This is a genomic window from Verrucosispora sp. WMMD573 (assembly GCF_027497175.1).
Taxonomy (GTDB): domain Bacteria; phylum Actinomycetota; class Actinomycetes; order Mycobacteriales; family Micromonosporaceae; genus Micromonospora.
This window is the reverse complement of record NZ_CP114901.1, coordinates 457,528-514,618: the sequence shown is the minus strand read 5'-3', so window position 1 is coordinate 514,618 and position 57,091 is coordinate 457,528. Positions and strand designations below refer to the sequence as shown.

51 protein-coding genes (2 of these 51 running past the window's edge) are annotated in these 57,091 nt (G+C 71.4%); 25 read left to right on the top strand and 26 right to left on the bottom strand.

Annotated features, from left to right (window positions below):
* Window positions 1–126 carry the beginning of a TetR/AcrR family transcriptional regulator gene (locus O7601_RS02385; protein ID WP_281564665.1) on the bottom strand. The gene continues 651 nt to the left of window position 1, outside the view, so 126 of the gene's 777 nt are visible here — the first part of the coding sequence; the start codon lies at window positions 124–126; the stop codon falls past the left edge of the window.
* A gap of 82 nt (window positions 127–208) precedes the next feature.
* Between O7601_RS02385 and O7601_RS02380 the strand changes: the two genes are divergently transcribed.
* Window positions 209–607, top strand: a complete 399-nt coding sequence (locus tag O7601_RS02380) for a VOC family protein (RefSeq protein WP_281564664.1) — start codon at window positions 209–211, stop codon at window positions 605–607.
* A gap of 182 nt (window positions 608–789) precedes the next feature.
* A complete protein-coding gene (locus tag O7601_RS02375; protein WP_281564663.1) occupies window positions 790–2,007 on the top strand; it encodes an NADP-dependent isocitrate dehydrogenase in 1,218 nt (405 codons plus the stop codon).
* A 341-nt stretch (window positions 2,008–2,348) separates the two neighbouring features.
* Here O7601_RS02375 and galT read toward each other — a convergent pair whose 3' ends face one another.
* The 4 genes from galT to O7601_RS02355 form a co-directional block, all read right to left on the bottom strand.
* Entirely contained in the window at window positions 2,349–3,425 is a 1,077-nt protein-coding gene (galT, locus tag O7601_RS02370) for a galactose-1-phosphate uridylyltransferase (RefSeq protein ID WP_281564662.1), read from the bottom strand.
* Window positions 3,422–4,210 carry a DeoR/GlpR family DNA-binding transcription regulator gene (locus O7601_RS02365; RefSeq protein WP_281564661.1) on the bottom strand — a complete coding sequence of 263 codons (789 nt, stop codon included), beginning with the start codon at window positions 4,208–4,210 and terminating at the stop codon, window positions 3,422–3,424. Before O7601_RS02365 ends, galT begins: the two co-directional genes overlap by 4 nt.
* Window positions 4,211–4,304: 94 nt before the next feature.
* Complete coding sequence (cysC, locus tag O7601_RS02360; RefSeq protein ID WP_281564660.1) at window positions 4,305–5,834, bottom strand: adenylyl-sulfate kinase; 1,530 nt, start codon at window positions 5,832–5,834, stop codon at window positions 4,305–4,307.
* A 128-nt stretch (window positions 5,835–5,962) separates the two neighbouring features.
* Window positions 5,963–6,538 (bottom strand): DM13 domain-containing protein, encoded by a 576-nt coding sequence (locus tag O7601_RS02355; protein WP_281564659.1) that lies wholly within the window; start codon window positions 6,536–6,538, stop codon window positions 5,963–5,965.
* Between the two features lie 176 nt (window positions 6,539–6,714).
* Here O7601_RS02355 and O7601_RS02350 point away from each other — a divergent pair, with 176 nt between their 5' ends.
* From O7601_RS02350 to O7601_RS02335, 4 genes are read left to right on the top strand one after another with little or no spacing between them, the layout of a single operon-like run.
* Window positions 6,715–7,629, top strand: a complete 915-nt coding sequence (locus tag O7601_RS02350) for an ABC transporter ATP-binding protein (RefSeq protein WP_281564658.1) — start codon at window positions 6,715–6,717, stop codon at window positions 7,627–7,629.
* Window positions 7,622–8,503, top strand: a complete 882-nt coding sequence (locus tag O7601_RS02345) for an ABC transporter permease (protein WP_281564657.1) — start codon at window positions 7,622–7,624, stop codon at window positions 8,501–8,503. The genes O7601_RS02350 and O7601_RS02345 overlap by 8 nt, the downstream gene beginning before the upstream one ends.
* Entirely contained in the window at window positions 8,500–9,447 is a 948-nt protein-coding gene (locus O7601_RS02340; RefSeq protein ID WP_281564656.1) for an ABC transporter ATP-binding protein, read from the top strand. Before O7601_RS02345 ends, O7601_RS02340 begins: the two co-directional genes overlap by 4 nt.
* Window positions 9,447–10,157, top strand: coding sequence for an ABC transporter permease subunit (locus O7601_RS02335; protein ID WP_281564655.1), 711 nt, complete (start codon window positions 9,447–9,449; stop codon window positions 10,155–10,157). Before O7601_RS02340 ends, O7601_RS02335 begins: the two co-directional genes overlap by 1 nt.
* A 96-nt stretch (window positions 10,158–10,253) precedes the next feature.
* Here O7601_RS02335 and valS read toward each other — a convergent pair whose 3' ends face one another.
* The 5 genes from valS to O7601_RS02310 form a co-directional block, all read right to left on the bottom strand.
* Window positions 10,254–12,818, bottom strand: coding sequence for a valine--tRNA ligase (gene valS, locus O7601_RS02330; RefSeq protein ID WP_281564654.1), 2,565 nt, complete (start codon window positions 12,816–12,818; stop codon window positions 10,254–10,256).
* Between the two features lie 57 nt (window positions 12,819–12,875).
* Window positions 12,876–14,753 carry an ABC transporter ATP-binding protein gene (locus O7601_RS02325; protein ID WP_281564653.1) on the bottom strand — a complete coding sequence of 626 codons (1,878 nt, stop codon included), beginning with the start codon at window positions 14,751–14,753 and terminating at the stop codon, window positions 12,876–12,878.
* Window positions 14,750–16,432 (bottom strand): ABC transporter ATP-binding protein, encoded by a 1,683-nt coding sequence (locus tag O7601_RS02320; RefSeq protein ID WP_281566766.1) that lies wholly within the window; start codon window positions 16,430–16,432, stop codon window positions 14,750–14,752. Before O7601_RS02320 ends, O7601_RS02325 begins: the two co-directional genes overlap by 4 nt.
* Before the next feature lie 538 nt (window positions 16,433–16,970).
* A complete protein-coding gene (locus O7601_RS02315) occupies window positions 16,971–17,495 on the bottom strand; it encodes a methylated-DNA--[protein]-cysteine S-methyltransferase (RefSeq protein WP_281564652.1) in 525 nt (174 codons plus the stop codon).
* Window positions 17,496–17,586: 91 nt separating this feature from the next.
* On the bottom strand, window positions 17,587–19,068 hold the full coding sequence (locus O7601_RS02310; RefSeq protein ID WP_281564651.1) for an AlkA N-terminal domain-containing protein: 1,482 nt from the start codon (window positions 19,066–19,068) through the stop codon (window positions 17,587–17,589).
* A gap of 218 nt (window positions 19,069–19,286) precedes the next feature.
* Between O7601_RS02310 and O7601_RS02305 the strand changes: the two genes are divergently transcribed.
* The 3 genes from O7601_RS02305 to O7601_RS02295 all read left to right on the top strand — a co-directional run bounded on the left by O7601_RS02305 (window position 19,287) and on the right by O7601_RS02295 (window position 21,364).
* Complete coding sequence (locus O7601_RS02305) at window positions 19,287–19,769, top strand: hypothetical protein (protein ID WP_281564650.1); 483 nt, start codon at window positions 19,287–19,289, stop codon at window positions 19,767–19,769.
* A gap of 99 nt (window positions 19,770–19,868) precedes the next feature.
* On the top strand, window positions 19,869–20,954 hold the full coding sequence (gene ychF, locus O7601_RS02300) for a redox-regulated ATPase YchF (RefSeq protein ID WP_281564649.1): 1,086 nt from the start codon (window positions 19,869–19,871) through the stop codon (window positions 20,952–20,954).
* A gap of 41 nt (window positions 20,955–20,995) precedes the next feature.
* Window positions 20,996–21,364, top strand: a complete 369-nt coding sequence (locus O7601_RS02295; protein WP_281564648.1) for a hypothetical protein — start codon at window positions 20,996–20,998, stop codon at window positions 21,362–21,364.
* Window positions 21,365–21,612: 248 nt separating this feature from the next.
* On the opposite strand, the gene O7601_RS02290 is transcribed toward O7601_RS02295, so the two are convergent.
* From O7601_RS02290 to O7601_RS02275, 4 genes are all read right to left on the bottom strand, one after another.
* Entirely contained in the window at window positions 21,613–22,335 is a 723-nt protein-coding gene (locus O7601_RS02290; protein WP_281564647.1) for an ElyC/SanA/YdcF family protein, read from the bottom strand.
* Between the two features lie 88 nt (window positions 22,336–22,423).
* Entirely contained in the window at window positions 22,424–22,807 is a 384-nt protein-coding gene (locus O7601_RS02285) for a class I SAM-dependent methyltransferase (RefSeq protein WP_281564646.1), read from the bottom strand.
* A 343-nt stretch (window positions 22,808–23,150) separates the two neighbouring features.
* Complete coding sequence (locus O7601_RS02280) at window positions 23,151–23,513, bottom strand: PH domain-containing protein (protein WP_093405480.1); 363 nt, start codon at window positions 23,511–23,513, stop codon at window positions 23,151–23,153.
* A 39-nt stretch (window positions 23,514–23,552) separates the two neighbouring features.
* The gene (locus O7601_RS02275; protein ID WP_281564645.1) at window positions 23,553–23,858 is read right to left on the bottom strand and encodes a 4a-hydroxytetrahydrobiopterin dehydratase; all 306 of its coding nucleotides are present in this window, start codon (window positions 23,856–23,858) and stop codon (window positions 23,553–23,555) included.
* 183 nt (window positions 23,859–24,041) lie between these two features.
* On the opposite strand from O7601_RS02275, the gene O7601_RS02270 reads away from it, so the two are divergent.
* Complete coding sequence (locus O7601_RS02270) at window positions 24,042–24,479, top strand: (deoxy)nucleoside triphosphate pyrophosphohydrolase (protein ID WP_281564644.1); 438 nt, start codon at window positions 24,042–24,044, stop codon at window positions 24,477–24,479.
* 52 nt (window positions 24,480–24,531) lie between these two features.
* Here O7601_RS02270 and O7601_RS02265 read toward each other — a convergent pair whose 3' ends face one another.
* From O7601_RS02265 to O7601_RS02235, 7 genes are all read right to left on the bottom strand, one after another.
* Complete coding sequence (locus O7601_RS02265) at window positions 24,532–25,503, bottom strand: hypothetical protein (RefSeq protein ID WP_281564643.1); 972 nt, start codon at window positions 25,501–25,503, stop codon at window positions 24,532–24,534.
* 132 nt (window positions 25,504–25,635) lie between these two features.
* The gene (locus O7601_RS02260; protein WP_281564642.1) at window positions 25,636–26,706 is read right to left on the bottom strand and encodes a succinate dehydrogenase/fumarate reductase iron-sulfur subunit; all 1,071 of its coding nucleotides are present in this window, start codon (window positions 26,704–26,706) and stop codon (window positions 25,636–25,638) included.
* Window positions 26,706–28,670: a fumarate reductase/succinate dehydrogenase flavoprotein subunit gene (locus O7601_RS02255; RefSeq protein WP_281564641.1), complete on the bottom strand. Its 1,965-nt coding sequence runs from the start codon at window positions 28,668–28,670 to the stop codon at window positions 26,706–26,708. Before O7601_RS02255 ends, O7601_RS02260 begins: the two co-directional genes overlap by 1 nt.
* 11 nt (window positions 28,671–28,681) lie before the next feature.
* The gene (locus O7601_RS02250; protein ID WP_281564640.1) at window positions 28,682–29,488 is read right to left on the bottom strand and encodes a hypothetical protein; all 807 of its coding nucleotides are present in this window, start codon (window positions 29,486–29,488) and stop codon (window positions 28,682–28,684) included.
* A gap of 257 nt (window positions 29,489–29,745) precedes the next feature.
* Complete coding sequence (locus O7601_RS02245; RefSeq protein ID WP_281564639.1) at window positions 29,746–31,239, bottom strand: metallopeptidase TldD-related protein; 1,494 nt, start codon at window positions 31,237–31,239, stop codon at window positions 29,746–29,748.
* A gap of 58 nt (window positions 31,240–31,297) precedes the next feature.
* Entirely contained in the window at window positions 31,298–32,734 is a 1,437-nt protein-coding gene (locus tag O7601_RS02240; protein WP_281564638.1) for a TldD/PmbA family protein, read from the bottom strand.
* Window positions 32,735–32,831: 97 nt separating this feature from the next.
* Complete coding sequence (locus O7601_RS02235; protein ID WP_281564637.1) at window positions 32,832–33,380, bottom strand: Uma2 family endonuclease; 549 nt, start codon at window positions 33,378–33,380, stop codon at window positions 32,832–32,834.
* Between the two features lie 268 nt (window positions 33,381–33,648).
* On the opposite strand from O7601_RS02235, the gene O7601_RS02230 reads away from it, so the two are divergent.
* The 5 genes from O7601_RS02230 (at window position 33,649) to O7601_RS02210 (ending at window position 39,499) form a co-directional block, all read left to right on the top strand.
* The gene (locus O7601_RS02230) at window positions 33,649–34,626 is read left to right on the top strand and encodes an ABC transporter ATP-binding protein (protein WP_281566765.1); all 978 of its coding nucleotides are present in this window, start codon (window positions 33,649–33,651) and stop codon (window positions 34,624–34,626) included.
* Window positions 34,623–35,648, top strand: a complete 1,026-nt coding sequence (locus tag O7601_RS02225; RefSeq protein ID WP_281564636.1) for an oligopeptide/dipeptide ABC transporter ATP-binding protein — start codon at window positions 34,623–34,625, stop codon at window positions 35,646–35,648. Before O7601_RS02230 ends, O7601_RS02225 begins: the two co-directional genes overlap by 4 nt.
* The gene (locus O7601_RS02220) at window positions 35,645–36,652 is read left to right on the top strand and encodes an ABC transporter permease (RefSeq protein WP_281564635.1); all 1,008 of its coding nucleotides are present in this window, start codon (window positions 35,645–35,647) and stop codon (window positions 36,650–36,652) included. Before O7601_RS02225 ends, O7601_RS02220 begins: the two co-directional genes overlap by 4 nt.
* A 68-nt stretch (window positions 36,653–36,720) precedes the next feature.
* Window positions 36,721–37,707, top strand: coding sequence for an ABC transporter permease (locus O7601_RS02215; protein ID WP_281564634.1), 987 nt, complete (start codon window positions 36,721–36,723; stop codon window positions 37,705–37,707).
* A gap of 49 nt (window positions 37,708–37,756) precedes the next feature.
* Window positions 37,757–39,499, top strand: a complete 1,743-nt coding sequence (locus O7601_RS02210; protein WP_281564633.1) for an ABC transporter substrate-binding protein — start codon at window positions 37,757–37,759, stop codon at window positions 39,497–39,499.
* A gap of 7 nt (window positions 39,500–39,506) precedes the next feature.
* Here O7601_RS02210 and O7601_RS02205 read toward each other — a convergent pair whose 3' ends face one another.
* Window positions 39,507–41,654, bottom strand: a complete 2,148-nt coding sequence (locus O7601_RS02205; RefSeq protein WP_281564632.1) for a prolyl oligopeptidase family serine peptidase — start codon at window positions 41,652–41,654, stop codon at window positions 39,507–39,509.
* A gap of 86 nt (window positions 41,655–41,740) precedes the next feature.
* Between O7601_RS02205 and mshB the strand changes: the two genes are divergently transcribed.
* The 3 genes from mshB to O7601_RS02190 all read left to right on the top strand — a co-directional run bounded on the left by mshB (window position 41,741) and on the right by O7601_RS02190 (window position 43,695).
* On the top strand, window positions 41,741–42,700 hold the full coding sequence (gene mshB, locus O7601_RS02200; RefSeq protein ID WP_281564631.1) for an N-acetyl-1-D-myo-inositol-2-amino-2-deoxy-alpha-D-glucopyranoside deacetylase: 960 nt from the start codon (window positions 41,741–41,743) through the stop codon (window positions 42,698–42,700).
* A gap of 14 nt (window positions 42,701–42,714) precedes the next feature.
* Window positions 42,715–43,152: a hypothetical protein gene (locus tag O7601_RS02195; protein WP_281566764.1), complete on the top strand. Its 438-nt coding sequence runs from the start codon at window positions 42,715–42,717 to the stop codon at window positions 43,150–43,152.
* A gap of 78 nt (window positions 43,153–43,230) precedes the next feature.
* Window positions 43,231–43,695, top strand: a complete 465-nt coding sequence (locus O7601_RS02190) for a hypothetical protein (protein WP_281564630.1) — start codon at window positions 43,231–43,233, stop codon at window positions 43,693–43,695.
* A gap of 9 nt (window positions 43,696–43,704) precedes the next feature.
* Here O7601_RS02190 and O7601_RS02185 read toward each other — a convergent pair whose 3' ends face one another.
* Window positions 43,705–44,715 (bottom strand): GNAT family N-acetyltransferase, encoded by a 1,011-nt coding sequence (locus tag O7601_RS02185; protein WP_281564629.1) that lies wholly within the window; start codon window positions 44,713–44,715, stop codon window positions 43,705–43,707.
* A gap of 79 nt (window positions 44,716–44,794) precedes the next feature.
* On the opposite strand from O7601_RS02185, the gene fdxA reads away from it, so the two are divergent.
* The 5 genes from fdxA to O7601_RS02160 all read left to right on the top strand — a co-directional run bounded on the left by fdxA (window position 44,795) and on the right by O7601_RS02160 (window position 48,737).
* Window positions 44,795–45,121: a ferredoxin gene (gene fdxA / locus O7601_RS02180; protein ID WP_091422126.1), complete on the top strand. Its 327-nt coding sequence runs from the start codon at window positions 44,795–44,797 to the stop codon at window positions 45,119–45,121.
* Window positions 45,016–46,221 (top strand): succinyldiaminopimelate transaminase, encoded by a 1,206-nt coding sequence (dapC, locus tag O7601_RS02175; protein ID WP_281566763.1) that lies wholly within the window; start codon window positions 45,016–45,018, stop codon window positions 46,219–46,221. The genes fdxA and dapC overlap by 106 nt, the downstream gene beginning before the upstream one ends.
* A 162-nt stretch (window positions 46,222–46,383) precedes the next feature.
* A complete protein-coding gene (locus tag O7601_RS02170) occupies window positions 46,384–47,394 on the top strand; it encodes a prephenate dehydrogenase/arogenate dehydrogenase family protein (RefSeq protein ID WP_281564628.1) in 1,011 nt (336 codons plus the stop codon).
* A 48-nt stretch (window positions 47,395–47,442) separates the two neighbouring features.
* Window positions 47,443–48,090, top strand: coding sequence for an SIMPL domain-containing protein (locus O7601_RS02165; protein ID WP_281564627.1), 648 nt, complete (start codon window positions 47,443–47,445; stop codon window positions 48,088–48,090).
* A complete protein-coding gene (locus O7601_RS02160) occupies window positions 48,090–48,737 on the top strand; it encodes a nucleoside/nucleotide kinase family protein (protein WP_281564626.1) in 648 nt (215 codons plus the stop codon). Before O7601_RS02165 ends, O7601_RS02160 begins: the two co-directional genes overlap by 1 nt.
* Here O7601_RS02160 and O7601_RS02155 read toward each other — a convergent pair.
* Together O7601_RS02155 and O7601_RS02150 are read right to left on the bottom strand one after the other, a co-directional pair.
* Window positions 48,714–51,344, bottom strand: a complete 2,631-nt coding sequence (locus tag O7601_RS02155; RefSeq protein WP_281564625.1) for a hypothetical protein — start codon at window positions 51,342–51,344, stop codon at window positions 48,714–48,716. The two genes, O7601_RS02160 and O7601_RS02155, sit on opposite strands and share 24 nt — an antisense overlap.
* Window positions 51,345–51,447: 103 nt before the next feature.
* Window positions 51,448–52,005, bottom strand: a complete 558-nt coding sequence (locus O7601_RS02150) for a sugar O-acetyltransferase (RefSeq protein ID WP_281564624.1) — start codon at window positions 52,003–52,005, stop codon at window positions 51,448–51,450.
* Between the two features lie 140 nt (window positions 52,006–52,145).
* On the opposite strand from O7601_RS02150, the gene O7601_RS02145 reads away from it, so the two are divergent.
* Entirely contained in the window at window positions 52,146–55,475 is a 3,330-nt protein-coding gene (locus tag O7601_RS02145; RefSeq protein ID WP_281564623.1) for a S8 family serine peptidase, read from the top strand.
* 47 nt (window positions 55,476–55,522) lie between these two features.
* Here O7601_RS02145 and dapD read toward each other — a convergent pair whose 3' ends face one another.
* Window positions 55,523–56,482: a 2,3,4,5-tetrahydropyridine-2,6-dicarboxylate N-succinyltransferase gene (gene dapD / locus O7601_RS02140; RefSeq protein WP_281564622.1), complete on the bottom strand. Its 960-nt coding sequence runs from the start codon at window positions 56,480–56,482 to the stop codon at window positions 55,523–55,525.
* Window positions 56,483–56,610: 128 nt separating this feature from the next.
* Here dapD and dapE point away from each other — a divergent pair, with 128 nt between their 5' ends.
* A protein-coding gene (gene dapE / locus O7601_RS02135; RefSeq protein WP_281564621.1) for a succinyl-diaminopimelate desuccinylase crosses the window boundary here: on the top strand, window positions 56,611–57,091 show its start. It continues 590 nt past the right edge of the window; 481 of the gene's 1,071 nt are visible here — the first part of the coding sequence; the start codon lies at window positions 56,611–56,613; the stop codon falls past the right edge of the window.

Sequence of the window (57,091 nt, the reverse complement as noted above, 5' to 3'; positions counted from 1 at the left end):
GGCCAGCACGATGTCGTCAAGTGAGCGGCCCTGACGGGGGCCACGACGAGGCACATCGTCGGTCTGCCGCCAGAGCAGACGCAGGGTGTGAGCGGGGTCTCCGCCCCCGGTGCGGTGGTCGGGCACCCACTGATCTTCGCAGGTTAAAACCCCGTACACAGTACGTTGTACAATGTACGTAGTTTCCGTCTCCGCACAGGGGGTGCGCGTGCACATCACTGCATCGGCGATCTCGCTCAACGTCGAGGACGTGCCGGCCTCGGCCGCGTTCGTCCAGCAGCACTTCGGATTTCACGAGCAGATGTCGGCCGAGGGCTTCGTCTCGCTGGCCCGGGAGGACGTCGGGTTCAACCTGATCTTCCTGCGTACCGGGCTGGCCAGCCTGCAGCCGGAGAGCCTGCGGACGCAGCGGGCCGAGGGGGTGCTCGTCGCCTTCGTGGTGGACGACATCGACGCCGAGTACGCCCGGCTCACCACCGCCGGTGTGCCGATCGCCACCCCGATCCAGACCGAGCCATGGGGCGAGCGCTTCTTTCAGGTCGCCGACCCCAACGGGGTGATCCTCCAACTCGTGCAGTGGGTGCACGGGCCGGAGGCCGCCGGCTGAACCAGGCGATCCGCGTGCTGGTGTGCGCTGGGTCCGGTGGGGTATTGCTCCGCCGGGCCCAGCGCACGTCCGTGCCGCCGGCTTGCCGGCACGGGCCGACCGGTGGGCGCGGCGTTCCTTGTCCGAGCCGATCCAGTACGCTCGTACTGCTTGAGCATGTCCCCTGAGAGGAGCGCCGGCCGATGGCGAAGATCAAGGTAAACAACCCGGTCGTGGAGCTCGACGGCGACGAGATGACCCGGATCATCTGGAAGCAGATCCGGGAGCAGCTGATCCTGCCCTACCTCGACGTCGACCTGCACTACTACGACCTCTCGATCCAGCACCGCGACGCCACCGACGACCAGGTGACCGTCGACGCCGCAAACGCCATCAAGCAGCACGGCGTGGGCGTCAAGTGCGCCACCATCACTCCGGACGAGGCCCGGGTCGAGGAGTTCGGCCTGAAGAAGATGTGGCGGTCGCCGAACGGCACCATCCGGAACATCCTCGGCGGCGTCGTCTTCCGTGAGCCGATCATCATGTCCAACGTGCCGCGGCTCGTCCCCGGCTGGACCAAGCCGATCATCATCGGCCGGCACGCCCACGGCGACCAGTACAAGGCCACCGACTTCGTGGTCCCGGGTCCGGGCACGGTGACCATCACCTACACGCCCGCCGACGGCTCGCAGCCGGTCGAGATGGAGGTCGCCAACTTCCCCGGCGGCGGCATCGCGATGGGCATGTACAACTTCGACGAGTCGATCCGGGACTTCGCCCGGGCCTCGTTCCGCTACGGCCTGGACCGCAACTACCCGGTCTACATGTCCACCAAGAACACCATCCTCAAGGCATACGACGGCCGGTTCAAGGACATCTTCGCCGAGGTGTTCGAGGACGAGTTCAAGGCCGAGTTCGACGCCGCCGGCCTCACCTACGAGCACCGGCTCATCGACGACATGGTCGCCGCCGCGCTGAAGTGGGAGGGCGGCTACGTCTGGGCCTGCAAGAACTACGACGGTGACGTGCAGTCCGACACCGTCGCGCAGGGCTTCGGCTCGCTCGGCCTGATGACCTCGGTCCTGCTCTCGCCCGACGGTCGCACCGTCGAGGCCGAGGCCGCCCACGGCACCGTCACCCGGCACTACCGGCAGTGGCAGAAGGGTGAGAAGACCTCGACCAACCCGATCGCCTCGATCTACGCCTGGACCCGTGGCCTCGCCCACCGGGGCAAGCTGGACGACACCCCGGCGGTCACCGAGTTCGCCAACACCCTGGAGCAGGTCATCGTCGACACCGTCGAGGGCGGCCAGATGACCAAGGACCTCGCGCTGCTGATCTCGCGCGACGCCCCGTGGCAGACCACCGACGAGTTCATGAACACGCTCGACGAGAACCTGGCGCGCCGCCTGGCCGCCTGAGTCTCACCGCAGTTCACCGAGCCCGCCGACCCGAGCGCCGGCGGGCTCGGTGTATCCGTGCCCGCAACGGCGGCGTGTCGCGACCGGACGCGCCCGTCGGCGTCACTTCGTCCGGCGCGCCTCGTTGACCTGGATGGACGAGATGCCAGTCCCGTCCTGGAAGGTTGACCGTCGCCACCGCGCGACGCGCGTGCCCAGCAGCCAGCCTTCCCGGCTGTCAAGTACAGCCAGCCGTCCCTTCCCCGCGGGGGGCCCTGTCCCGGGCCCCCCGCGCCCTGCTGCCCCAAGCCCTGCTGCCGGGCCGCGCGTTGCGCGGGGTGGCGGTCGGCGAGACTCGCCCGTCACATCGCGCGCAGCAGCTCCGCGGCGCGCTCCGGGGCGATGTCGTTGATGAAGACCCCCATGGCCGACTCCGAGCCGGCCAGGTACTTCAGCTTGTCTGCCGCCCGCCGGACGCTGAACAGTTGCAGGTGCAGATGCCCCAGCTCGCGCTCGACCCGGACCGGCGCCTGGTGCCAGGCGGCGATGTAGGGCATGGGCGAGTCGAACAGCCCGTCGAAGCGGCGCAGCAGGTCCAGGTAGAGCGGTCCGAACGCGTCGCGTTCCGCCTCGGTCAGCGCCGGCAGGTCGGGCACCGCCCGGTGTGGCGCGACGTGCACCTCGAACGGCCACCGGGCGGCCGCCGGGACGTACGCCGTCCAGTGCTGGTTCGTCGCCACCACCCGCTCGCCGGCGGCGCGTTCGGTGGCCAGCACGTCGGCGTAGAGATTGCCGCCCCCGGTGCGCTCGGCGTGCCGGCGGGCCGCGCCCAGCAGCGACCGGGTCCGGGGGGTGACGAACGGGTACGCGTAGATCTGCCCGTGCGGGTGGTGCAGCGTCACCCCGATCTCCACCCCCCGGTTCTCGAAGCAGAAGACCTGCTCGACGCCGGGCAGTCCGCCGAGCACCGTGGTCCGGTCGGCCAGCGCGTCCAGCACGGTACGCACCCGGCGCGGCGGTAGCGCGGCGAAGGAGGTGTCGTGATCGTCGGTGAAGCAGACCACCTCACAGCGCCCCTGCCCGGGCCGGGCCGGAGTGAACGGGGTGATCGCGGCCGGTTCGGCCACCACCCGCCCACTCAGCGCCGGAAACCGGTTCTCGAAGACCGCGACCGCGTACTCCGGCGCCGGAATCTCGCTGAGCCGCTCCGGCGTCGAGGGGCAGAGCGGGCACTGGTCGGCCGGGGGCAGGAAGGTCCGGGTCTGCCGGTGCGCCGCCAGCGCCACCCACTCGTCGGTGAGCGGGTCGTAGCGCAGTTGGGACGCGGGTGGGGGAGGCGGCAACGGGCGCCGGTCCGGCTGGTCGCGGACGGCGTCGTCACGCTCGTCGAAGTAAATCAGTTCGCGGCCGTCGGCCAAGCTGATCGCCGTACGTCTCATCGCAGTGTCCCGCCTTCGGTGACCGGCACGACGATCAGTTCGCCGACCCGGTCGGTGAGCAGTCGTCGGGCCTCCGGTGCCAACCGGTCGTCGGTGACCAGCACGTCGGCCGTACCCAGGTCGGCGATGGCGGAGATGCCGACCGTGCCCCACTTGGTGTGGTCGGCGAGCACCACCAACCGGTCCGCCGCCGCGACCAGGGCCCGGTTCGTCTCGGCCTCGGTCAGGTTCGGGGTGGTGAAACCGGTCCGCTCGGTGATCCCGTGTACCCCGAGAAAGAGCAGATCCAGGTGCAGGGTGCGGACAGCGCCGACGGCCAGCGGCCCGACCAGGGCGTCGGAGGGGGTGCGCACCCCACCGGTCAGCACCACCGTCTGGTCGGCGCGGCCCCGCTCGTGCAGGATGTCGGCCACCGGCAGCGAGTTGGTCACCACGGTCAGGGCCGGCACGTCGAGCAGCTGCCGGGCCAGTTCTGCGGTGGTGGTGCCGGCGGAGAGCGCGATAGCCGCCCCGGGCCGGACCAGCTGCGCGGCACGCCCGGCGATGGCCGCCTTCTCGGCCTGCTGGCGTACCGACTTGGCCTGGAAGCCCGGCTCGTCGGTGGCGCCCAGGACGGTGGCGCCGCCGTGCACCTTGGCGAGCAGGCCACGTTCGTGCAGCAGGTCCAGGTCGCGGCGGATGGTCATGTCGGAGACGCCGAAATCGGCGGCCAACTCGCCGACGCGTACGCCGCCGGTCACCCGGACCCGGTCGAGAATCGCCGCATGGCGCTGCCGCGCGAGCATCGACCCCTCCCGACCTTCACCTGAGCGAACAGATCCAAACAGAAGCAAACACTAGCGCTCAGGATCGACCATCGGAAGGGAAGGTGCTCCGATGTCAGAGCGCGGGCAGGCGCGGCTCCACCCAACCGGTCTCGGTCAGATGGTGCAGGACCCGCTGTACCGCCTCGTCGACGGTGAGGTCGGTGGTGTCCAACACCAGATCCGCGTCGGTCGGCTCCTCGTACGGGTCGTCGATGCCGGTCATTCCGGTGAGCAGTCCCGCCCGGGCTCGGGCATACAGGCCCTTGCGGTCGCGTTGCTCGCAGACCTCCAGCGGAGTCGCGACGTGCACCAGCACGAACCCGGCACCCGCCGCCGTCGCCATCTCCCGGGCGGTCGCCCGGGCCTGGGCGTACGGGGCGATCGGGCAGCAGACGCCGATGCCGTGGTGCCGGGCGATCTCGGCGGCGACCCACCCGATCCGACGCACGTTGGTGTCCCGGTCGGCCTTGCTGAAGCCCAGCCCGGCGGTCAGCTCGCGACGAACCACGTCACCGTCGAGCAGCGTGACGGTACGCTCACCCTCCTCGCGCAGCGCGTCGGCGAGCCCCCGGGCGACCGTCGACTTGCCGGAGCCGGAGAGCCCGGTCAGGAACACCACCAGGCCGCGGTGCCGCCGGGGCGGCCGGGCCCGGCTCAGCTCCTTCGCCACCGCCGGGGGAGTGTGCCACTCGGGCAGTGGGAAACCCCGGTCCAGCAGGTCCTCGATCTCCGCCTGGCTCAGCGCCAGCCGCCGGTTGCGGGGCGGGATGTCATCGCGCCAGCGCCACTGGCCGTCCCGATTGTCGTAGGCCAACTCGCGGGGCACCAGCACCCGCAGCCCGGCCCCGGAGAGCATCTCGCCGGTGGACAGCAGGTGGGTGACGCCGTACGCGGCGGAGACCCGGGCCAGCAGCAGGGCGTCACTGATCTCGTCGCGTCGCCGGGAGAACGGCACGGCGACCAGGGTCGCCGGAGGCATCCGGTCCCGCGCGGCGAACACGCTACGGACCAGCGCCTCCGGCGGTAGTCCACCGGTGCCGTCCTCGCCCACCGGAATCATGATCAGCAGGTGGGCGCTCAGGGTGCGTACGGCGTGTGCGATCTGCGCCAGTTGCGGTCGGTGCAGCGGCCGGTCGGCGACCACCCCGAGCACCCGACCCGGCGGCAGCAACGCGCGGACCTCCTCGGGCGTACGCCGCAGCCGCTGGAACGGACCGTGAGCGCCGTCGCCCAGCCGGCGTACGGTGCCGCCGACACCGGCCACGCCGTCGCGGATCGTCCAGGCGTCGGCCACCTCCAGGGCCGCCATCGGGGCGCCCTCGCTGTCGGTGAGCACCAGCGTCCGGCGGCCCGGGTCGGCGAGGTCGAGCTGCTGCACCACCGTCGCGGGCACCTGGAGCGGGACGGCGACCGGCCACGGGGCACCGTCGACGAGCCGGCCCCGGCGACTGACCGAGACCATGTCGGCGCGGGTCATGAACCCGGCCAGCGGCGCGTACGCACCGATCAACAGCAGCTCGAGATCAGCGAGTTCACCGGGACGCGGCGTGTACGTCGGTGCCTCCCGCAGCACCTCGTCGGGCAGCACCCACCCGTTGCTCATCAGACCCCCAACTCCGGCGACCGGCACACAGTTTCGCAGCCGGTCGCCGATCGGTCGAGAGTGCCATCATGCCCGCCGTGCCACCGCTGTCGACGGGCCGCTTCGCGATGTCGTACGCGTTCGGTTGCTCAGCCCAGCGTGGCCGCCCCGAACGAGACCGCGAACCGCTTGCACCAGATGGAGACGCTTGTCAGGTCCGACAGCTCGACATCGTCCGGAATCGCGTAACCCTGGTCGCCGAGGTTGCCCTTGAGCCGCCCCAACTCGACCCAGCGGCCGTCGTCGAACACGTGCCACCCGTCCCGACCTTCGATCACCGGCTGGTCGGTCAGCCACACCCGCAGGTCGGGGCCGTTGGAGGTGTTCAGACCTACCAACTCCAGCCGGTGCTGCCCGTCAGCGGTGCGCACGATCCGCGCGCTCCCGGAGGTGTCGTGTTCGTGGCTGATGAATTCGCCGGAGCTGACCAGGGTCGCCGCCGTCGCGTCCGGGGAGGCGGACGCGGCGGAAGCGGTCGGCGTGGCCGAACCGGTTGGCGCGGCGGACGTCGCCGGGGTGGCGACCACGGTGAGCCGCTCGGCCACCTCGGCGTCGGTCAGCAGCTTCCACGGCTGGAACCAGTACAGGCCGAAGGCCGAACCAGCGGCCAGCACGGTGATCGCGAACCAGGTGAGCGGGGTGCGGAACAGCCGGCGAATGAGCATGCCCCAGTCTGTCGTGGCTGGTCGCGCCCTGTCAGCCGGGCAAATCTTACGAACTGCGAACCGACTGCCCGGGTGGCGGCGGATCTCCCTAGGGGAAGTCGGCGCGCCGGTATCAGGGGAAACGGGGGTTGCTTCCGGAGCGCGGTGCATTGTCCGACGGCTCTAGGCTGACGGGCGTGACACTGATCGCAACCGAGTCGTTGACGAAGGTCTACGGCGGCGGGGTCACCGCACTGTCCGATCTGACGGTCGCGGTGGAACCAGGGATCGTCGGTCTGGTCGGCGCCAACGGCGCCGGCAAGTCGACCCTGATCAAGCTGCTGCTCGGCCTGCTCACTCCCACCCGCGGCCGGATACAGGTGCTGGGCCTGGACCCGACCGCCGACACGGCGGCGGTGCGGGCCCGGGTCGGCTACATGCCCGAGCACGACTGCCTGCCGCCCGACCTTTCCGCCGCCGAACTGGTCACCCACCTGGGACGGATCAGCGGCCTACCGCGCACGGTCGCCCGGGAACGGGCCTCCGAGGCGCTGCGCCACGTGGGTCTGCACGAGGAGCGCCACCGCCCGGTGGGCGGCTACTCCACCGGCATGAAGCAGCGGGTCAAGCTCGCTCAGGCGCTGGTGCACGATCCCGACCTGCTGCTGCTCGACGAGCCCACCAACGGCCTCGACCCGGCCGGGCGGGACGCGATGCTCGCGCTGGTGCAGCGGATCGGCACCGAGTTCGGCATCTCCGTACTGGTCTGCTCGCACCTGCTCGGTGAGGTCGAGCGGATCTGCGACACCCTGGTCGCGATCGAGGGCGGGCGGCTGCTGCGGGCCGACCACATCGCCGCCATGACCTCGGCCACCGACGTGCTCGCGGTCGAGGTGAGCGAGGGTACCGAGGCGCTGGCCACCCGGCTGGCCGCGCTCGACCTGCCGGTGGGCCGGGAGGGAAGGCTGCTGCTGGTGCCGCTGGCCGACCAGGGCACCTACGACCTGATCCTCGGTGCGGTGGCCGAGCTGGACCTGCCCCTGCACCGGCTGGACCAGCGCCGGCACCGGGTGGCCGAACTCTTTGCCCGGAGGGAGAACAGCCATGTCTGAGCCGATCGGCGTCATTCACGACATCGGCTACCAGCGCTACACCGGTCCCCGGCTCGGCCGCCGACACGTCTTCGGGGCGCTGTACCTCCACGGCGTGCGGACCACCTTCGGGCTGGGGCGCAGCGCCAAGGCCAAGATCTTCCCCTGGCTGGTGGTCGGCATCGTGCTGATGGTGGCCGCCGCGGTGACCGCGATCCGTAGCCAGATCGGCGAAGTGGTCATGACGTACGCCCAGTTCGCCGACGCGATGAGCTGGCTGGTCATCTTCTTCGTCGCGGTGGCCGCGCCCGAGCTGGTCTCCCGGGACATGCGCAGCGGTGTCCTGCCGCTCTACTTCTCCCGGCCGCTGCCGCACGGCGACTACCCGCTGGCCAAGCTGCTGGCCCTGGTGACCGCGCTGTTCCTGCTGCTCGGCGCGCCGCAACTGCTGATGTTCCTCGGCGGTGCCTTCACCGCCGACGGCATGGGCGCGGTCTGGGACGAACTGCTCGACCTGCTGCCCGGGCTGCTCTACGCCGGGCTGTGGGCGGTGGTCTTCGCCTCGGTCGGTCTGCTGATCGCCTCGCTGACCGGCAAGCGGGCCTTCGCCGCCGGCGGGATCGTGGCCGTGTTCCTGATGACCACGCCGATCGTCGGCATCCTGACGGTCCTGCCCTCGCAGACGGCGAATCAGCTCGCCGGCATCGCCTCGCCGCCCACCCTGGTGCAGGGCGTCGGCCTCTGGACGATGCGCGACCTGCTGGTCACCGAGGCCAACACCGCCGACCTCGACCTCGGGCCGTTCGGCCCGGTGTACGCGCTGGCCGCCGTCGCGCTCGTGGCGGGCTGCGTCGCCCTGCTGCTGGCCCGCTACAAGAAGGTGGCCGCACGATGACCATGACGAACACCGCCGCACCGGCGGCCACCACCAGCACCCTCGATCTCGCCGGGGTCTCCCGCTGGTACGGCAACGTGGTCGCGGTCAACAACGTGAGCATGAGCCTCGGGCCCGGGGTGACCGGGCTGCTCGGCCCGAACGGCGCGGGCAAGACCACCCTGCTGCACATGATGGCCGGCTTCCTCACCCCGTCCCGGGGCGCGGTGACCCTGGACGGCCGGCCCACCTGGCGCAACCCGGAGGTCTACCGGCGACTTGGTCTGGTCAGCGAGCGGGAGGCGGTGCACAGCTTCCTCACCGCGTACGAGTTCGTGCTGGCCACCGCGAAGCTGCACAAGCTGCCCGATCCGCAGGCAGCCGCTCGTCGCGCCATCGACCTGGTGGAGATGGCCGACGCCCAGGACCGCCGCATCGGCACCTACTCCAAGGGCATGCGGCAGCGCACCCGGGTGGCGGCGGCGCTGGTACACGACCCGCAGGTGCTGCTGCTGGACGAGCCGTTCAACGGCATGGACCCACGCCAGCGGTTGCACATGATGGAGTTGCTGCACTCGCTCGGCGACGCGGGCCGGACGATCCTGTTCAGCTCGCACATCCTGGAGGAGGTCGAGCAGGTCTCCGGCACGGTTCAGGTGATGGTCGCCGGCCGGCTCGCCGCCTCCGGCGACTTCCGGACCATCCGGCGGCTGATGACCAACCGGCCGCACGTCTTCGCCATCCGCTCCACCGACGACCGGGCGCTGGCCGTCGCGTTGATGGCCGAGCCGTCCGTCAGCGGGGTCGAACTGGGCCGCGAGGGCCTGACCGTACGCGCCGGTGACTACGGCGCCTTCACCCGGATGCTGCCGAAGGTCGCCCTGGCCCGGAGCGTACGGGTCCAGCAACTGGTACCCGAGGACGAGTCCCTGGAGAGCGTCTTCTCCTACCTGGTGGAGGCCTGATGTCCACTGTCTCCTGGATCACGATGCGCGGCCTGTTCGGCCGTCGCCGGTTCCTGCTGCTGCTTCCGCTGCCGGTGCTTCTGGTGGGGCTGGCCGTGCTCTCCCGGTCGCTCGGGGTCGAATCCACGGACTGGGGTCCGCCGGTGCTGGTCGGCCTCGGGATGGCCGTGGTCCTGCCGGTGGTCTCCCTGATCGTCGGCACGGGCGTGCTCGGGGCCGAGATCGACGACGGCACGGTGGTGCACGTGCTCACCACGCCACTGCCGCGCTGGCAGATCGTGCTGCCCAAGCTGGCCGTCGCGGCCGGGGTCACCGCGGTCACCGTCGCGGTCCCGCTGTTCGCGGCGGGCCTGCTGGCCGATTCGGTACGCCTCGGCGTGGCGCTCGCCGTCGCCGCGTCGGTCGGTGCGCTGGCCTACACCGCGCTCTTCGTGGCGGTCAGTCTGCTCACCCGGCGACCGGTGCTGCTCGGTCTGGTCTACGTGCTGATCTGGGAAGGGCTGCTCAGCAATGTGATCAGCGGTACCCGGGTGCTGTCGATCCAGCACTACGTGATCGCCCTGGCCGACCGGCTCGCCCCGACCGACCTGCTCGCCACCACGGTCTCCGTGCCGGTGGCGGCGGTGATGACCGCGCTGATCATCGTCGCCGCCACGTTCCTCGCCATCGACCGCCTGCGCTCCTTCTCGGTGGCCGGCGAAACCAGCTGACCACCTTCAGGGGGGTGTCGGGAGGCAGCACTTTCGGGGGAAGTGCTGCCTCCCCGGCTGTTGAGGCGACACTTCCCCCGATGTTGCGCGGCATCCTCAGAAGGCGCAGGCGATGACGAGTTCGGGGGTGCGGTCGGGGAGCAGGTCGAGCTTGCCGATGCGGCCGGCGGCGCGCAGGTCGTCGATGACCAACGTGAGCTGGTCGAGCAGCGCGGCCGGACCGAGCGCCTCGGCCAGCGGCACCTCCGCCTTCATCGACAGCTTCCGCTCGGACTTGGCCCGGCGGACCTGCCCCAGGGCGTCGGCGGCGAGCCGCAGCAGGTGCGGATCTCCGTCGCCCTGGATCGCCCGGCCCACCTCGTACGTGGTCGGCCACGGCGCGCGATGCACCGAACCGTACCGCCACCACGACCAGACCTCCTCGGTCGCGTACGGCAGCACCGGGGCGAAGAGCCGTAGCTGCACCGACAACGCGGTGGCCAGCGCCGCCCGGGCCGAGTCCGCGCCGGCCCCGCTGCCGTAGGCGCGCTCCTTCACCAACTCGATGTAGTCGTCGCAGAACCGCCAGAAGAACGACTCGGTGGCCTGTAGCGCGGCCGTGTGGTCGTACCCCTCGAACGCCGTTGTCGCAGTGGCCACCACCCCGGACAGTTCGGCGAGCATGGCCCGGTCGAGTGGCTCGGTGGCCGGGGCGCGCAACGCGTCGGCGGCGCCCAGCCCGAGCGCGAACTTCGACGCGTTGAGCAGCTTGGTGGCCAACCGCCGGCCGATCCGGATCTGAGCCGGGTCGAAGGCCAGGTCCGTGCCGGGCTTGCCGCTGGCCGCCCAGTACCGCACCGCGTCCGAGCCGTGCTGCTCCAGCAACGCCATCGGGGTCACCACGTTCCCCTTGGACTTCGACATCTTCTTGCGATCGGGATCGAGGATCCAGCCGGACAGCTCCGCCGTCTGCCAGGGCAGCACGCCGTGCTCCAGATGCGACCGGACCACTGTGGCGAACAGCCAGGTGCGGATGATGTCGTGCCCCTGCGGGCGCAGGTCCATCGGGAAGACGCGGCGGTACAGATCCGGGTCCCGTTCCCAGCCGCCGACGATCTGCGGGGTCAACGACGAGGTGGCCCAGGTGTCCAGCACGTCCGGGTCGCCGACGAAGCCGCCCGGCACCCCGCGCTGCGACTCGTCGTACCCCGGCGGGCAGTCCCCGGATGGGTCGATCGGCAGCGCGGACTCCGCCGGCGTGAGAGGCTGGGTCCAGTCCGGTTCGCCAGCGTCGTCGAGCCGGTACCACACCGGCACCGGCACCCCGAAGTAGCGCTGCCGGCTCACCAGCCAGTCGCCGGTCAGGCCGCCGACCCAGTGCTCGTAGCGGTGCCGCATGTGTTCCGGCACCCAGCGCAACTCCCGCCCGCGGGCCAGCAGTTCCTCCCGCAGCCCGGTGTCGCGGCCACCGTTGCGCAGATACCACTGCCGGGTCGAGACGATCTCCAGGGGCCGGTCGCCCCGCTCGTAGAACTTCACCGGGTGGCTGATCGGACGCGGCTCGCCGACCAGGTCATCCGCCTCGGTCAGCTGCTCCACGATCGCCCGTCGGGCCCCGTTCACCGGCTGCCCGGCCAGCGCCGCGTACGGCTGCGCGGGCACCCCGGCCGGTGGCTCCGGCAACAGCCGGCCGTCCCGGCCGACGACCACCCGGGTGTCCAGGGCCAGTTCCCGCCACCACGTCACGTCGGTCAGGTCACCGAAGGTGCAGACCATCGCGATGCCGGTGCCCTTGGCCGGGTCGGCCAGCGGGTGCGCGCGCACCGGCACCTCCACCCCGAACACGGGGGTACGCACTGTCGTGCCGACCAGGTCCGCGTACCGCTCGTCGTCGGGGTGGCAGACCAGCGCGACGCAGGCCGGCAGCAGCTCCGGTCGGGTGGTGTCGATCAGCACCGCCCGCCCGCCGGGCGCGTGGAAGCGCAGCCTGTGGTACGCGCCCGGGCGTTCCCGGTCCTCCAGTTCGGCCTGGGCCACGGCGGTGGCGAAACCGACGTCCCACAGGGTCGGCGCCTCGGCCTGGTACGCCTCGCCCCGCGCCAGGTTGCGCAGGAACGCCCGCTGGGAGGTGGCCCGGGCCACCCGTCCGATGGTGGTGTACATCGACGACCAGTCCACCGACAGGCCGAGCCGCCGCCACAGCGCCTCGAAGACCTGCTCGTCCGCGACGGTCAGCCGCTCGCACAACTCGATGAAGTTGCGCCGGGAGATCGGGGTCGGATGCTTCCGGGCGGCGTCGTCCACGGGGGCGCTCGGCGGTGCCCAGTCCGGGTCGTACGGCAGCGAGGGTTCACAGCGCACCCCGTACACGTTCTGCACCCGGCGCTCGGTGGGCAGGCCGTTGTCGTCCCAGCCGATCGGGTAGAAGACCGTCCGGCCGCGCATCCGCTGAAACCGGGCGATCAGGTCGGTGTGCGTGTACGAGAAGACGTGCCCCATGTGCAGCTCGCCGGATACGGTCGGCGGCGGGGTGTCGATCGCGTATACGTCCGACCGCTCCTTGCTGCGGTCGAACGCGTACGTGCCCTCCTCCTGCCAGCGGCGCGACCAGGTCTCCTCGAGCCCGTCCAGCTGCGGACGCTCGGGGACGCCGGTGCGGGCCGTCCTCGCCGTATCGGTCATCCGTAGATCGTAGGCACCGGGACCGTGGTGGGCACGCCATTACTGATCACCAACGGATCAGAGCAGCGAGTCGCGCCACTGGCGGTGCAGGTCGGCGTACCGGCCCCCGCCGACGATGAGCTCGGCCGGCGGCCCGTCCTCGACGATCCGGCCCCGGTCGAGGACCAGGACCCGGTCGGCGGTCTCCACCGTCGAGAGCCGGTGCGCGATCACCAGCGCGGTCCGGTCTCGCAGGATGCTGCCGAGCGCGTGCTGCACCAGACGTTCGGTCGGCACGTCCAGCGACGAGGTGGCCTCGTCCAGGATCAGCACCGCCGGGTCGGCCAGGAACGCCCGGGCGAAGGCGACCAACTGCCGCTGCCCGGCGGAGAGTCGGCCGCCGCGGCGGTGTACCTGGGTGGCGTACCCGTCGGGCAGCGCCGAGATGAAGTCGTGGGCGCCGATCGCTCGGGCGGCGGCCTCGACGGCCTCGTCGTCGGCGTCCGGGCGACCGAACCGGATGTTGTCCGCGACGGTGCCGCCGTACAGGTGGGTCTCCTGGGTGACCAGCACCATCGCCCGGCGCAGCTCCGCGTCGGCCACCGCGCGCAGGTCCACACCGCCGAGGGTGACCGTGCCGGTGTCCGGGTCGTGGAACCGGGCGAGCAGCTTGGCGACTGTGGACTTGCCGGCGCCGGTCGGCCCGATGAGGGCCACGGTCTGCCCGGCGGGGATGGTGAGGTCCAGCCCGGTGAGGATCGGGGAGTCCGGGCGGTACCCGAACGACACCGCGTGGAAGCGGACCGCGCCGCGCGCCGGGCCGTCGGGCAGCGGTACGGGCCGGGTCGGTTCGGCCACCGAGGGCCGTTCGTCGAGCACCCCGGCGAGCTTCTCCAGCGCTGCGGTCGCCGACTGGAGCGAGTTGTAGAACTGGCTCAGCTCCTGCATCGGTTCGAAGAACCGGCGCAGATAGAGCAGGAAGGCCGCGAGCACACCGACCCCGGTGTCGCCGCCCAGCACCCGCGCGCCGCCATAGCAGAGCACCACCGCGACCGTGACGTTGCCGATCAGTTTGATGCCCGGCGAGTACGTCGCGATCAGATGGAAGGCGTGCCGGCTGGACCGACGGTAGTCGTCGTTGACCGAGTCGAAGATGTGCTGGTTGCGCGCCTGCCGGCGATACGCCTGGACCGTTCGGATACCCCGCATCGACTCGACGAAATGGACGATCACCAGTGCCATCGCCTCCCGGGTACGCCGATACGCGGAGGCCGAGGCACGGGCGAACCAACGGGACAGCCAGAACAACAGGGGGAAGGCGAGCAGGGTCACCGAGGCCAGCGGCAGGTCCAGCCAGAGCAGGATGCCGGCCACCGAGACGATCGTCAGGGCGGCCATCACCAGGCTCTCGACACCCCCGTCGACCAGCTCGGCGATCGAGTCGATGTCGCTGGTCAGGCGCGAGATCATCCGCCCCGACGTGTAGCGCTCGTGGAACGCCACCGGCAGGTGCAGGAAGTGCGCGTACACCCGGCGGCGCAGGTCGAGCAGGACAGCCTGGCCGATGCGGGCGGAGACGCTGAGGAAGCCACGCCGGGCCGCGTACTCGATGCCGGCCGCGGCGGCGAACGAGACGGCCACGGTGATCAGCGGGCCGGGCTCGCCCGCCCGGAGCGGCTCGATCGCCCGGTCGATGCCGAGCATGACCAGGTACGGCCCGGACATGGCCGCGGCGTTCTGGGTCAACAGCAGCGCGACCGCGGTGCCCAGCCGGGCCCGGTGCGGGCGCAGCACGTCCGCCAGCAGCGCCCGGCTGCGGGCGCGCAGCCGGGCCACCGCCGCCGGATCCGTGTCCTCGGCGAGGCTGCGGTCGGCGTTCGGGTCGGGCGCCACCCCCCGCCAGTGGGCCGGGTCCGCCTCGGGCGGTGGGTCCGGCACGGCCGACGCGGCGGTCACGAGAGCACCAGGGGAGAGCCGCCCGGCTCGGCGGAGAGCAGCCCACGATACGCGGGCACACTGGCGAGCAGCTCGGCATGGGTGCCGACGGCGGTGATCCGGCCGTGCTCCAGCAACGCCACCCGATCGGCCAGGGCGATGGTGGACGGGCGGTGCACCACCAGCAGCGCGGTGGTGTCGCGCAGCACCCGCTTGAGCGCCGACTCCACAAGCGCCTCGGTGTGCACGTCGAGCGCGGAGAGCGGGTCGTCGAGCACGAGCACGGCCGGGCGGATCAGCACCGCCCGGGCCAGGGCGAGTCGTTGCCGCTGGCCGCCGGAGAGCGACAGGCCCTGCTCCCCGAGCCGGGTACGCAATCCCCACGGCAGGTCGTACGCGAACTCGGCCTGGGCCAGCGTCAGCGCGGCCCGGACCTCGTCCTCGCCGGCGTCGGCTCGGCCCAGGGTGAGGTTTTCCCACACCGACATGGAGAACAGCGTCGGCTCCTCGAAGGCGAACCCGACCAGGCCGCGCAGCGAAGCCAGCCGCAGGTCGCGCAGGTCGTGCCCGTCGAGGGTGATGCGGCCGGCGCTGACGTCGTGCAGTCGCGGCACCAGGGACAACAGGGTGCTCTTGCCGCTGCCGGTGGCACCGACCACGGCCACGGTCTCGCCGGGCTCGACGGTGAGATCGAGGCCGCGCAGTACCGGGACCGCGCTTGCCGGATAGTGGAAGCCCACCCCCTCGAAGCGGAGCCGACCGCGCACCGTCGAGCGCGCCAGGGCGATGGCGACCGGACGGTCCACGATGGCCGGCCGGGTGTCCAGCACCTCCTGGATCCGGTCCGCGGCGGTGGCCGCCTCCTGCCCGTTGGCGATGATCCAGCCCAGCGACTGCACCGGCCAGATCAGCATCAGCTGGAGGTTGACGAAGGCCACGAGCTGGCCCACGGTGAGTCGTCCGCCGGCGACGGCGGCGGCCCCGGCCACCAGGACGGTGCCCAGAGTCAGGTTCGGCACCAGATCGAGCAGCGCGGAGGTGCGGGCGAGCAGCCGTCCCTTGCCGATCCCGGTGTCATGCAGCGCCTCGGTGCCGGCTGCGAACCGAGCGACCAATTGCGGCCCCCGCCCGTACGCCTTCATCGTGCGTAGGCCCTGCGCGGTCTCCTCGACCAAGGTGGCCACGTCGCCCTGCTGGTCCTGCATGCGGCGGGACGCGACGTGATAGTGCCGGCCGAAACGGCGGGCGATCAGGAACAGCGGCGCCGCGCTGGCGGCCACCAGCAGCCCCAGTGCGGGGTGCAGCCGGATCAGCAGCACCACCACGACCAGGTAGGTGACCAGGTTGAGCACGAGGAAGAACAGGCCGAAGGAGAGAAACCGGCGCAGCACCGACAGGTCGCTGGTGATCCGGGAGAGGAGTTGGCCGGACGGCCACCGGTCATGGAAACTGGCCGACAGCCGTTGCAGGTGGGCGTAGACATCGGTGCGGATGGCCGCCTCCATCGCCACCGAGGACGATGACTGCACCCACCGACGAACGAAGATCAGCAGGGCTTCGGCCAGGCCGAGCAGCAGTGCCAGCCCGGCCAGCAGGAACAGACCGGTCAGGTCACGCCGGGCCACCGGCCCGTCGACCACCCGTTGCGCCACCAGGGGTACGGCGATGCCGGCACCCGTGGCGGCGAGCCCGGCGAGCATCAGCCACCCGAACTCGAGGGCGTGTGGGCGCAGGTAACGGCGCAGTCGCCAGAGGTTGCGCAGGGGATGTCGGCGAATCTGGCCCCGGTCGGCCGGGCCGCCGCCGCTCCCCGCAGCCACTACCCGACGGTAGCCGCATCTGGCGGCGACGCCGGTGTCGGTTTGCTGTCAGCTGGGCCGTCGCCGCCGCCCTCCGTCGTGCCGCCGTTCGCCGTACTGCCCCTCCACCTTGCCGTTGCTCCGCTGCTTGTGGTCCCGCGGCCCACCGCCGTTCTCCGGCTGGTTCCTGACGCTGCGTGTGCGTCACGGTCCACCGCCCAACCACTCCCCACCCCCTTTGCTCTGCTTCAACCCACGCAACGGATACCCTCCGCAACGGGCGGCGCCTCCGTCATCGAAGCGCTGTTGACGCATTACCGCTACTCAGTGGCCTGTTGCGTGGAGTGAAGCAGAGCAAAGCGTGCGGGTGGGCACTCTCTGGTCGGCGAGCGACCGGCGAGTGCCGTTGCACACCGTGATGGTTACCGATTGTGTGTTGCTAGCCGAGTCGCTCGTGGTCGAGGAGCCAGCGTTTCACCGGCAGCCCCCAGCGGTAGCCGCCGAGCGTGCCGTCGGTACGCAACACCCGGTGGCAGGGGACGAACAGCGCGGCGGCATTGCGGGCGCAGGCCGCCGCGGCGGCGCGTACCGCGGTGGGGCGGCCGGCCAGGGCGGCGTACCCGGTGTAGGTGACCGGTGCGCCCGGTTTGACGTCGCGCAGCACCTGCCAGGCATGAGCCATGAACGCCCCGCCGGTGTGTTGTTCGACCGGGACGTCGTCGATCGCGGTCAGGTTGCCGTCGAGGTAGTCGGTGACGGCTGCGGTGACCTGACCGAGGTCCGGCCGGTGTCGAGGCTGACCGCGCAGGCTGGGGTGCACAAGCGGCAGCAGGTTCGCCGGGTCCGGAGTGAACCCGGACGCCCGTACCGCGCCGTCCGGGCCGACGAGAACGGTGAACGGCCCGGCGGGGGTGTCGATGACGGTGCTGTCGATCATGCTGCTCGTGGTGTTCGTACTGCTCATGCGGCTCTCCAGGGTTGGATCGATGCTGGCCTGCCCGGGAAACCCGAGGCTGGGCCGGGCGGTTGGATTCGGGTGGAGCCGGCGGCCGGGCTCACGCCGATCGCCAGAGACGGATCACGGCATACGACCGCCAGGGGCGCCAGCGGACGGCGTACTCGTCGAGGATCTTGGGGTTGTCGGTGAGGCCGAGGGCGGCGGCGCCCCGACGTAGCGCGAGGTCGGTGGGGAGGAACGCGTCGGGGTCGCCGAGCGCGCGCATAGCCAGATAGCCCGCGGTCCAGGCGCCGACACCAGGAATCGCGGTCAACCGCCGCACCGTCTCCTCCCGGTCGCCACCCGACTCCAGGTCAAGCTCACCGGCTGCGACCGCCCGAGCCACCGCCCGGATCGTTTCGCGCCGCCCCACCGGCATCCGGAACCCCGAATCCGGCACCCTCAGCACCTCCTCCGCGGTCGCGAACCCGCGCAGCGCCCCATCCTGTTGACCGAGAGCATTGCGCCGGCCGGAAGCGCTCGCCGTGGCCAGAATTTCTTGATCAACTGCACCCGGGTGGGTGAGCAGGTGGGTGAGGGTGGTGCGGGCGGAGGCCAGGGAAACCTGCTGGGTGGCGATGGCGCGGACGGCCATCTCGAAGCCGTCCACCGCGCGGGGGACGCGTACCCCAGGCTCGGCCGCCACCGTCGCGGCCAGCGCGGGGTCGGCGGCGAGCGTCTGGTCGACGGCGGCCGGATCCGCGTCCAGGTCGAGCAGCCGTCGGCAGCGGGCCACGGCGGGGGCCAGGTCGCGCAGGTCGGTCAGGCGCAGCGTCGCCGCCACGTGACCGACCGCTGGAGTGAGCGTGGCCTCTCCGGGGCCGTGTGGCAGCCGCAACCCCCGCCGGTACGCCCCGTCGACCACCTCGTCGACGCCGGGCAGCGTGCGCCGGGCGAGGAAATCGAGCAGCGCGGCGGCGTGCAGCGGTGGCCGGTACGCCAGCCGCAGGGTGACCGTGCCCGCACCACGGACAGCCGTGCCATTTCCGCTTCGCAGTTGCGACGGTGGTGCGCCGTAGACCGCGCGTACGGTGTCGTTGAACTGCCGGACGCTGCCGAACCCGGCGGCGAACGCGATCTCGGCCAGGCCCAGCCCGGTCGTCTCGATCAGGGTGCGGGCGGTCTGCGCGCGCTGAGCCCGGGCCAGTGCCAGCGGACCCGCGCCGAGTTCCGCCCGCAGCATCCGATGCAGGTGCCGTTCGGTGTAGCCCAGCCGGGCGGCCAGCCCCGGCACCCCGTCGCGGTCGACCACGCCGTCGGCGATCAGTCGCATCGCCCGGCCGACCACGTCGGCCCGTACGTCCCACTGGGGTGAGCCGGGAGAGGCGTCCGGGCGGCAGCGACGGCAGGCGCGCAGCCCGGCCCGCTGGGCCGCCGCCGACGACGGGAAGAATCGCACGTTACGTCGCTTCGGGGTCATCGCCGGACAGGACGGCCGGCAGTAGATCCCAGTTGAGGTCACGCCGGTGTAGAACCAGCCGTCGAACCGCTGGTCACGGCTGTCGACGGCCCGGTAACACCGTTCGAAGTCGAGTTCCACCTAACCGATGATGCCCCCGCCTCCGCCCACCCGGCTCGCGGAATTCGGACCACACCCTCCGCATCGCCGATCATGCACTTGTGGCATCCGGATGAGTGGTTTATGCCCGGTTTGCCGCCGCCACAACTGCATGATCGCGGCAGGGGGCGGGGTGGGGGAGGGGGAACTGTCGGTTGTGGTGGGTAGCGTGCGGCCACCAACTCCAGAAGGGTGCGGCAATGGTTAGCGTGGCGGGGCGGGCGGCGTCGGGACACGAGCACCCACCACTCGACCCGACAGTGGTCCAGCGCTTCTATCGCCGGATGCGCGCCGTAGCTCCGGCCGCGGTCGGGGCCATCGAGCGGGACCGCGCCGACGATCCGGGCCGCGCCTTCGGTGACACCGCCTGTGGCCGGCTGGTGGGCTCGCTCGACCAGGACGGGGTGCGCTCGCTCGGGATGTGGGTGCACCACTGGTGCATGCGCTTCTATGACGACGACACCCGCGCCGCGCTGCGGCTGCTCCGGGAGATCGCCGCTCGACCGGCCCTGGGGTGGACGGCCGACGAGATCCACTGGATGCTCGGTGAGTCGCGGCACGCCGCGCCCGCCGCCGACGCCCGTTTCACGCTGCCACTCGCCGCCGCCGCCGAGCTCGCCCCCGGTGCGCTACGGATCGACCTGCTGGTGCCGCGCCAGGGGGCGCCGCAGCACGACCCGTAACGCCCGGCGCGGTCGGGCCGACCCGGTCCGGCGGAGCGCTGACGTCGGGTCGGGCCTACCTGCCGGCGGCCGGGCGGTACCGGCGTAAGCTGGCTCGTCGTGAGTCTCACCATCGGCATCGTCGGCCTGCCCAACGTCGGCAAGAGCACCCTGTTCAACGCGCTGACCAAGAACGACGTGCTCGCCGCGAACTACCCGTTCGCGACCATCGAGCCCAACGTCGGTGTGGTCGGGCTGCCGGACGAGCGGCTGCACCAGCTCGCCGAGATCTTCAGCTCGCAGAAGGTGATTCCCGCCCCGGTGTCGTTCGTCGACATCGCCGGCCTGGTGCGGGGCGCCTCGAAGGGTCAGGGGCGGGGCAACGCGTTCCTGGCCAACATCCGTGACGCCTCGGCGATCTGCCAGGTGGTGCGGGCATTCTCCGACCCGAACGTGGTGCACGTCGACGGCAAGGTCTCACCAGCCGACGACATCGAGACGATCAACACCGAGCTGATCCTGGCCGACCTGCAGACGCTGGAGAAGGCGCTGCCCCGGCTGGAGAAGGAGGCCAAGCTCCGCAAGGACCGGGCCGCGGCGGTGGACGCCGCGCGAAGGGCGGTCGACGTCCTGGACGGCGGCACCACCCTCTGCGCGGGCGCGGCGGCGGCCAACGTCGAGCTGGAGCACCTGCGTGAGCTGCATCTGCTCACCACCAAGCCGTTCCTCTACGTCTTCAACGTCGACGAGGCCGAGCTGAACAACGCCGAGTTCCTCGACGAACTCCGGGCGCTGGTGGCGCCCGCAGAGGCCGTCTTCATGGATGCCAAGATCGAGTCCGAGCTGGTGGACCTGCCCGAGGAGGAGGCCCGGGAACTGCTGGAGTCGATCGGGCAGTCCGAGCCGGGGCTGGACCAGCTGGTCCGGGTGGGCTTCCGCACGCTCGGCCTCCAGACGTACCTCACCGCCGGCCCCAAGGAGGCGCGGGCCTGGACCGTGCCGATCGGCGCGACCGCCCCGGAGGCCGCCGGGGTCATCCACTCCGACTTCCAGCGCGGCTTCATCAAGGCCGAGGTGGTCTCCTATGCCGACCTGGTCGAGGCCGGCTCGATGGCTGCGGCGAAGGCGGCGGGCAAGGTCCGCATCGAGGGCAAGGAGTACGTGATGCAGGACGGCGACGTGGTCGAGTTCCGCTTCAACGTCTGAGGCGGGCAGCGGGCGCCGCTCCGAGGCGGGACACTCGGCCGGTGTCGATGTTCACGCCACAGGAGCCCTGGAAGACCAACCCCGGCCTGGCCCTGCTGCACCTGATCGTGTGGTACGCGGTCGCGGTGGGTGCCTTCTTCCTGCTCGCGTACAGCCAGTCCGACGTGCCTGACCCGGACTGCCAGGAAACTTTCTGCGGGTCGCCGCGTTCCGGAGTGCTCATGGCGGGACTCTTCGTCGGGGCGCCGGCGCTTCTGCTGGCGCTCGTGGTCAGCCTGGTGATCCTTGGGCTGATCAGTGCGCGACAACCGCAGCGCCCAGCCCGATGGGTGGGGCTGCTCGCCGCCACTCCGGTCTTCGTGCTGCTCGCTGCCGCCGTCTGTCTGGTGGGCTCCTCCGCGGGGCGATAGCAGCGCGGTCCTCACGGAATAGTTCTGCGTGGCGAAACCTCTGCGCTGTCAGGGCCGCACTCCTCGCGGCCGGTCTTGCCGCCGCGCCCGCCGCTGCTGGTACGGCGTCGACAGCAACCTGGAGTCGGCCTGGTGCGAGTTCGACGTCGAGCTCGCTGCGGGCGCGAGCCTGGCGGCGCTGGGCACGGCATCTCCACCAAGCCGGACGCCCGCCCGGAGAAACATCGGGACCTGCCGTGGGGGCGGGGTCATCCGGCGCGCAGGGCGTCGTCGATGCCGGTCTCCCGGTCGCCGAGACGCACCGGGTCGCGGCGGGAGAGCATGTCCAGCGCGGCCTTGAGGCCGGCACCGTACTCGCGGGCCGAGCTGATCCGCCAGGTGCGGTGGCTCAGGTCCCGGGCGGTCTCATCGCCGACGCCGTTGGCGTCGATCCCGAGGTGCCGGCAGACCGTGACGGCGCGGGCCAGATGGAACTGCTGAGTCACCACCGTCGCCCGCTCCACCCCGAAAATCCGCTTCGCCCGGGCGCACGAGTCGTACGTGTCGAAGCCGGCGTGGTCGAGCACCACCTTGTCGGCCGGCACCCCCTGCTCGACCAGCCAGCGCTGCATCGCCTCAGGCTCGTTGTACTCGTGGCGCATGTTGTCGCCGGAGACCAGGATCGCCTGCACCTTGCCGGTGGCGTACAGCTCGCGAGCGATCTCCAGCCGGGCGGCGAGGAACGGTGCCGGCGTGCCGTCGGGCTGGACCCGGGTACCCAGCACCAGCGCGACCGGCGCGTCGGGCACCGTCGCGACCGGGTAGGTGCGCCCCTCGGCGCCGGAGCGGATCCAGCTCGCGCTCGCCCACACACCGACCGTCAGCAGCACCACACCGAACACTCCGGCCAGCGCCGCCCGGCGTAGCCAACGCCCGCGGCCCCGGTAACGGATCTGGCGGAAGCTGGCCGTCAACGACGCACGGATCGGCATGTAGGCCAGTATCCCAGCCCGGCGCGAGCCGCCCGGTGCCCGCTGTGGCGCGGGTACGACGGCCGGACCGTCGTACCCGCGCCGTGGATCACCCGAGCCGGTACACGGAGACGTGCGAGGTGCTGTCCGGGCCGAAGGGAGAGCGGTCCCAGTCGGCGTACCGCTCGGTGAGCCGGAGACCGGCCTGTTCCGCCATGTCGCCGATGGCCACGGGGATGTCATCGCCACCAGGCTTGGCCCGCAGCTTCGCGACCATTTCCGGTGACGCCTCGACCCCCTCCACGGTTATCCCGCGCTCGGCCAGGGGAAGGGCGACCCGACCGGTGCCGATGGCCAGTTCCAGCGCCGGGCCGTTGCCGGCCAGCTGGGCGAGAAATTCCACCGCCGGCGCCGGGTCGGGTACGCCGCCCGGTAGGTCATAGGTGTCGGCCCAGAGCCGGCCGAAGTGTCCCGGGTCGTCGAAGACCGACATCAGCGGCCTCCGTCGTTGCTACCGGCGCCGCACGGTGCCTTGTCCGTTGATTCCCACGTACGCACGAAGCCTCGATTCGATGGGGTTGACGGTGCCTACTCGCTGCCTGGGGGTAGCGGTGTGCCTCATGTCGTCGCTCCCTTCGCTCGGTCGGTTCGTGAGTCAATCGGCATCGATGGCCGACGGCAACTGATTTTGGCGAGTCACCGCTTCCCACGGGAGGGCGGAACCGTCGGCGGGTCAGGCCGTGGGCACGGTTTCCTCGACAATGGCTTGGCCACTCGGCGGGTACGCCGGAAGTACGACCAGCCAGCGACGGGGAGCGCCACCGCCCGGACATTGATCAGCTGATGTAGTGCAGGATCACGTTGTGCACGTGGTGACTCTTCTGGTCGCCGCGGAACTCCACCTCGTAGGTGTGCGTACCGACGTGGATGGCGATCGCGCCGGTGGAGAAGAACGAGCCGCCCCACGACTTGTTGCTGACCACGCTCACGCTGGTGATCTTCGAGTACGGGATGCTGGTGATCGCGTACTTCTTGCCGACGAACGAGCGGTCCTGGATGATGACGCGTCGGTCGGTCAGCCCGATGAACCCGGTGCCGGTGCCGACGGCGTCGTAGACGGCGATGATCTGTTCACCGTCGAGCAGGCCGCTCTGGATCTGCTGGAACTGTTCCTTGCGGTCATAGGTCGCGTTGGCCATGGTGCCCACGGTAGGCAGCGTCCGCCAGCTGACGCGCCGTCAGCTCTCGGTGACCGCGCGGTAGGCGTCCTCGATGCGGGCGGCCAGCAGGACCTCGCCCTCGGAGAGGGGCTCATTGCCGTGCCCCACCCGGATCTGGGTGTGATCGGCGCGCCGGCTGATGTCCGGGCGCAGATGCAGCGCGTCGGCGACAACCTTCACCCGCTCGGTGAGCGCCGCGTGTTGCGTGTCGTCGATGACGAGCGTGCGCCGGATCTGCTCACCCTCACGCGTCCAACCGGACAGTAGGGTGAGGGCATCGCTGAGGTAGTCGTGTTTCGTCCGACCGCCAAACAGCGCCCGCATCACCGCTCCTCCCAGGCTTCGTTGCCGGCTTGTGGCCAAATCGTCGCCGCCCCGTGTCTTTGTCGGTGCCTCTAGTCTTACGTCGCACGGAGGGTGTGTCCACGCCCACACTTCCGGGGATTCCTGGCCTGACGGACGACCAAGCTACCCAAACCGCCGATTGATCTGGCACTCTGGACGCCCGTGCGGACCGAACGGGCGAACGGCGGCGGGCAAGCCGTACGGCGCGATCCGAAGGTGATCGTCGGCGCGGCCATCATCAGGGACGGGCGGGTGCTCGCCTGCGCCAGATCCGCCCCGCCCGAGGTGGCGGGCATGTGGGAGTTCCCTGGCGGCAAGGTGGAGCCGGGGGAGAGTGAGACGGCGGCGCTGGCCCGCGAGTGCGTCGAGGAACTGGCCGTACGCGTGGAGATCGGCGCGCGGGTCGGTCGTGACGTCCGGATGGCACACGGCCGTTCCGTGCTCAGGGTGTACGCCGCCCGCCTCCTGCACGACGACGAACCCCAGGCCCTCGAACACTCCGCCCTGCGCTGGCTCTCCGCCGCCGACCTGGGCACCGTCACCTGGCTCCCCGCCGACGCCCCGATAGTCGCCGCCCTCCGCCCCCTCCTGACCCCCTGACCCCCCCGCATCGACCCTCCCCCATCGACCCCCGCCCCGGTTGATCATGAAGTTAGCGGCAGTAGTTGATCTCCAGGATGCCGCTAACCTCATGATCAACGGGGGCGGGAGGTGGTGAGGGCTTGGCGGACGATCCAGGGGATGTAGCCCGGGTCGAGGGTGTCCTGCCAGGTGAAGCGGAGGATTGTCCAGCCGGCGTTGGCCAGGCGGTTCTGGCGGCGGCGGTCGTTGAAGACTGCGTCCGGGAGGCTGTGGGGGCCTGACCGTCGGCCTCAGCGATCACTCGGGGCGCGCGCCAGCCGAGGTCGCCGATGCCGAGCAGGTAGCCGTCGTCGTCGCGTATCTCGAGTTGCAACGCGTCGGGTGGCACCCGGCCGTCGACACAGCGCAGCCTGGTGCGGGTCTCCAGCGGGGACTGGGCTCGCCCATCCGCCTCCGCGAGGTATCCGCGAGCCGCGATCGCACCCCGTCGACGCCTGATCTGGTGGGCGATCAACGCCAGGTCGTCTTCGACCAGCAGTCCCCGGTTCAATGCCGAGTCCAGCACCGATACGGCCGGATACCGCCCCACCTTCAGGATCACGTCGCCGACGGTGGCGATGGCGTCTGTGGCGGGCAGCCCGTCCAAGCTGACCAGGGAATCTGCCGGGTGCCCCAGTTGGTGCAGCACCACGTCGGCCTGCCCGACCCGCGCCCGCTTGGCGGCCGTCCCCGGCAGGCCGACGTGGATCTCGTTGGACCTCGGCAGGCCGGCTATGCCGTGGAGCTCGGCAGCGGTGCCGTGGACCGCGTAGGCGGCCGGTCCCAGCGACATGAGGGCAGCCCGGACCTGTTGGCGCCGGGACGGCTTGGCCGCCCAGGCCGGCTGCGGGAGATAGATGGCCCGAGCCATCGACTGCCACCGCCCCGAGGTGACCAGATTGTCGACCTCATGCCGGGTGTAGCCGTACCCCAGTGCCTGCTCCCGGCACACAAGCCCGTCCTGCCCCGCCGCAACCTGCCGGATCCACCCCTCACGAACCATCCCCCAAGGCTGGCGAAGCTCCCCGCTCCACCGCAGCCCCTGTGGATAACCCTGTCGATCATGAGGTTAGCGGCATCGTGGAGATCAAATATTGCCGCTAACCTCATGATCAACGTGGAAAGAGTGCGGGGGTTAGTGGGTGGGTTTGTCCTGGTCGGGGTGGGCGAAGTTGAGGTGCTCGGGCGGGAGCGGGAAGGTGACGTCGTCGCCGAACGGGCTGGGAGCGGCGGCGCGGTCGAAGGTGAGCTCCGTCAGGGGGAGCTTGCCGCTCGCGTCGACCGCCGGGGCGGTCGGGTGGGGCACCTCGCGGTGCCAGTTGACGCCCTGCTGGGCCTGCACCTCGGCCTGGGCGTCGTGGGAGCCGCCGGCGTGTGAGTGCACACCGCCGCCCGCGGCGCTGGAGCGCACCGCGCCCGGGGAGTGTCCGCTGGTCACGCTGGTCTGAGGCACCTGACCCCTCCGGAAGATCTTGCTACCGAGCCACACAAGTGGATCGTACCTGCGGTCGACGACCCGTTCCTTCATGGGGATGATCCCGTTGTCGGTGATCTTGATGTGCTCGGGGCAGACCTCGGTGCAGCACTTGGTGATGTTGCAGAAGCCCAGGCCCTGCTCGGTCTGCGCGTAGTCCTTGCGGTCGGTCCTGGTGTCCAGCGGGTGCATGTCCAGCTCCGCGGCCCGGATGAAGTACCGGGGCCCGGAGAACGCCTGCTTGTTCTCGTCGTGGTCCCGGATCACGTGGCAGACGTTCTGGCACAGGAAACACTCGATGCACTTGCGGAACTCCTGCGAGCGCTCGACGTCGACCTGCTGCATCCGGTAGTCCCCGGGGGCCAGATCGGTCGGCGGCGCGAAGGCCGGCGTCTCCCGCGCCTTCTCGTAGTTGAACGACACGTCGGTGACCAGGTCCCGGATGACCGGGAACGTCCGCAACGGGGTCACCGTGATCGTCTCGTTCTCCTCGAACGTCGACATCCGGGTCATGCAGCCGAGCTTGGGCATCCCGTTGATCTCCATGGAGCAGGAGCCACACTTGCCGGCCTTGCAGTTCCACCGGCAGGCCAGGTCGGGCGCGTCGGTGGCCTGCAACCGGTGGATCACGTCGAGGACCACCTCGCCCTCGTTCACCTCGACCGTGTAGTCCTGCAGGTCGCCACCGTCGGCGTCACCCCGCCAGATCCGGAACTGGCGCTTCGTTCCCATCAGCGGTTCTCCTTCTCGGCGTCAGCGTCGGTGGCCGCCGCTGTGGCAGCGGCATCGGCGGCGACAAGGGCGTCGAACTCCGTGAGTTCCTCGTCGGTGAGGTACTTGGCCAACTCGGCACGGTCGAACAGGCCGATCAGCTCGGAACGCATCTTCGGCAGCGGCTTGCGCTCCAACCGGACGGCGTCGCCCACCAGCGAGCAGACCAGGTTGACCCGTCGCCACTGCGGATCCATTGTGGGGAAGTCCTCGCGGGTGTGGCCGCCGCGCGACTCCCGACGTTCCAGCGCCGCCTTCGCGGTGCACTCGGAGACGACAAGCATGTTGCGCAGGTCCAACGCGAGATGCCAGCCCGGGTTGTACCGCCGGCCGCCCGCGGCGCTGACCTTCGCCACCCGCTCGCGCAGCTCCGCCAGGCGGGACAGCGCGTCCGCCAGCTCGGCCTCCCGCCGGATGATGCCGACGAGATCCCCCATCACCGCCTGGAGGTCCTGCTGGAGGGTGTACGGGTTCTCGCCGGTGTCCCGCTGCAACGGTGCCAGGGCCGTTTCCACCGCGGTCTCCACCGCCGTCACCGCCACCCGGGGTCGACCGGTCAGCTGGTCGACGTAGGTGGCCGCGTGTCCGCCGGCCCGCTTGCCGAAGACCAGCAGGTCGGACAGGGAGTTGCCGCCCAGCCGGTTGGAGCCGTGCATGCCGCCGGAGACCTCACCGGCGGCGAACAGCCCACGCACCGAGCCGTACGCGGCGCCGCTGTCCGGGTCGACCTCCACGCCGCCCATCACGTAGTGGCAGGTCGGACCGACCTCCATCGGCTCCTTGGTGATGTCGACGTCGGCCAGTCCCTTGAACTGGTGGTGCATCGACGGCAGGCGACGACGGATCTCGTCGGCCGGCAGCCGGGAGGCGATGTCCAGGTAGACGCCGCCGGCCGGCGTACCCCGACCGGCCTTGACCTCGCTGTTGATCGCCCGGGCGACCTCGTCGCGGGGCAGCAGCTCCGGCGGACGCCGGTTGTTGTCCGGGTCGTCGTACCAGCGGTCCGCCTCCTCGGGGGTCTCCGCGTACTGCTTGCGGAAGACGTCCGGGACGTAGTCGAACATGAACCGCTTGCCCTCGGAGTTCTTCAGGATGCCACCGTCGCCGCGGACCGACTCGGTGACCAGGATGCCCTTGACCGACGGCGGCCAGACCATGCCGGTCGGGTGGAACTGGAGGAACTCCATGTTGATCAGAGTGGCTCCGGCGCGCAGCGCCAGCGCGTGGCCGTCCCCGGTGTACTCCCAGGAGTTCGAGGTGACCTTGTAGGACCGGCCGACGCCACCGGTGGCGAGCACCACGGCGGGCGCCTCGAAGAGGACGAACTCCCCGGACTCCCGGTAGTAGCCGAACGCGCCGGCGATCCGGTCTTCGTCCAGCAGCAGCTCGGTGATGGTGGTCTCGGAGAAGACCTTGATACGTGCGTCGTACGAGCCGTGCTCGCGCTTGTCCTCCTGCTGCAACGAGACGATCTTCTGCTGGAGGGTGCGGATCAGCTCCAGACCCGTCCGGTCGCCGACGTGGGCCAGTCGGGGGTATTCGTGGCCGCCGAAGTTGCGCTGCGAGATCTTGCCGTCCTTGGTGCGGTCGAACAGCGCGCCGTACGTCTCCAGTTCCCAGATCCGCTGCGGCGACTCCTTGGCGTGCAGCTCCGCCATCCGGAAGTTGTTCAGGAACTTGCCGCCGCGCATGGTGTCCCGGAAGTGGACCTGCCAGCTGTCCCGGCTGTTCACGTTCCCCATGGCCGCGGCGGCGCCGCCCTCGGCCATCACCGTGTGCGCCTTGCCGAACAGTGACTTGGAGATGATCGCGGTCTTCTTGCCGGCCAGCCGCGCCTCGATCGCCGCACGCAGGCCGGCGCCGCCGGCCCCGATCACGACGACGTCGTAGTGGTGTCGCTCGATGCGAGTGGTAGTGGTCGTCATGTCAGGGGCCCTCAGTTGATGAACCGCAGGTCGGAGATCCACTCAGCGCTGACGGCCATGACGTAGAAGTCGGTCAGGGCCAGCGTGCCGAGCGTGATCCAGGCGAGCTGCATGTGCCGGACGTTGAGCCAGGAGACGTAACCCCAGGCCCGGTAGCGGACGGGATGCTTGGAGAAGTTCTTCAGTCGGCCGCCGATGATGTGCCGGCAGGAGTGGCAGGAGATCGTGTACGCCCAGAGCATGACCACGTTGCCGAGCAGGATCAGGTTGCCCAGCCCGAAGCCGAAGCCCTCGGGGCTGTGGAAGGCCAGGATCGCGTCCCAGGTGTTGATCAACGAGATGATCGCGGCGAAGTAGAAGAAGTACCGGTGCGAGTTCTGCACGATCAGCGGGAACCGGGTCTCGCCGCCGTAGGAGGCGTGACCGTCGGGCACTGCGCAGGCCGGCGGCGACAGCCAGAACGACCGGTAGTACGCCTTGCGGTAGTAGTAGCAGGTGAGCCGGAACAGCAGCAGGAACGGCAGGGTGAACGCGGCGTCCGGGATGATCCACCAGCCGGCCAGGTACTGCCCGAAGTGGGCGGCCTCCGGCAGGCACCGGTCCGTCACGCACGGCGAGTAGAACGGGGTCAGGTAGTGGTAGTCCTCGACCCAGTACCACTTGTGCATGAAGACCCGGACCGTCGCGTACGCTACCCACGCACTGAGCCCGATGACCGTGATCAGCGGGGCAAACCACCAACGGTCCGTCCGCAACGTCTTCGCCGCGATGGCGGCGCGTGCGCGCACACCCCGCGGTTTCGTTGCCGATGATGTCATTCGCGTCGTCTCCCTGACGGGGCCCTGTCACGGGCGGCGGAACACTTCCGGGCGGCATGCGGACGGGCGAACCCGCACCCGCCTGCCGCGTTCTGCGCACACCAACGACCGCACCGGCGTACCGGAGCAGCTAAGTGACACACGTTACGCCGATCTAGGCGGGCCGTCCGCGCAAGGCAGTGTCCCGTGTGTCCCGCTCGTTGGAAAGCCTCTCGCCATGATCAATATTCGGCTGACCGGAAAAGATCGACAAACTGTCAACCGGACGCCCCGCCGGTGAAGTTCCACGAGGCCAGCCGCAACGACGGCGCCTCCCACCAGACACCGTCCACCCGGTCCGGCAGGCGTACCGCGCGCCGACCGAGCTCCAGGACCGCACCCGGCGCGAGCGCCCGCGGATAGAACTCGGTGAAGCGCAGGTCGCGGACCGCACGGGTAACCCGACCGTCCTCGACCAGCCACAGGCCGTTGCGGGTCAGACCGGTGACGACCAGACTCAGCGGATCCAGGACCCGGGTGTACCAGAGGTCGCTGACCAGCAGGCCGCGCTCCATCCGGGAGACCAGGGCGGCGGTGTCCGCATCGCCGATCGCGCCGTCCACCGCCGGGCGGCCGGTCACTCCACCGTCCCCTGCCGCGCCATGGGTCGCCGAGCCACCGATCCCCTGACCGCCAGCCAGGAAGGCGCCCGTCGGGTCGGCTGCGCCGGACGTGTCGGCAGGGGCGAGGCGTAGGTTGCGGGGGATCGGACCGAAGGTGGCGCTGCCGGCCCAGGCGTGCCCGGTCGAGGCGACACCCAGCTCGGCGGCGCTGCGCCGGTCGTGAACCACGGCGCTGGTGGTGCCGGCGTCCACCAGGGTCAGTGCCCGGCTCGGCGTACCTTCCAGGTCGAACGGGAGTCCCGAGGCCGCGAGTGGATCGTCGACCAGGGTCACCGCCCGATCGAACTGGGCCGTACCGAGTGCGGCGAACGACTGACGTTCGGCGTACCGCCGGCCGTTGAAGCCGTACCAGGCGAGGTTCTCCAGCAGGTCCGCGACGGCCGGCGGCTCCATCACCACCGGGTAGCGCCCGGGTGGCAGCTCGACCGGGTGAGCCGCTGCTCGCGCCTTGGCGGCGGCCCGCCGTCCCAGGCCGGCGCCGTCGAGGTCGGCGACCCGGTCGACGTGCTGCCGGGCCGTGCCGTCCGCGCCGTCGGTGCGGGCGATGCCGTCCATCGCCGCATCTGCCGCCTGCCCCTGTGCGAAGTGGCCGGCCGAGTTGGCGAACGCCGCCGTGCGGTAACCGGTGCGGCAGTAGCCCGCGGTCGCCAACCCGCCGGCCGCGTCGACGAACGCCCGAACCAGGGCGGCCCGTTGATCCGGCCCGGCGTGCGCCGTGGCCGGATCCCACGCCGGCGAGGGCGCCACCGGCGCCGCCGGTGCGAGCCCCGGCCAGGCCGGATCCGGTGGAGTGAACCGGGCCGCCGTCAGCACCCGCTCCACCAGCGCGCGCAACCCGTCGGTGGTGACCGCGTTTCCGCTGCCGGCGGCGGTCCGCCCGGCCAGGTGGATCCGAAGTCGGACGTCCACGGAGGAGGCGGCCACGTTCTGGTGGATCGCCGAGTTGGCGAACCTGGTCAACGCCGACTCGACTCGGGTCACCGTGACCTCCGCCTGCGCGGCCGGCCCGGCCAGCCGGGCGACCAGGTCCACCACGCGGCCGGCGATGTCCAACTCGGTGTCACCGGACCGCGCCGGGGCGGCACTCACGCTGCCTCCCGGTGGTCGGCGACGACGTACGGCGTCACCACGACGTGCTGGTGTTCGGTCACGCGCGTACCCCCACCCGGACGTTGCGGAAACGGGCCGGGGCCGACGGGTGACCGGTGTGCCCGATCTGGCCGGGCTGGCCCTTGCCGCAGTTTGGGGTGCCCCACGGGACCGTCTCCGAGGAGAGCATGTCCATCGAGCGCCAGAACAGCGGGCCGATGCCGGTGTACGTCGGGTTACGCAGCATCCGCCCCCGCCGGCCGTTGCGGATCTCCCAGCCGATCTCGCAGCCGAACTGGAAGTTGAGCCGCTTGTCGTCGATGGACCAGGACCTGTTGACGTCCATCAGCACCCCCTCGTCAGTGGCGGCGACGATTTCGTCCAGGGTGTGCGGGCCCGGTTCCAGGCCCACGTTCGTCATCCGCACCATGGGCAGCCTGGCCCACCCGTCGGCGCGTACGCTGCCGCCGTGATCGAGGCCCGCGACGGCGGCCGAGTCCCGGCCCGCCAGCACGCCCACCCAGCGGCCGTTCCGCACCGCGTCGCGCTTCACCGCCGGTGAGCCCTCGTCGTCGTAGCCGAAGCTGCCCAGCGCGCCGGGGATGGTCGGGTCGATGGTGATGGTCATCAGTTCGGAGCCGTACCGCAGCGAGCCGAGCTGCGCGAGATCCAACCATGAGGTGCCGGCGAAGGCCGCCTCCCACCCTAGAATGCGGTCCAGCTCGATGGCGTGCCCGACCGACTCGTGGATCTGGAGCGCCAACTGCTCGCCGCCGAGGATCAGGTCGGTCTCGCCGGTGGGGCAGAGCGGCGCGGTCAGCAGTGCCCGCGACTCCTCGGCGATCCGTGCCGCGTGCGCGGTCAACTCCAGTGACTCGACAAGTTCCCAGCCGGTGGTGCCGTACTGGCCGCGGTAGCTCGGCCAGGACCGGCGTTGGGTCTCACCGGCACCCACGGAGGTGGCCGAGATGCCACCGCCGCACTCGCGGATGCGCTGGTCGATGCGGTGCCCCTCGCTGGAGACGAACCACTTGGCGGTGTCCCAGATCTGGTAGAGCCCCTCGGCGAGGTCGGCGCCGTGCTCGGTCATGGTGCGGGTGGCGGCCACCAGCAGGTCACCCTTGACGGCGAGGGAGACGCCGAGCGGGTCGACCTCACAGGGCGAGGACCAGCTCGCCGTGGTCGGGGTGACCGCGACCAGGTCGACGGGCGGGCCGGAGACCAGCGCGCTGGCCGCCGCGGTCCGCGCGGCCCGGTGGCCGGCGTCGCGGGCGGCCAGGTAGGACAGCTCCGGTACGGCGTGGAAGCCCCAACCCGAACTGACCAACGCGCGTACGCCCAGACCGACGCTCTCGTCCTGGGCCAGCGACTCGATGTCGCCGTTGCGGGCGGTCATCGACTCGTAGCGCCGGTGCATCACCCGAACGTCGGCGTACCGGGCACCAGCGTCCAGCGCCGCCTGCACCGCCGCCTCGGCCACCTCGAATTCGCTCACGGCGACGTCTCATCGTGCACGTTTACGAGACGCGTTACCCCGGTGTCCATGATGCGGTCGCTCATGGCCCGACCCTAGGCGACCCGACCGACAACCGTCAGGGGACGAGATCTTCGGGACGGATCGTTGCCTGGACAGGTGCGTTCAGGTGTAGCACTGCACCTCGTTTGACCGCCTGATGCTCGACGTAGTGACGACCACGCCGCTGGTAGAGGCGGAGCGCGCCGGTTGTCTGCTCGACCGGTAGGTACCACTCGATGCCGGCGGCGGCATAGTAGTGCATCTTGAGGACATTGTCCGTGGCCGCGTTGCCTGGCGAGATGATCTCGCAAACAAGTCGAACGTCAGCCGCCTCGATGTGCGGGTCGTCCAGGTCGACCGGCGTGGTGATCACCAGATCCGGGACTGGAACCCGTCCCGGTCGTAGTCGAACATTCACCGCCTCCAGCAGTTCCAAATCGACGGCCTCGGCCGCCGCTTCCAGGATGTTGCCCAGCTTCCTGGCGATCCGCTGGTGGCGTGGGGTGGGGGCTGGGGTCACGTGCAGGCTCCCGTCGAAGAGTTCGACGCGCTGGGAGGTCTCGCCGAGGGCGAGGTACTCCTCCTCGGTCCACGGGCCCTCGTGGTCGAACACCGCCACGGTCATGGTCACCTCCGCTCGTCTCGCCGGGATCCTGCCTGCCGGGCTGCCCCCGTCGTCGCACCTTCCGTGCGGCCAGCGCGGCAGTCGGTGGTGACCGGCAGTGGTGCGGTGGGGGACGGTTCGTGGGATCCTTTCGGGACGACGGGGGTGGTAGCTGATTTCGGCTGCATGAAGCGGTGGTAGTTCCCTTCGTCGTGGGCGGAGGGAGGCGATCGTGGACCCCTACCTGCGGGTGACCGACCTGCGGGTGGACCTCACCACCACCGACGGCATGGTGCGCGCGGTCGACGGGGTCTCGTTCACCGCCGAGCGCGGGCGCACCCTGGGCATCGTCGGCGAGTCCGGCGCGGGCAAGAGCTCCCTCGCGCTGGCCCTCCTCGGCCTGCACGACCCGCGTCGGGTCACCGTGGCCGGTGAGATCACCGTCGCTGGGCACGGGCTGGTCGGTCGACCTGAGGCCGCGCTACGCCGGCTGCGTGGCCGGGACGTGGCGATGATCTTCCAAGATCCGCTCCCGGCGCTGCACCCGTACCATCCGGTCGGCCGGCAGATCGCCGAGGCGTACCGGGTGCACCACCGGCGCGCCGGGCGCGCCGAGACGCGTCGGAGAGTGGTCGAGATGCTGGACCGGGTCGGCATCTCACAGCCGGACCGGCGGTACGACCAGTATCCGCACGAGTTCTCCGGCGGCCTGCGCCAGCGGGCGATGATCGCCATGGCGCTGGTGAACGATCCCGCCGTGCTGATCGCCGACGAGCCCACGGCCGCGCTGGACGTCACCGTGCAGGCGCAGATCCTGGAGCTGTTGACCGACGTGCAGGCCGAGTACGGCACCGCGATCGTCCTGATCACGCACGACCTCGGCGTGGTCGGCCAGGTCGCCGACGACGTGCTGGTGATGTACGCCGGCCGGGTGCTGGAGCGGGGCGACGTCGAGCAGGTGCTCCGGACGCCACAGCATCCGTACACCTGGGGGCTGCTCGGCAGTGTGCCGTCGTTGCTGGGTGACCCCGAGGCGGACCTCAGGCCGATACCGGGGATCCCGCCGAACCTGCTCGACCTGCCGGACGGTTGCGTCTTCCACCCGCGTTGCCGGCACACCGAACCCGTCGCTCACCGGTGCCGCACCGAGTCACCCCGGCTGCGTGCCGTCGGGACGGGCGGGCACCGGCTGGCGTGCCATCTCCCGGCCGGGGAACGCATCCGACGTCACGCCGAGGAGACCGCCCGGGTGGGGGTGGCCCGGTGACGGACGGGAGGGTCGACAAACTCGGCCCGCTGCTGCGCGTTCGTGGCCTGACCAAGCACTTTCCGGCGCGGAGGGGCCAAGGTCAGGGCGGCCCGGTACGGGCCGTGGACGGGCTGGACTTCGAGGTGCAGGCGGGCGGGACGCTCGCCCTGGTGGGCGAGTCGGGCTGCGGCAAGAGCACCACGGCCCGGTTGCTGGTGCGGCTGCTGGAGCCGACCGGTGGCAGCATCGAGTTCGCCGGTCGCGACCTCACCCGCGCCGGGCGGCGGCAGTTGCGACCGCTACGCGCCCAGTTTCAAATCATCTTCCAGGACCCGTACGCCTCGCTGAACCCCCGGCACCCGGTTGGCCAGATCATCGCCATGCCGTTGCGGGTCAACCGGATCCACCCGCCGGGCGGCACGAGGGCCCGGGTCCGGGAGCTGATGGAACTGGTCGGCCTGAACCCCGAGCACGACGACCGCTATCCGCACGAGTTCTCCGGCGGCCAGTGCCAGCGGGTCGGCATCGCCAGGGCGTTGGCGACCGAGCCCCGCCTGGTGGTGGCCGACGAGCCGGTCTCGGCGCTGGACGTCTCGGTCCAGGCACAGGTGGTCAATCTGCTCCGGCGGCTGCACCGCGACCTGGGGCTGGCCTTCGTCCTGATCTCCCACGACCTCGCCGTGGTACGGCACCTGTGCCAGCGGATCGCGGTCATGTACCTCGGTCGGATCGTCGAGATCGGCGATCGGGACGACATCTACGAACGGCCGCAGCATCCGTACACCCAGGCCCTGCTGTCGGCGGTGCCGCACGCCGGCCAGCGCGGCTCGGCCGGCTGGTTCCGGCTCACCGGGGACGCGGCCAGTCCGATCGACCCGCCCTCGGGCTGCCGGTTCCGTACCCGCTGCCCGAAGGCGCGCGACCGGTGCGCCGTCGAGGAGCCGGCCCTGATCCGGCGCGACGGCGGCGGCCAGGCCACCGCCTGCCACTTCCCCGACTCGGGTCCACCGCGTCCGGAGCGGGTGCGGGCCGAGGCATGAGTCTTTCACCGGTGGACGGCACGGTGCGGGTTCCGATCGAGCCGGGCGGCGCGGCCGGTGGACGCCGTGCTCGCCAAGCCGTCGGGCGCTCGCCCGGGCAACTGGTCTGGCGGCGGCTGCGTGCTGACCGCACCGCGTTGGTCAGTGGCGCGACGCTCCTGCTGTTCGTGCTGGTGGCGCTGGCCGCGCCAATGATCGAGCTGACTTATGGGATCGGTCCGCAGGACCAGTTCCAGGGCAAGCTGGACGGATTCGGCCTGCCCCTGGGCCACGCCGGTGGCGTGTCCGGGGAGCACTTCTTCGGGCTGGAGCCGGGGCTGGGTCGGGACGTCTTCATCCGGCTGGTGTACGGCCTGCGGACGTCGCTTCTGGTCGCCGTCACGGCGGCGGTGCTCACCGCGGCGATCGGTGTCGTGCTCGGCACGCTCGCCGGCTACCTCGGCGGCTGGTTCGACGCGGTGGTCACCTGGATCACGGATCTGACCCTGGCGCTGCCGTTCCTGGTGGTCGCCCTGGCGTTGACGCCCACGCTGACGCTGCGCCTGCACGGCGAGCGGGACGCGGTGCCACCGGCCTTCGGGGTCGGCATACTCATCATGATCTTTGCGATGTTCGGGTGGACCGGCACCGCCCGGTTGGTCCGGGGCCAGGTGATCGCGCTGCGGGAGCGGGAGTTCGTGGCGGCGGCCCGGGCCAGCGGGGCAGGCCCGGGGCACATGCTGTGCCGGCAGCTGCTGCCGAACCTCTGGGCGCCGATCCTGGTGTCGTTCTCGCTCGCGGTGCCGCAGTTCATCACGGGTGAGGCGGCGCTGTCGTTCGTCGGTGTCGGGCTGGCCGAGCAGACACCGAGCTTCGGCCGGATGATCCACCAGAGCCTGGGCTACCTCCAGACCGACCCGGCGTTCGTCTTTTTTCCCGGCGTCGTGATCTTCGCGCTGGTGTTTGCCGTCAACCTGTTCGGGGACGCGCTGCGCGACGCGCTGGACCCGAAGTCGCCCCGATGAGGTGACCGGATGTACGCGAGCAGCGCAGCACGGCGGAGCCCCGCCGATCCGGGCCCGGGTCGGCTCTGATGACGCGTTTCCTGGTCAAGCGGACCCTGTCGGCCGTGCTCACCCTCTTCGCGGTGAGCGTCCTGACCTTCCTGATGTTCTTCGCCCTGCCCCGGGACCCGGTCACCGGCATGTGCCCGAAGAACTGCAACCCGGAGCGGCTGGAACGGGTACGTGAGGAGTTGGGGCTGAGCGATCCGCTTGTCGACCAGTACGCGGGCTACATGTTGGGCATCGTCACCGGTCGGGACCTCGGCGGCGCCCAGGGCGGACGCTGCGACGCGCCGTGCCTGGGCTGGTCGTACGTGAACAACGAGGCGGTCACCGACACCCTCGCCCGGGTGGTGCCGGTGACGCTGAGCATCGTCATCCCGGCGGCCGTCCTGTGGCTGCTGCTCGGGGTGGGCCTGGGCCTGGTGTCGGCGCTGCGTCGTGGCACGTGGGTCGACCGGGCCGCGATCGGCTTCACGCTCGCCGGTGCCTCCGTGCAGTTGTACTTCGTCGGCGCGGTGCTGCTGCTGGTCTTCGTGTACACGCTGGGGTGGCTGCCGGTGCCGAGCTACACGTCGCTGTTCGACGACCCGGTTCGCTGGGCCGGGGGGCTGGTGCTCGCCTGGCTGTCGCTGGCGCTGCTCTTCTCCGCCGGCTACGCCCGACTGGTCCGCGCCCAACTGCTGGAGACGTTGGGTGAGGACTTCGTGCGTACCGCCCGGGCGAAGGGCCTGTCCGGCACGGCGGTGTACGGCCGGCACGCGCTGCGCGCGGCGATCACTCCGGTGGTGACCGTCGCCGGGCTCGACGTCGGCGCGGCGCTCGGTGGGACGGTGATCACCGAGACGACCTTCGGTATCCAGGGGCTCGGCCGTACCGCCGTCGACGCCGTACGCGCCGGAGACCTGCCGACCATCATGGCCACCGTGCTGGTCGCGGCGGTCTTCGTGGTGCTGGCGAACCTGCTGGTGGACCTGCTGTACGCGGTCATCGACCCGCGGGTGCGGTTGGGCTGAGCCGGGGCGGGACGGGGCGTGGAACCATCGACGACTGAGGAGGCAACAGATGCGACCACGGGTGGCGGTTGCGGCGAGTGGCGCGTTCGCGCTGGTGGCGGTCCTGAGCGCCTGCCCGGCGAACACCGGCGGGAGCCCCTCGGTGAACTCCGGCCGGCAACCCATCGGGGTCATCGCCACCGACCCGAAGGACTCGACCGGCCCGGCCCCGGAGGTGGCGGGTGCGCGGCGTGGTGGCACGTTCACCGTCCTCCGCGAGACGCCGATCTCCCACCTGGATCCGCAGCGGACGTACTCGTTCGCCGGCCTGATGGCCGTGCCACTTGTCGCCCGCAGCCTCACCATCTGGAAGGACGATGGTGCGGGCAACCTGATGCTGGTCGGTGACCTCGCCGAGACGCCGGGCCGCGACGTCGACGACGACTGCCGGGTCTGGGAGTTCACCGTCAAGGACGGGGTGCGCTTCGAGGACGGCCGCCCGGTCACGGCCAGGGAGATCGCGTACGGGATCGCCAGGTCCTTCGACCCGGACCTGGCCGGTGGCCCCACCTACCTGCAGGAGTGGCTGGCGGACACCCCGCAGTACGACACCGCGTGGGACTTCGAGGCCAACCGCGGCTCGCTGCCGCCGGGCCTGACCACGCCGGACGCCCGGACGTTGCGCTTCGAGTTCGCCAGGCCCCGCTGCGACCTGCCGTTCGCGGCGTCACTGCCGGCGACCGCGCCCCTGCCGCCCGACCGGGACACCGGGCTCAACCTCGGCAACGCCCCCTTCTCGTCCGGGCCGTACAAGGTCACCCGCTACCGGCCGGGCACCGAGATCGTGATGGAGCGCAACGAACACTGGGACGCCGGCACGGACCCGGTACGTCACCAGTACCCGGACCGCTTCGTGTGGAGTTTCGGCGCGACCCCGGATGCCGCCGCCAACCGGATCATCGCCGACAACGGGGCCGACCAGAGCGCCCTGTCGTGGGACTACGTGCCAGCCTCGCTGGTCGCCCGGGTCGCGGGTGACGCGGCGCTGCGGTCCCGGACGCTGCTGTCCCCGACGCCGAGCGCCAACCACCTGGTCATCAACAACGAGCGGGTCACCGATCTGCGGGTGCGCCGGGCGCTGAACCACGCGATCGACCGGGAGGGGCTGGTGAAGGTGCTGGGCGGGCCGCACGTCGCCGTGCCGATGACCACCCTGATGCCACCGGCCACCATCGGGCACCGGACGTACGACGCGTATCCGGCCGGGCCGAACGGCGACCCGGACCAGGCCCGGGAACTGCTCGGCGGGCAGCGCCCCGAACTGGTCCTCGGCGCCGCCGACAGCTCAGTGGAGCAGCAGGTGGCGACGCAGCTCAAGGGCAACCTGGAGCGCGCGGGATTCGCCATCACGATCCGGAACATCCCGGACGACGCGAAGTTCGACGAGATCAAGAAGCGGGGCAACCCGTGGGACCTGTATCTCAGCTCGTGGGCCGCCGACTGGCCCAGCGGCGCGTCCATCCTGCCGGTCCTCTTCGACGGTCGCGCCATCCGAGCCACCGGCAACACCAACGAGTCGTACTTCAACGACCCCATGATCAGTGCCGAGTTCGACCGGATTCTCGCCCTGCCGCCGAGTGAACAGGGCCCGCACTGGGCGCAGCTCGATGAGCGGATCATGAGGACGCACGCCCCGGTGGTCCCGCTCTACGTCGACGTGGCCTACCAGGTGCACGGCTCCAAGGCCGGCGGGGCCTTCGTCTCCAGCGTCTTCGGCTATCCGTCGCTGGTCAACGCCCACGTCGAGCCGTAGCCCCGACTCACATCCGAAGTTGGGTGCGGAGGAAGTCGAGCTCCAGGCGGAGGAGGCGCTCGGCGACGCCACCGGCGGCCATGTGGGTGGCGGCGGTCAGCGGCAGCACCGAGTGCGGCCGGCCGGTGGCCAGCAACGCCGCCGACAGTCGCAGCGTGTGCGCCGCCACCACGTTGTCGTCGACCATGCCGTGTACCAGCAGCAGCGGTCGGGCGTGCGCCGGGTCGGTGACCGGCTCGGCGGCCAGTTCCACGAGCGAGTGGTGCGCGTAGACGTCCTCACCGTCGGCGGGCAGACCCAGGTACCGCTCGGTGTACGCGGTGTCGTACAGGCCCCAGTCGGTGACCGGCGCACCGGCGATGCCGCACCGGAACAGCTCCGGATGCCGCAGCACCGCCAGGCCGGCCAGCCAGCCGCCGAACGACCAACCACGCACCGCCACCCGGTCCAGGTCAAGATCCGGGTGCTTCTCGGCGAGCGCGGTGAGGGCCTCCACCTGGTCGAGCAGGATCACGTCGGCCACCCGGCGGTGGATGGCCTTCTCGTAGGACGGGGCGATGCCCGGCGTACCCCGGTTGTCGGTGACCACCACCGCGAAGCCGGCGTCGGCCCACCACTGCCGCTCCAGCCAGGCCGAGCGCGCGGCCACCACCTCCTGGTGCCCCGGACCGCCGTAGACGTCCAGCAGCACCGGCAGTCGACGGCCGGTGACGTGGTTGTCCGGGTAGAGCACCGCCGAGGGAAGCCGACGGTCGGTCACCCGTTCCAGCAGCGGCAGCGGGGAGTAGCTGGGCGTGGCGGCCAGCGACCGCAGCGTGCCCACCTCTCGATCGCCGTGCCGCACCGTCCACCGGACGCCCGGGTGATCAAGCGAGGCGCTGCCGATGACCAGCACGCCGCCACCGACCGCACCGACGTGCCAGCCGGCGTCACTGGTCAGCCGGCGGGCGTCCACGCCGCCGCCGATGCTGGTCCGGACCCGGAACAGGTGCTGTTCGCTCGGCTCGCCGTCGCTCGCCTCGACCAACAGGTCCGCCGGACCACTGCTGGCGGCGAGCCGACCGACCACCCGACGCACGTACAGCGAGGGCGGGGTGAGCAGGGTGCCGTCGGCGAACAGGCAGCGCGCGTCGTACCCGTCGTGGGCCAACTCGCCACCGACCAGCACCCGGCCGTCGGGCAGGTGCACGGGGGTGCCCGGGATCGGCTCGACCCAGCGGGGGTCGGCCAGTTCGGCGTGCACCTGGGTCTCCCCGGTACGCGGATCGACCGCGAGCACCAGCCCGTGCTGCTGGGCGCGGCGCAGCACGGTGATCAGCGGGGCGCCCTCACCCCAGTGCACCGCGGTCAGGTACGGGTAGGTCTCCCGGTCCCAGTGCACGTCGACCCAGCCGCCGTCGAGGTCGAGCAGGTGCAGGCTGACCTCGGCGTTCGGGCCGCCCGCCACCGGGTACGCCACGCTGACCGGCGGGCTGTCCGGCTGCGCCGGATCGTGTAGGTGCCAGCGGGGCAGCCGGGACTCGTCCACCCGGGCGGCGAGCACCGACCGACCGTCGGGCGCCCACCAGTAGCCGCGGTGCCGGTCGAACTCCTCCGCCGCGATGTGCTCGGCCAGCCCCCAGAGCACGCCGGAGTCCTCGCCGGCGAGGATGGTGTCGGCGCCGTCGGTGTCGATCACCCGTAACTCGCCCCGGCGTACCCCTTCGGCGGCGTCGGTCACGTAGGCCAGCCGCTGCCCGCTCGGGTCCGGCCGTGGGTCGAGCACCGGCCCGACGGTGGGCACCTCGATCACGTCGCCATGCACCAGGTCTGCCCGGAAGAGCCGCCCCGCCAGCGCGAACACCGCGATCCGTCCGGCGGCGTCGAGGGCGTACGAGCCGATGCCGGAGGCGCTCAACCGCAGTCGCTCCCGCCGGGCGCGTTCCCCCGGGCTCAGCGCGTCGGGGTCGGCATCGCTGCCGAGCAGGGTGCCCGGATCGGCGACCAGCCGTTCCGTGCCGGTCGCCACGTCCAGCAGCCAGAGCGCGTCGGCCGGATCCTCCGGCCCGGCCGAGCGTAGGAAGACCACCCGGGCACCGTCGTCGGCCACGGAGACGGCCCGCGGCGCCCCGTGGCTGAACCTGCGGGTGCGGGCGGCCAGCTCGGGAAAGTCCACAGGCCAGATCGTAGGCCGGTACCGAGCCCGATGTGAGCGACCTGCGCGGACGCGTCTGGGTCGGCAGGCGATAACCGCCGGTTAGAGTGACCGTCGTGACGACGCTGCCTGACCGCCGCCTGCTGCTGGTCCACGCGCATCCCGACGACGAGTCCATCGGCACCGGCTCGACGATGGCCCACTACTCGGCCACGGGTGCCCACGTCACCCTGGTGACCTGCACGCTGGGCGAGGAGGGTGAGATCCACGTACCGGAGCTGGCCGGGCTCGCCGCGGCCGAGGCCGACCAGCTCGGCGGATACCGGATCGCCGAGCTGGCCACCGCCTGCGCCGAGCTGGGCGTCACCGACCACCGGTTTCTCGGCGGGGCCGGCCGCTACCGGGACTCCGGGATGATGGGCCTGTCGACAAACGAGCATCCCCGGGCCTTCTGGGGCGCCGACCTGGACGAGGCAGCCGGGTATCTGCTGAAGATCATCCGGGAGGTGCGCCCGCAGGTGGTCGTCACGTACGACGACAACGGCTTCTACGGCCATCCCGACCACATCCAGGCACACCGGGTGACCATGCGGGCCGTCGAGCTGGCCGCCGCCGAAGGACTCGCACCGGCGAAGGTCTACTGGACGGCGATGCCGCAGAGCGTCCTGGAGGCCGGCATGACGCACTTTGCGGAGACGTCGGACAACCCCTTCGCCGGCATCGCCGACGCCACCGAGCTGCCGTTCTGCACGCCGGACGAGGAGATCGCGGCCCGGATCGACGCCACCGAGCAGCACGCCGCGAAGGAGGCGGCGATGCGCGCCCATGCCACCCAGATCCCGGCCACCTCCTGGCTGTACTCGATCGCCGGCAACTTCGGCGCCGAGTTCATGGGGGTGGAGTACTTCACCCTGGCGCTGGGGGAGAAGGGGGCGGGCAGCGGCCCGTACGGCTGGGAGTCGGATCTGTTCGCCGGGGTGGACGCGGTAGCGCCGGACGCCGCCGGCGGCCCGGACGTCGTCGGCGGTCCCGGCCGTAGACCGGTCACCCCGGCCGGTCACCGGTGACCCTGCCCGCCGCGATGTCGGTCGCCCCGCAGGAGCAGCAGCCGCCCCCACCGCGCCGGAGGTGGCGACGTCCGCTGGACATCGGCCTGCGGGTGGCCGGCGCCACGTTCGCCGTCCTGGCGGCGATGCTGAGCGCGGTGCTGGAGTTGCTGCTCGCTCCGCTTCGGATCGGCGGGTACCTGGTCGGCGTCGCGGTGCTGGTGGCCGTGGCCGCGAACATCGCGTTGAGCTGGTTGGCCGTCGAGACCGTCGGCCGTCGTTGGGCGGTGGCGCTGCCGGCGCTGCCCTGGGTGGCCATCATGGTGATCGCCGCCGACCGGACCGACGAGGGTGACGTCCTGCTCGTCGGCAACTGGGTCGGGCTCACCCTGGTGGTCGGTGGTGCGATGACCTTCACGGTGATGGCGTTCCGGTCGATCCTCGCCCCGGCCCCGGCACCCGGACGGTACTGACGTCGCCCAGCGACGGGTGGTAGATATTCCTGCCAGGAGTCCCGCCATCCGGGCGGGCGGTACGGCGGGAGGCATGTGATGGGACAGCGGTGGCGTGCGGTCGGTGTGCTCGCGATCGCACTGTTCGCGGTCAACGTGGTCGCCCGGCTGGTCATCCGGTTCGGCTTCGATGGCAACGACAGCGTCGCTGACCGGGTGTCGCTCGGGATGTTCGTGGTGATCGGCCTGATGCTGGCCGGTGTCGCCTTCGTCTGGGGTGAGCGGCGTCCGTTGGCCCGCTGGGCCGGCGAGGTGGCCGCCGCGATCGGCATCGCGGTCGGGCTGACCGTGCTGATCGGGCCCCTGCTGGTCGGTGACAACCCGTTCGCCGGTGGCGGCGGGACGTTCTTCGCGCAGATCGGCCTCTACCTGGTGGCGACCACCGTCGGGACGATGCTTGGCTACCTGCTGCTGGTCACGCTCGGTCGCGACTACCGTTCGCGCAGCCTGCAACGGGCCGCCGAGACCACCGCGGCCAAGCCCCGCCGGGTGGTCCGCCGTTGACGGGCGGGGTCACTGCGGCGCGACGCGGGTCAGGTAGGTGTGGTGGGTGCTGAAGCCCAGCTTGTGGTAGAGCGCGACCGCGCCGGTGTTGCTCTGCTCGACCTGGAGGAACGCGTCGGTCGCACCGGTGTCGGCGGCCCAGTCGGCGAGTGCTCGGATCAGCCGGCCGGCCAGTCCCTGCCGGCGTGCGGCGGGCAGCACCTCGATCAGGCACAACCCGAGCCAGCGCCCCTGGCCGGTGACCGTGCCCCGGCCGATGCCGACGAGCGCGCCGTCGAGGTACGCGTGGCCGAAGCGGATCTGGTCCACGGCGGTGAGCACGTGCCGGGCGGCGTCCGGCAGCCCGCCCTTGCGGCCGGCGGCCACGGCCAGCCAGTCCGCTGACGGCGTCGCGGCCAACTCGACCACCGGGCCGGCCGAGCCGTCCCGGCCGCGCGGGTCGTCGGGGATGTCGGGGGCTGCCGAGCCCGCGTCGGGCGGTGTCGCCGCGCTGAGGGTGGCGAGAGGGACCGTCTGCACGAGCACCGGTGGCCGGCTGCCCCAGCCTCTCCGGTCGAGTTCGCTGCCGACCGGCGCGGCCAGCGGCAGCGGCGTGTTGACCATGGCCGGCCGGCCGTGCCCGGCGTACCAGCGTTCGACCGCGTCGACGGCGTCCGGCAGCGGACGGTCCGGGTCGCCCACCGGCAGCGCCGAGTTGGCCCGGCCGGTCCAGCCGTCGGCGTTCCGCAGCAGCCAGTCACCGAGCCGGGCCCGGACGGGGGCCGGCCACGCCTCGTCGGCGGCGAGTTCCAGCTCGACCATGGCGGCGGCCGTCGGCCGGCGGGCCGCCGGGACCCGCTTGGCCCGGTGTACCTCGGCAATCGGCACCCGCAACCGCCCCTGCCGGGTGGTAAGCGTGAGATGTGTCTCGGTCAGTTCGACCAGTTCACCGAGGGCATCGGAGTACACCGGCCGACCACCGCGTACGCCGACGCGACGCCGAACCACGATTCGGTGTCCCAAGTCTTGCTCTCGGAGCACGATCGACCTCCTCCCCGGCGAGATACTAGGCTCTTACCGTCGCGGGTGATCGCGGCATGTCTTGCGGAGGAGAAGACCGGTGACCTACATCATCGCCGAGCCGTGCGTGGATGTGCTCGACAAGGCGTGCATCGAGGAATGCCCGGTCGACTGCATTTACGAGGGCAACCGGATGCTCTACATCCACCCCGACGAGTGCGTCGACTGTGGTGCCTGTGAGCCTGTCTGCCCGGTGGAGGCGATCTTCTACGAGGACGACGTCCCGGAGCAGTGGAAGGACTACACCGGCGCCAACTACGAATTCTTCGAGGAACTGGGCTCGCCCGGCGGGGCCTCGAAGATCGGCAAGGTGGAGAAGGACGCCACCTTCGTCGCCGCCCAGCCGCCCCGCGGCGAGGGCCACTGAACCGGCCCGCCCCGGTCTCGTCGCGGCTGCCCGAGTTCACCTGGGACACCCTGGACGCCGCGGCCACGCTGGCCGCGGCGCATCCGGACGGCGTGATCAACCTCTCCATGGGTACGCCTGTCGATCCGGTGCCGCAGGTGATCCGGCAGGCCCTGGCGGACGCCTCGGACGCGCCCGGCTATCCGCTGACCGCCGGCACCCCGGCGCTGCGGGACGCGATCGCGGGCTGGGTGTCGCGGGCCAGTGGCGTCGGCCCGGACGGGTTCGGGGTGCTGCCGACGATCGGCTCGAAGGAACTGGTGGCCTGGCTGCCCACCCTGCTCGGGGTGGGGCCCGGCGACGTCGTGGTGGTCCCGTCGATCGCCTACCCGACCTACGAGGACGGCGCGCGGTTGGCCGGGGCCACGACCGTACGCACCGACTCGCTGACCGCCGTCGGTCCGACGTCGCGGGTACGCCTGGTCTGGGTGAACTCGCCGGGTAACCCGACCGGCCGGGTGCTGCCCGCCACGCACCTGCGCAAGGTGGTGGACTGGGCGCGTGAGCGCGGTGCGGTGGTGGCCAGCGACGAGTGCTACCTGCCGTTGGGCTGGGACGCCGAGCCGGTGTCGGTGCTCTCGCCCGAGGTGTGCGGCGGCTCGTACGACTCCGTGCTGGCGGTGCACTCGCTGTCCAAGCGGTCCAACCTCGCCGGCTACCGGGCCGGGTTCGTGGCCGGCGACCCGGCTCTGGTGGCCGAGCTGCTCAAGATCCGTAAGCACGCGGGGATGATCGTGCCGGCGCCGGTGCAGGCGGCCATGGTGGCGGCCCTGCGCGACGAGCGGCACGCCGACGAGCAGCGGAAGCGGTACGGTGCCCGGCGCGAGACGCTGCGGGCGGCGTTCGTGGGCGCCGGTTTCACCGTGGCGCACTCCGAGGCGGGGCTCTACCTGTGGCTGACCCGGGGCGAGGACTGCTGGGCCACCGTCGACTGGCTGGCCCGACGGGGGATTCTGGTCGCCGCCGGTGTCTTCTACGGTCCCGGCGGGCGGCAGTACGTCCGCGCGGCGCTTACCGAGTCCGACGAGCGGATCGCCGCGGTCGCCGCCCGCCTGTCCTGACCACGACGAGGTCCGCCCCGGGGGCGGACTTCGGCCGGCGATATTCTCGTCGCGGACGCAGGGCGGGTCGCCGGCCCATCGCGGCAGTGCGGCGGGATCCGGCAGGCACGCCGCAGCGGAGCCGGCCGGCTCCGTGACGCAACGGAACGCCGAGGTACGCGGATGGTGCTCAGGGCTGACGCACGGCTGCGGGCAGCGGTGGTCGGCACCGGCCTGATCGGTGGTTCGGTGCTGCTCCGGCTGCACGCCGCCGGTGTGGACGTGACCGGCTGGGATCCGGACGAGCGGACCCGTCGACAGGCCCGACGGGCCGGCGTACCGATGGCGGAGCGGCTGGCCGACGCGGTGGTCGGCCGGGACGTGGTGTTCCTCGGCGGGCCGCTGCCGACGCTGCCCGCGACCCTGGTCGAGGTGGCCACCGCCACCGCCGAGGACTGCCTGCTCACCGACGTGGGCAGCACCAAGGCCGAGCTGGCGGCGTTCGCCGCGGAGCAGGGACTGACCAGCCGGTTCGTGCCCGGACACCCGATGGCGGGCACCGACCGGGCGGGGCTCTCGGCGGCGCTGCCGGAGCTGTTCACCGGCGCCGCCTGGGTGCTCTGCCCCGCCCCCGACGGACTGGCCGCGTTCCGCCGCCTCGTCACCCTGATCACCGACGTCTTCACCGCCCGGGTGGTGCCGATGGCAGCGGATCGGCACGACGCCGTGGTGGCGCTCGCCTCGCACGTGCCGCACCTGCTCGCCGGGGCGTTGGCAGGTGCGGCGCACCGGTCGCCGTTGCGGGAGGCGGTCCTGGCGCTGGCGGCCGGAAGCTTCCGGGACGGCACCCGGGTCGCCGGCACCCCGGCGGCACGCACCGGAAACATGCTGCGTGGCAACCGCGACCAGGTGCTGGCCGCGCTGGCCCAGGTCACCGCGTTCCTCGACGAGTTGACCGGTGCGTTGCGCAACGATGACGCCGACGCGCTGACCGCCTGTTACGTCGAGGCGGGTGCCGCCCGCGCCGAGCTGGCCGGCCGCCCGGACGACGAGCAGGTCATGGCGTTTCCGCCGGGCACGGAACCAGCCGAAGTCGCCTGGCTGTACGACATCGGGGCGGCCGGTGGCCACCTCAGCGGGTGTCAGGTCGGTGCCGGCACCGTCTCCTATGTCGCCCACCTTCCACGGACCTGACCGGCTCATCGGTGGGCGCTGCGACGGGCCCGCCAGTAGGGTGAGGGCATGGTGGACGGACCAGTCGTGACCGTACGCGGCGAGGCGTACCGCGAGGTCGCGCCGGAACTCGCCCGGTTCACCGTGACCGCGCTGGCCCGGGACCGGGAGCGGGAGCCGACGTTGACCCGGCTGGCCGAGCGGGCCGCGGCGATCCGGGTCCTGCTCGACTCGTACGGCCCGACGATCGACCGGCGTGAGACCGGCGAGCTGCGGGTGCGCCCCGAGACCCGCCGCTCGGGAGAGCGGGTCGTGGCCTGGCACGGCTCGGTGGTCACCACCGTGACGGTCAGCGACTTCACCGCCCTCGGCGAATTGATGTTGCGCCTGGCCGACCAGGATCAGGTCGAGGTGGCGGGCCCGTGGTGGTCGCTGCGTCCCGACAGCCCGGCCTACCGGCAGGCCCGGCACACCGCGATCAGCGACGCGTTGCAGCGGGCCCGCGAGTACGCCGAGGCGCTCGGCGCCCAGGTCACCGACCTGGTCGAGTTGTCCGACGAGGGCGGCACCGCCCAACCGATGATGGCTCGGATGGCCTTCGACGCCGGTGGCGTCGAGGCCGGTGGCACCCCGGAGTTGGAGCTCGACCCGCAGCAGCAGGGCGTGCACGCGGCCGTGCGGGCGCGGTTCACGATCAGCCGGCCGGTCCTGTCCTGATGACCGTCGCACAGGTGCTGTCGGTCGAGGCGCTGCTGGAGCGGGCCCGAGGGCTTGCCGACGCCGGCCCGAGGCAACTGCTCGGCATCACCGGGGCACCCGGTGCCGGCAAGTCCACGCTGGCCACGCAGGTGGTCGAGGCGGTCGGCCCGGCCGCCCAGCTGGTGCCGATGGACGGCTTCCACCTCGCTCAGGACGAGTTGCGTCGGCTCGGCCGCGAGCTGCGGAAGGGCTCGGTCGACACCTTCGACGCCAACGGCTACGTCTCGCTGCTGCGCCGGCTGCGGCGCAAGGAACCGACATCGGTCTGGGCGCCGCAGTTCCGTCGGGATCTGGAGGAGCCGATCGCGGGTGCGATCGAGGTGCCGCCGGAGGTCCGGCTGGTGGTCACCGAGGGCAACTACCTGTTGATCCCGAACTGGCCCTGGGACGAGATTCGCGCCCTGCTGCACGAGGCGTGGTTCCTGGACCTCGACGCCGACCTGCGGCGTCAGCGGCTGGTCGCCCGGCACATGGCCTACGGCCGGTCGGAGCAGGACGCCCGAGCCTGGGCGCTGGGCAGCGACGAGGCCAACGCGGCGCTGGTGGCCGACACCGCCGACCGTGCCGACCTGGTGGTACGCCTAGCCGAGCCCCCGCCGGGGTGACGGGACCGCCCGTCGCAGGAGCCAGGCCACCCGGGATCTCTCCCGTTGGAACTCGGCCGCCTCCGGGTAGCCGCTGTGGCTGCGGATTGGGGGGTCGGCAACCTCGCCGTCGCTCGGATGCAGGGCCTCCGGGTCGGTCACCGCGATGTCCCGCTCCCCGGCGGTGACCGGCCAACCGAGCGGGTCGGTGTCTCGCCAGAAATTCGTCCACCGGGTTCCGCTGCCCGGGCGGGTCAGTGCCGCCGCCAGCACCGGTAGCCGGTCCGGCCCGAAGTAGGCGGGAAAGATCCGGCCGTAGAGGCGGGTCAGTTGACAGCCGTAGGAGAAGAACCAGATCCGCCGCCGCCACCGGTTCGGCATCTGCAGGATGACCGCGGTGCAGATCACCGTGCCCTGGCTGTGCCCCGACAGGATGATGCCGTCCACCCGGCGCGGGTCGTGCTCGGCGAGGGCGATCAGCCCGGCCGTGCGGGTGAGCAGTTCGGGCACCGCCCGCTCGGCGTAGCTCGGTGGCGCCAAGGGGTGGGCGGCGCGCGGCCAGAAGGTTCCCACGTCCCACACCACGCCGACCGAGCGGCGGATGGTGTTCTTGCGGTAGACGAGCAGGCCGACGGCGGCCACCGCCACCGGAAGCAGGCCGAGCAGCGCGTCGCCGGCGTCACCCACCGCCTTTATCACCACCGTCGTCGCGCCTGTCGTCATGGTCTGCGGGCGGGCCGCGGAGAGGACGGCCACGCAGCCCATCACGGCGACGACGGCCATGGCGCCGGCGTACCAACCGATCAGGCGAAGTGCGTGTTCGCCGACCAGCCGGTGCAGCGCCTGGTGGGTGCTGACGTCACGGGCGCGACGCAGGTCGTGTGCGGACAGCCGGCCGCCCCGGGCACTGAGCCGGGCGTACTCCCGGCGGCGGAGTCGGTGGAACAGCACCACGGCGCGGACGGCGACCAGAGCGAGGATCAGCAGCGCGGCGGCGAAGGTCAGGCCGGCCCAGGCCACCGGGGCTGGCGTGACCACCAGGGACCGGCCGACGGACGGGTCTCCGCCGTTGAGCCGGTTGGCGACCCAGTAGAGCACGCCGGCGCTGTACGCGAGGCCGAGCAGCCAGCCGAAGCCAGCGATGACGGCGGGCGCCCGGCCGCGCCAGGCCAGGTCGGTGTGCGGTTCGAGGGGTTGTTTGACAGTGCTGGGTCGGGTCCGGGGCAGCAGCAGGCCGACCGCGGCGAGGGCGAGCAATGGTAGGGCGAACTGCCACAGCGTCACCGGCGCCGGTGGTACGGCAGGCAGCCAACCGTGGCACCAGGCGGCGCCGAGGGCGATCAGCAGCGCGGTGGCGGCCGGTGTGGCGCCGCCGCGCCGGCCGGAGCGGGCGGTCGCGCCGATCGCGATGAGCAGTAGCAGTTGACCGGTGCCCAGCCAGGCGATGATCCGGTCGAAGCCCGGCAGCGACCGGTCCGCGCGGCATCCGGGCTGGGCCGGGTCGAGGTCGCAGTCGGCGGGCGGACGTAGTTCGGCAAGCGGGCCGCCGGCGGCAGCGTCGGGTAGCAGCAGCACTGCGAAGGTGCCGGCCAGACCGATTGCGGTGAGGACGATGACCGCGATGCTCCATCGGCCGAGCGGGGTGGCACCCTCGCGCCGGGTCAGGAAGGGCCGGCCGATGGCCACCAGCGTGACCGTCAGGACGGCCACGAAGGCGGCCACTGCCGTCCAGGTGAGCACCGCCCGTGCGCCGTGCGGCGGGTCGAGCACCGTGACCGTGCCGAGCGGGACCGCCGCCGCGACCACCGTGCCGGTGCACAGGTGCAGGACTGCCGCCCGGCGTAGCTGTCCCTCGCCCCACCAGAACGTCGGATCCTGAAGGGGATTGGTCGGGGGGCCGGGTGGGGGCTCGGGTCCGGGCGGCGGTTCCTGCGCCGGCTGACCGACCGGCACGTCGGCGTCCGACGGTGGCGGGGTTCGGCGTCCCGCAGGATTCGTGGTGGGGTCGGCCGGCATCACCGCCTCGTACTGGTAGGTCCGCCAGGTGACCAGGCCGAGTACCCCGATCATGGCGAGTGGCACGGTCAGGCCGACGGCCAGCGCCCGGCCGCCCTGCTGCCACCAGGCGCCGGCAAGGAACTCCCACGGGCCGGGAATCCGGCTCAGGCAGCCGTGGTCCACGCACTGCCAGCCGATGAGATCGACGCCTATGCCGGTCATCGCCAGCACCGGGGTGCCGGTCAGGCTCAGGCAGAACAGCCTGATCAGCCAGGCTGTCATTCCGGAGCGGCTGGCCAGTCGTTCGGTGGTGGGGTCCGCCGGTATGCCCGGTCGGGCGTGCAGCGCCACGTTGGCCAGGGTGAAGGGCAGTAGCAGTGTCCACAGGGCCCGCTCCACGTCGCGGGCGGTCCGCGCGCCGGAGGTCAACTGCCCCCAGCTGTACGCCTCGACGGCGATCGGGTCGAGCGGCGCGGCGGTCGCGGAGCGGTAGAAACCGGTGACGGGGCCGCCGGCGACGAGCCGTGGCTGAGGTGACTCACACCCCGGTTCAGCCGTCAGACCCAGCGTCTCGGCGGGCGGTGTGTTGGACACGCCGTGTACGCGTAGTTCGAGGATCCGGCCTCCCATGCGAGCCTCCCGGTGACGCACCTGTCACCTACAGTGCCCGATGCGGTGCCTTGGATGCCACTCGTATCGCCGGTGTCTGTGCAGCTAGGAGGCTTGTCGAGGGTCAGTTGAGCTGGCGTACCGGGCGAGCCGGGTTACCCACCGCGACGACGTTGGCGGGCAGGTCGCGGGTCACCACGGCGCCCGCCCCGATCACGGTGTTGTCACCGACGGTGACTCCGGCGAGGACGATCGCTCCGCCGCCGAGCCAGGTGTTGTCGCCGATGGTGATGGGTCGGGCCGCTTCCCACTTCGCCCGGCGTGGCTCCGGCTCCACCGGGTGGGTGGGGGTGAGCAGTTGCACGTTCGGGCCGATCTGGACGTCGGCGCCGATGGTGATCGGTGCGACGTCGAGAAAGACCGCGTGGTAGTTGACGAAGCTGCGGGGCCCGATCCGGATCTGGTAGCCGTAGTCGCAGTAGAAGGGCGGCCGGATGCCGGTCTCCTCGCCGAGCTCGCCGAGCAGTTCGTGCAGCGCCGCCTGACGCGCCTCCTGGTCGTCGACGCCGCTGTTGTTGATCCGTTCCATCAGGCGCCGGGCGCGGAGGTGATCGGCGATCAGTTCCGGGTCGTCGGCAAGGTAGGGCTCACCGGCGAGCATGCGCTCCTTCATGGACGTCATTCGTCCGATCATGCCTGGCGCCGTCGTGGAGAGGACTCAACTTCGTCGAATTCTCGACTCCCTTTTGCATACTCGGTATGCAACTCTGAGGACTGTCGATGTGCCCTACATCGATATAGACGCTTCAAAGGAGGATTCAGTTGCGACGAAGGAGCAGACTGACCACCACCGGGCTCGTACTGGGTCTGGTGCTCGGCGTACCGGCGGCGGTCACGGCCGCACCGGCGACGCCGACCGTGGCCCCGCTGACCCCTGTCCCGAGCGGCCGACCCGACGCCGGCCGGGGACCCGCCACCGTCACCCTGATCACCGGCGACCAGGTCACGGTCACCGCGACCGGGGCGAGCGTACGCCCGGCTGAGGGGCGCGATGGCGTCCGTTTCGTCACCCGCCGGGAGCGGGACCACCTCTGGGTGATGCCGCAGGATGCCCTGCCGTTGATCCGCGACGGGCGGGTCGACCGCCGGCTCTTCGACGTGGCCGGGCTGATCGCCGCCGGCTATGACGACGCGCACCGCGACGAACTGCCCCTGCTCATGACCTACGGGTCGACCGCCCGACGGGCCGGCGCGCCCGAAGGAGTGACCGTGACCCGCGACCTGGCGGCCATCGGCGGCGTCGCGGCCACCGCGGACAAGCAACGCGTGGGCCAGCTGTGGGCCACGCTCGCCGGTGCCAGCGGCGCCCGGATCGACGCGGCGGGGGGTGTCGAGCGGATCTGGCTCGACGGTCGGCGGCAGCTGACGCTGGAACACAGCGTGCCGCAGATCGGGGCGCCCGCCGCCCACCAGGCCGGCTTCACCGGCCAGGGGGTACGCGTCGCGGTGCTGGACAGCGGCGTCGACGCCGCGCATCCGGACCTCACCGGCCGGGTCGCCGAGTCGAGGAACTTCAGCGAGGATGCCAACCCGGGCGACATCGTGGGGCACGGCACCCACGTCGCCTCGATCATCGCGGGCAGCGGCGCCGCCTCGGGCGGCCGGAACCGGGGCGTGGCACCCGACGCGACCCTGCTCTCCGGCAAGGTCTGCGAGGAGTACGGGTGTGCCGAGTCGGCCATTCTGGCCGGCATGCAGTGGGCTGCCGCCGAGGCCGAGGCCGACGTGGTCAACATCAGCCTCGGCGGGGCGGACACCCCGGAGGTGGACCCGCTGGAGGAGGCGGTGAACACGCTCACCGAGCAGACGGGTGCCCTCTTCGTGATCTCCGCCGGCAACGCCGGAGGGACCGGCACGGTCGGCTCACCGGCCAGCGCCGACGCCGCGCTCGCGGTAGGTGCGGTCGACCGCGAGGACCAGCTCGCCGACTTCTCCAGCCGGGGCCCACGGGTCGGCGACGACGCCCTCAAGCCGGACATCACCGCGCCGGGAGTGGACATCGTGGCCGCCCGAGGGCAGGGCACCCAGCTCGGTGAGCCGGTCGGCGAGCAGTACGTCTCGCTCTCCGGCACGTCGATGTCGGCACCACACGTCGCCGGTGCGGCGGCGCTGCTCGCCCAGCAGCACACCGGCGCGACGGCGCAGTGGCTCAAGGCCACCCTGATGGCCTCGGCCCGACCGCATCCGGAACTGACCGCGTACCAGCAGGGCGCTGGCCGGGTCGACGTGGCGCGTGCCATCACCCAGTCGGTGGTCAGCGAGCCGGCGAGCGTCTCGTTCGGCCGGACGCTGTGGCCGCACGACGACGACGAACCGATCCAGCGCGAGGTGACCTGGCGCAACACCGGAACCGCGCCGCTCACCCTGGACCTCAGCATCGAGGCCACCGGACCGGACGGGAAGCCCGTGCCGGCCGGCGTGTTCACGCTCGGTGCCCAGCAGGTCCAGGTGCCGGCCGGTGGCACCGCGTCCGCCACGCTCACGGTCGACACCAGCGTCGACAGCCCGGACGGCCACTACACCGGCCGGGTGGTCGCCCGCGCCGGTGACCTGGTGGCGGTCACCCCGCTGGCCGTGCACAAGGAGGTGGAGAGCTACACGCTGACCCTGCGTCACCTGAGCCGCGAGGGTGACGTGCCGGACGACTACGCGAGCTTCCTGCTCGGGTTGGACGACTTCACCGACATCTTCGTGTCCGACCCGGACGGCACCGCCGAGGTGCGGGTGCCGAAGGGACGGTACGGGTTGGCCAGCTTCCTGTTCGACGAGGCCAGCGAGGAACTGGTGCTGATGGCCCAGCCGGAGCTGGTGGTGGAGTCGGACGCCGAGGTCGTGGTGGACGCGCGCACGGCGAAGCCGGTGCGGATGACCGTGCCGGACCGCTCGGCGACGCCGGCACTTGTCGCCGTCGACGCGAACTTCCTGTTCGACGACGGATCGGCCGCGTTCGGCGCGGTCGCCGACGACTTCGGCGGGCTGTTCACCGGCCAGGTCGGCGGGCGGACTGCGGCAGACCACTTCTTCACCGTGTTCAGCAGCCAGTTCGTCGACCTGGAGGCGGCCAGCAGCCCGTACCTCTACGCCCTTGCCGAGATGGTGCCGGGCCGGATGCCTGCCGGGTTGACCCGCCACTACCGTGACAGTGACCTGGCCACCGTCAAGCAGACGTTCCGGGACGGCTATCCCGGCACGCTCGCCGAGCGGATGTCCTTCGCCGTGTTCGAGCCAGACCTGGGCGGCTGGGCGATCGGGCTACCGGTGGCGGTGCCGGGCCACCGGGTCGAGTACTACAACACCAGGCAGGTGCGCTGGAGCACCGAGCTGTGGTTCGGCACACGCAGCGATGACGCGCCCTGGCTCGAACCGGTCGCCGTGCTCTTCTCGGAACCCACGGCCTACCGGGGCGGACGCAGCTACCGGGAGGTCTGGAACGGCGCACCCCACGGGCCGTCGTTCCCGGTGCCGCGCTGGCCGGACGAGGGCCTGACCCGGCAGGGCGACCTGATCACCCTGTCCGTGCCGCTGCACAGCGACGCGGCCGGACATCTGGGTAGTTCACTGACGGAAGCCTCGCGTACCGCCCTTTACCGCAACGGCAAGCTGGTCGACGAGACCACGGACCCGGGCTGGGGTCAGTTCGAGGTGCCGGCCGCCCCCGCCAGGTACCGGCTGGAGACCTCCGCGAAGCGCACCGTCACCGATCTGAGCACCGAGGTCGCCACCGCCTGGACCTTCCGGTCCCGGCACGTACGCGGCGACGACCCGCTCCGGCTGCCCGCTTCGGCGATCCGCTTCGCGCCGCGACTGGACGAGCGGAACGGGGCTCCGGCGGGCCGGTCCTTCGTGATTCCGGTCGCGGTGCAGCGCCAACCCGGCGCACCGACGGCGAAGACGGCGTCGTTGACCGTCGACGTCTCCTACGACGGTGGTAAGCGCTGGCAGCGCGCCAAGCTACGCAAGGTCGGTAGCGGCTGGCAGGCCACCGTGCAGCACCCACGCGGCACCGGGCACGTGTCGCTGCGGGCCACCGCCCGCGACACCGACGGCAACACCGTCACCCAGCGGATCATCCAGGCGTACCGCCTGCGGTGAGCCGTGCCGGGTGGGGCGGGCGTCATCGCGCCCGCCCCACCCGGGGCTCAGTCGTTGGCGTGCAGGGCGGCGTTCAGTTCGATGCCCCGGCCGGTGCGGGGGCGGGCCTCCAACGCGCCGGAGACCGAATTGCGCCAGAACAGCAATCCGTCGACGCCGGAGAGTTCGCGGGCCTTGACGATCCGGCCGTCCGGGAGACTGATCTTCGAGGCGGCGGTGATGTAGCAACCCGCCTCGACGACGCAGTCGTCGCCGAGAGAGATGCCGACACCGGCGTTGGCGCCGACCAGGCTGCGCTCGCCGATGCGTACCTTGTCGGTGCCGCCGCCGGAGAGGGTGCCCATGATGGAGGCACCGCCGCCGATGTCCGAACCGTCACCGACCACCACGCCCTGCACGATGCGTCCCTCGACCATCGAGGCGCCGAGCGTGCCGGCGTTGAAGTTGACGAAGCCCTCGTGCATGACGGTGGTACCGGCGGCGAGATGCGCGCCGAGCCGGACCCGGTCGGCGTCGGCGATCCGCACCCCGGAGGGCACCACGTAGTCGGTCATCCGGGGGAACTTGTCCACCCCGTACACCCCGAGGTGGCGACCGGCGGCCCGCTCGATGACGCGCAGCTCGTCCACCCGCTCCGGCGGGCACGGCCCGGCGGTGGTCCAGGCCACGTTGGCCAGCTTGCCGAAGATGCCGTCGAGGTTGATCTCGTTGGGCCGTGCCAGGCGGTGGGAGAGCAGGTGCAGCCGCAGGTACGCGTCCGCCGCGTCCTTGATCGGATCGTCCAGCGAGCCGATGACGGTGACCACCTGGACGGTACGCAGACCCGGCAGGGCCCGGTCGCCGATCGCGCCGGGCGGCAGGTCCAGCACGTCGGCCTCGTCCTCACCGGCGACCAGCGGCAGCTCGCCGAGGCCCAGCTTGCCGGTCGGGTACCAGGCGTCAAGCACCTGGTCCTCGGCGGTGACGGTGGCCAGGCCGATGCCCCACGCGGATTGTGTGGACGTCACTTACTCACCTCTCGTTCGCCTGCGGGCTGGCTGCTGCTCGCGACTGCGGGGCCCGCCGGCCCACTCCTCGCGCTGCGCCGAAGGGCTCGCGTCTCGCGGTCGCCGGTTGTGACGGTACCGTGCGGACCATGGAGAACCCGCTTACCCCCGAGGTCCTCGCCGATCCGGTGGCGTTGACCCGCGCGCTGGTCGACATCGAGTCCGTGTCCCTCAACGAGAAGGCCATCGCCGACTGCGTCGAGGAGGTGCTGCGGGTGGTCCCGCACCTGACCACCTACCGGTACGGCAACACGGTGATGGCCCGTACCGATCTGGGGCGGGCCTCTCGGGTGGTGCTCGCCGGCCACCTGGACACGGTGCCGCTGAACAACAACTTCCCGTCGACCCTGCGCGGCGACCTGATGTACGGCTGCGGCACCTCGGACATGAAGTCCGGGGTCGCCTACGCACTGCATCTCGCGACGAACCTGCCCGAGCCACGCTACGACGTGACGTACTTCTTCTACGAGGCCGAGGAGATCGAGTCGAGGTACAACGGCCTGCACCTGGTCGCGCAGGCGCACCCGGACTGGCTTGCGGCCGACTTCGCGCTGCTGTTGGAACCGACGT

Bases quoted from the DNA above. Each gene is read 5' to 3' on its own strand.
- cysC (WP_281564660.1), bottom strand. From the start codon at position 5,834: ATGAGCAACGGGTGGGTGCTGCCCGACGAGGTGCTGCGGGAGGCACCG.
- O7601_RS02285 (WP_281564646.1), bottom strand. From the start codon at position 22,807: ATGTCGGTCTTCGACGACCCGGGACACTTCGGCCGGCTCTGGGCCGAC.
- O7601_RS02150 (WP_281564624.1), bottom strand. From the start codon at position 52,005: ATGACGTCCATGAAGGAGCGCATGCTCGCCGGTGAGCCCTACCTTGCC.
- O7601_RS02305 (WP_281564650.1), top strand. From the start codon at position 19,287: ATGGTTAGCGTGGCGGGGCGGGCGGCGTCGGGACACGAGCACCCACCA.
- O7601_RS02260 (WP_281564642.1), bottom strand. From the start codon at position 26,706: ATGGGAACGAAGCGCCAGTTCCGGATCTGGCGGGGTGACGCCGACGGT.
- O7601_RS02160 (WP_281564626.1), top strand. From the start codon at position 48,090: ATGACCGTCGCACAGGTGCTGTCGGTCGAGGCGCTGCTGGAGCGGGCC.
- O7601_RS02340 (WP_281564656.1), top strand. From the start codon at position 8,500: ATGACCATGACGAACACCGCCGCACCGGCGGCCACCACCAGCACCCTC.
- O7601_RS02275 (WP_281564645.1), bottom strand. From the start codon at position 23,858: ATGCGGGCGCTGTTTGGCGGTCGGACGAAACACGACTACCTCAGCGAT.
- O7601_RS02235 (WP_281564637.1), bottom strand. From the start codon at position 33,380: ATGACCGTGGCGGTGTTCGACCACGAGGGCCCGTGGACCGAGGAGGAG.
- O7601_RS02345 (WP_281564657.1), top strand. From the start codon at position 7,622: ATGTCTGAGCCGATCGGCGTCATTCACGACATCGGCTACCAGCGCTAC.
- O7601_RS02355 (WP_281564659.1), bottom strand. From the start codon at position 6,538: ATGCTCATTCGCCGGCTGTTCCGCACCCCGCTCACCTGGTTCGCGATC.
- O7601_RS02155 (WP_281564625.1), bottom strand. From the start codon at position 51,344: ATGGGAGGCCGGATCCTCGAACTACGCGTACACGGCGTGTCCAACACA.
- O7601_RS02335 (WP_281564655.1), top strand. From the start codon at position 9,447: ATGTCCACTGTCTCCTGGATCACGATGCGCGGCCTGTTCGGCCGTCGC.
- valS (WP_281564654.1), bottom strand. From the start codon at position 12,818: ATGACCGATACGGCGAGGACGGCCCGCACCGGCGTCCCCGAGCGTCCG.
- O7601_RS02195 (WP_281566764.1), top strand. From the start codon at position 42,715: ATGTCGGTCGCCCCGCAGGAGCAGCAGCCGCCCCCACCGCGCCGGAGG.
- O7601_RS02290 (WP_281564647.1), bottom strand. From the start codon at position 22,335: ATGCCGATCCGTGCGTCGTTGACGGCCAGCTTCCGCCAGATCCGTTAC.
- O7601_RS02170 (WP_281564628.1), top strand. From the start codon at position 46,384: ATGGTGCTCAGGGCTGACGCACGGCTGCGGGCAGCGGTGGTCGGCACC.
- O7601_RS02220 (WP_281564635.1), top strand. From the start codon at position 35,645: ATGAGTCTTTCACCGGTGGACGGCACGGTGCGGGTTCCGATCGAGCCG.
- O7601_RS02210 (WP_281564633.1), top strand. From the start codon at position 37,757: ATGCGACCACGGGTGGCGGTTGCGGCGAGTGGCGCGTTCGCGCTGGTG.
- O7601_RS02375 (WP_281564663.1), top strand. From the start codon at position 790: ATGGCGAAGATCAAGGTAAACAACCCGGTCGTGGAGCTCGACGGCGAC.
- O7601_RS02165 (WP_281564627.1), top strand. From the start codon at position 47,443: ATGGTGGACGGACCAGTCGTGACCGTACGCGGCGAGGCGTACCGCGAG.
- O7601_RS02280 (WP_093405480.1), bottom strand. From the start codon at position 23,513: ATGGCCAACGCGACCTATGACCGCAAGGAACAGTTCCAGCAGATCCAG.
- O7601_RS02230 (WP_281566765.1), top strand. From the start codon at position 33,649: ATGGTGCGCGCGGTCGACGGGGTCTCGTTCACCGCCGAGCGCGGGCGC.
- O7601_RS02320 (WP_281566766.1), bottom strand. From the start codon at position 16,432: ATGCTCGCCGGGCTCGCCGCCACGGGTGCCGGCATCGCCGTACCCCTG.
- O7601_RS02265 (WP_281564643.1), bottom strand. From the start codon at position 25,503: ATGGTTCGTGAGGGGTGGATCCGGCAGGTTGCGGCGGGGCAGGACGGG.
- O7601_RS02315 (WP_281564652.1), bottom strand. From the start codon at position 17,495: ATGAGCAGTACGAACACCACGAGCAGCATGATCGACAGCACCGTCATC.
- O7601_RS02215 (WP_281564634.1), top strand. From the start codon at position 36,721: ATGACGCGTTTCCTGGTCAAGCGGACCCTGTCGGCCGTGCTCACCCTC.
- galT (WP_281564662.1), bottom strand. From the start codon at position 3,425: ATGAGACGTACGGCGATCAGCTTGGCCGACGGCCGCGAACTGATTTAC.
- O7601_RS02250 (WP_281564640.1), bottom strand. From the start codon at position 29,488: ATGACATCATCGGCAACGAAACCGCGGGGTGTGCGCGCACGCGCCGCC.
- O7601_RS02190 (WP_281564630.1), top strand. From the start codon at position 43,231: ATGGGACAGCGGTGGCGTGCGGTCGGTGTGCTCGCGATCGCACTGTTC.
- O7601_RS02255 (WP_281564641.1), bottom strand. From the start codon at position 28,670: ATGACGACCACTACCACTCGCATCGAGCGACACCACTACGACGTCGTC.
- O7601_RS02365 (WP_281564661.1), bottom strand. From the start codon at position 4,210: ATGCTCGCGCGGCAGCGCCATGCGGCGATTCTCGACCGGGTCCGGGTG.